Source organism: Streptomyces sp. NPDC001816, assembly GCF_042892235.1.
Lineage (GTDB): Bacteria > Actinomycetota > Actinomycetes > Streptomycetales > Streptomycetaceae > Streptomyces.
The window spans coordinates 56,829-113,129 of record NZ_JBIATY010000017.1; the positions used below are offsets into that span (position 1 = coordinate 56,829).

Below are 56,301 nucleotides of genomic sequence, written 5' to 3' on the forward strand. Positions count from 1 at the left end.
GGTCGAGGAGCTGAAGGCGGAGGCGCGCAGGCAGGGCCTGTGGAACCTCTTCCTGCCGGACGCCGAGTACGGCGCCGGGCTGACGAACCTCCAGTACGCGCCGCTCGCCGAGATCACCGGCCGCTCCCCGCACCTCGCGCCCACGGCGACGAACTGCGCTGCGCCCGACACCGGGAACATGGAGGTGCTGGCGCAGTTCGGCAACGAGCAGCAGAAGAAGCAGTGGCTGGAGCCGCTGCTCGCCGGTGAGATCCGCTCGGCGTTCGCGATGACCGAGCCGGACGTGGCCTCCTCCGACGCCACGAACATCACCACGCTCATAGAGCGAGCCTCCGATGGCACAGACGAGTACGTCATCACCGGCCGCAAGTGGTACATCTCCGGGGCGATGAACCCCGACTGCAAGATCTTCATCGTCATGGGCAAGACGGACCCGGACGGGGCGGACATCCGGCACCAGCAGTCGATGGTCCTGGTCCCGCGCGACACCCCGGGCGTGACCGTCAAGCGCGCCATGCAGGTCTTCGGTTACGAGGACCACTCCCATGGCGGCCACGCCGAGGTGATCTTCGACCAGGCGCGCGTGCCGGTGTCGAACCTCATCGGCGAGGAGGGCGGCGGCTTCGCCATCGCCCAGGCCCGGCTCGGCCCCGGCCGGATCCACCACTGCATGCGGCTGATCGGCATGGCCGAGCGCGCGATCGAGCTGATGTGCAGGCGGGCCGTCTCGCGCACCGCCTTCGGCAAGACGCTGGCCCAGCAGGGTGTCGTCCAGAACTGGATCGCCGACGCCCGGGTCGCCGTCGAGCAGCTGCGGCTGCTGGTGCTGAAGACGGCCTGGCTGATGGACACCGTCGGCAACAAGGGCGCCCACACGGAGATCCAGGCCATCAAGATCGCCACCCCGCGCACGGTGGTCGGCATCCTGGACCGGGCGATCCAGCTGTACGGCGCGGGCGGTGTGAGCCAGGACTTCCCGCTGGCCGAGCTGTACGCGAGTGCCCGCACCCTGATGCTGGCCGACGGCCCGGACGAGGTGCACCAGCGGTCGCTGGCGCGACGGGAACTGAAGAAGTACCTCTAGGGAAGCGTGTGTAAGGGGCGGCCGCCATGGGCGACCGCCCCTTACAGGTACGTCTGCGCAGGTACGTCTGCGCAGGTACGTCTGTGCAGGTACGCCCACGAGGCTACGGACGCAGCGCCCGCAGCAGCAGGTCGGCCAGGTGGTCGGCGACCTCCTGGGGGGTGAGGGGGCCGTCGGGGCGGTACCAGGTCGACAGGTGGTGGACCGAGCCGAAGTGGTAGTCCACGACCAGGTCGGCGGGGGTCGCCGTGGAGAAGACGCCCTCGCGCTGGCCCTCCTCGATGAGCGCGCGGAACTGCTCGTGGTAGCGCCGGCGCTCGGCGCGCACCTGCTTGTTCTTCTCCGGGCTCAGATGGTGCATGGAGCGGAAGAAGATCGACGCGTCGTCGAGGTTCTCGATCGTCGTGACGACGACGTCCGCGGCCGCGCCCCTGAGCCGCTCCTCCACCGGCGCGTCCATGGTGGCGAAGTGGTCCAGCCGCTCCTGCTGGACGCGCAGCACCCGCGCGTACACCTCGTGCAGAAGGTCGTCCTTGGAGCCGAAGTAGTGGTACAGCGCCCCCTTGGTGACGCCGGCCGCCTCCACGATCTCCTGCACCGAGGTGCGGTCGTAGCCCTGCTCGGCGAAGAGGCGGGTGGCGGCGTTCAGCAGCCGCTGCGGAACGGGCGTCCCGTCTCCGTCCGTCGTCCTGGCCACTGCCGCCACCTGCCTTTTCCGTCGTTACTGCTGATTGTCGTGGGCCCGGGAACGCAGTTCCCGACGGAGGATCTTCCCACTCGTCGTCTTCGGCAAGTCGGGCAGGATCTCCACCTGGCGCGGGTACTTGTAGGCAGCCAGTCTCTCCTTGCAGTACACCGCAAGTTCATCCGGGTCCGCGTCGGCACCCGGCCGCAGGCTGATGTAGGCCTTCACGGTCTCGCCGCGGTAGCCGTCGGGGACGCCCACGACGGCGGCCTCGCGCACCGCCGGATGGGTGTAGAGGACGTCCTCGACCTCGCGCGGCCAGACCTTGAAGCCGGACGCGTTGATCATGTCCTTCTTGCGGTCGACGACGTAGAGCCAGCCCTGCGGGTCCATGAAGCCGATGTCGCCGGTGCGCAGCTCCCCGTCCGGGAAGGTCTCGGCGGTGGCCTCGGCGCGCCGCCAGTAGCCGGGGACCACCTGGGGCCCGCGGACGACGATCTCGCCCTGCTCGCCGAAGGGGACCTCCTCGCCCCGCTCGTCCAGGATGCGCACGAAGGTGTCGCCGCCGGGCACGCCCACGGCGAGCGTCCCGGAGGCCGGGTCGACGGGCGACTCCAGGCCGGGCGGGACGGCCGCGGCGGCCCCGCTGCACTCGGTCAGCCCGTAGCCGGTGCGGATGTACTTGCCGCACTGGGCGCGGAACTTCTCCACCAGGGCGGGCGGCACGGGGGCACCGCCCGAGGCGATGCCCACGAAGGAGGTGAAGTGCTCCGCGGTGACGTCCGGGTGGGCGGCCAGCGCCATGTAGGCGGTGGACGGGCCGACGGTGTAGTGCGGACGGTGCTCGGCGAACGCGTCCAGGACGACGCCCGGCTCGAAGCGGTAGGCGAGCACCAGCGTGCCCGCGCTGGTGAGGCAGGACGCGAGTTCGCTGACCATCCCGGTGATGTGGAACAGCGGCGCGAGCGCGAAGTAGACGGGTGCCTCCGGCAGGGCGAGCCCGGTCCGCTGCCGCTCGGCGTTGTGCATGATGTTGCCGTGCGTGTTGGTGGCGCCCTTCGGGGTGCCGCTGGTGCCCGAGGTGTAGCTGATCAGCGCGATGTCGCCGGGGCCCGGGTCGCGGCCCTCGGGCGCCGTGCCACCCTGCCGGGCGACGGCCACGAGGTCGTCGGCGTCCGGGGCCTGGGGCAGCCGCTCGAAGGTGAGTACGCGCGCGTCGTGGCGCGTCTGGAAGTCCAGCTCGCACCCGGTGAGCACGATCCGCACCGGCGAGTCGGCGGCCGTGTCCCGCAGGTACGACTCCCAGGCCCGGTCGGAGCAGATCAGCGCGGCGACCTCGCCGTCCCGCAGCACATGGGCGACCTCGGCCGTCTTGTACATGGGGTTGACGGGCACCACGGTCGCGCCCGCCTTCCAGGCGCCGAGGACGGCCAGGACGAAGTGCGGGGAGTTCTGCAGCAGGACGGCGACCCGGTCGCCGCGCTCCAGACCGCGCCCGGCGAGGTGGGCGGCCACGGAGTCGCTCAGCTCGTCGACCTCGCGGTAGCTCAGCCGGGCGTCGAAGTAGGCGAGGAAGGTCCGGTCGGGGGCGTCGGCCACGGCCGCGCGCAGGGCGTGCACGAGCGAGTCGGCGGGGTCGACCGGCCCGCGCTGGACCTCGTTGAGCAGGGCCAGCCAGGGGCGTGCCGCGTACGGCGAGGCGCTCACCGGGTGGCCTCCCACTTCTGCTGGATGTGGTTCATGCCGGCGAGCCAGCGGTCGGGGGTGGCGGCCCGCGCCCGGTAGTACTCGGCGACCTCGGGGTGCGGCAGGATCAGGAAGCGGTCCTCCGCGATGCCCTGGAACAGCGCCTCGGCGACCGCCTCCGGTTCGATCGCGGTCGGCTGCAGCACCAGGTCGCCCGCGCTGCCGGTGGCGGCCAGCATGTCGGTGCGGACGCCCTGCGGGCAGATGGCGTGGACCTTGACGCCCCGGTGACCGTAGGTGAGCGACAGCCACTCGGCGAAGGCCAGCGCGCCGTGCTTGGTGACGGCGTAGGAGGGGGCGCCGATCATGGTGAGGAGTCCGGCGGCCGACACGGTGGAGACGAACCGTCCGCGCCCGCGCTCCAGCCAGTCCGGCAGCAGCGCGTGGGCCGCCCGGACGTGGGCCATCACGTTGACGTCCCAGGACAGCGCCCAAGCCTTCTCGTCGAAAGATTCACCAGCACCCGCGTCCTCGAAGGCGACGCCGGCGTTGGCGCAGAAGACGTCCACGGCACCGCCGAGCGCGTCACGGGCGTCGCCGACGATCGCGGAGGCGTCGCCCGGCACGGCGATCCCCCCGATCTCCTCAGCCACCGCCTCGGCCTTCCCGGCGTCCAGATCATTGACGACGACCCGGGCACCTTCGGCCGCGAACCTGCGGGCCAACGCGGCCCCGATCCCCCCGCCGGCCCCGGTGACGACCACTCCGGCATCCTGCACGGCTTCCACCATCGGTCTCCTTCGGCACGGTGAGATTCGGCTCGGCGATCGCCAGACTAACCAGTCGGTATGTGTAAAGGAAAGGGTGACTGCAACAACCTAAGGGGCGCGGGGCTGTATCGATTTGCGGCTCCGCCGCGCGGGCGCGAGCAACCACATACGGCCCGCACCTTCCACACATCGGAGGTCACCCTATGCGCCTGTCCAGACGAAGCCTTCTCGCATCGGCCACGATGGCAGCCGTTCCTGTCACACCCCAACAGCGCGAACAACTGCACACCGGCTTCGAAAGACTCGCAGCCGACGGATACGCCCTCCTGGCCGGCCAGAAAGTCGGCGTCGTCACCAACCCCACGGGCATCACGAGAGACGCCAGCCACATCGTCGACGTCATGCACGCCGACCCCCGCTGCGAACTCACCGCGGTCTTCGGCCCCGAGCACGGCTTCCGCGGCACCGCGCAGGCCGGCGGCTCCGAGGGCCGCTACGACGACCCGGCGACCGGCCTGCCGGTCTACGACACGTACCTGAAGAGCGGCCGCCCGCTGGCGGACATCTTCACCGCCTCCGGCGTCGGCACGATCGTCTTCGACATCCAGGACGTGGGCGCCCGCTTCTACACGTACATCTGGACCCTGTACGACTGCATGGAGGCGGCCCAGCTCGCGGGCAAGAGGTTCGTCGTGCTCGACCGCCCGAACCCGGTCACCGGCCGCTCGGCCCAGGGCCCCGTCCTGCACAAGGAGTTCGCCAGCTTCGTCGGCCGCGGGCCCATCGCGCAGGCGCACGGCATGACGGTCGCCGAGCTGGCCCGGCTGTTCAACGGGGAGTTCCTGAGCACGCCGGTCCCGCTGGAGACCGTCCTGATGACGGGGTGGAAGCGCACGCGGTTCTACGACGCCTCCGGCCTGCCCTGGGTGCCGCCGAGCCCGAACATGCCGACCCCGGACACCGCGCTGGTGTACTCGGGCACCTGCATGTTCGAGGGCACCAACCTCTCCGAGGGGCGCGGCACGACCCGGCCCTTCGAACTCCTCGGTGCCGAGGACGTCGACGGGCGCTGGGCCGCCGCGGTCAACGAACTGGGGCTGCCGGGTGTGCGGTTCCGGGAGGCGTACTTCGCGCCCACGTTCTCCAAGTTCCAGGGCAGGACCGTCGGGGGCGTGCAGATCCATGTACAGGACCGGGCCGCCTACGACCCCGTACGCACCGGGATCGCCCTGCTGGTGACCGCGCGGAAGGTCTGGGACGGCTTCGCCTGGCGGTCGGACAACTGGATCGACAAGCTCACCGGCTCCACCCTGGTGCGGACGATGATCGACGCGGGGGCCCGCACGGACGACGTGGTCGCCGCCTGGCAGGACGAGCTGGCGGCTTTCCGCAGTATTCGAAAGGAATATCTGCTCTACAAGTGACCCGCGTTGTATGGCCAACTCTGCCCCGGCGCAGGACGATACGTCCACATCGCATCGTTCGGGGGACGAGGGAGCCCGGCATGGCGGATCCTGGGATGAGCGTGACTCCCTACTGGGAGCTGACCTTCGATGCGGACGGGGACGTGGACGGCCCCGAACGCGACCGGCTGCTGGCGCAGGTCACGGACCGGAGCGTCCGTGACCTGATCGTCTTCGCGCACGGCTGGAACAACGACCGTTCGGGCGCCACCGCGCTGTACCGGCATTTCTTCGCCCCGATCCCGAAGCTCGCGCCGAAGGCGCGGATCGGGTACGTGGGGGTGATCTGGCCGTCGATGCGGTTCTGCGACGAGCCGATCCCGGACTTCCCGAGCGCCGCGCCCGCTCTCGCGGCGGGCCCGGCGCTGGACCCGGACACCCGGCGCGCACTGCTGACGACCTTCCCGGACCGCGCCGAGCAGCTCGACCGGCTGGCCCGGATGCTGGACGAACAGCCGGACGGGGAACAGGGGTTGGCGGAGTTCGGGCAGCTGGTGCGGCAACTGGTCGGGACGGCCCGGCCGCTCGCCGCGGCGGACACCTCGCAGCAGGGCGAGCCCCTCATGTTCAGCGCGGACACGACGACCGCCTGCGAGGAGTTCGCCGCGGCGCTCACCGGGCCGCACGCCGAGTTCAGCCTGCCGAACCCCTGGGAGGGCGCCAAGGAGCTGCTGCGGCAGGCGACGTACTACACGATGAAACGGCGGGCCGGGACGGTCGGCGAGCACGGACTCGGGCCCTTCGTCGGGCAGTTGGCCCAGGCGGCCCCCGGTGTGCGGGTGCATCTGGTCGGACACAGCTTCGGCGGGCGGCTGGTGGCGTTCGCGCTGCGCGGGCTGCCCGAGGGAGTGCGCGCGGTGAAGTCCGTGACGCTGCTGCAGGGCGCCTTCTCGCACTACGCCTTCGCGGCCCGGCTGCCCCAGGACTCGGGCACCGCGGGCGCGCTCAAGGACCGGCACAAGCGGATCGACGGCCCGCTGGTGTGCTGCTACTCGCACTTCGACGACGCGCTCGGCACCTTCTATCCGCTCGCCTCGCGTCTCGCGGGGGACGACCGCTCGGTCCTGGGCGTCGACGTCGCGGGCGTGCTGGGCCCCGAGTGGGGGGCCATGGGGCACGACGGGGTGCAGGCGGTACCGGGCACCGCGAAGCTGGACCTCGCCGCGGCCCTGAACGGGGCGCTGCCCGGCTCGGGCTGTGTGAACGTCGACGCGGCCGCGGTCGTCCACCGCGGGGGCCCGCCGTCCGGGGCGCACAGCGACATCGTGCACCCGGAGCTGGCGCGGGTGGTGCTGGCGGCGGGCCGTATCCACTGACCCGCCGCCGTTCGGACGTCACCGGTGTGACGTGTACTCCACGACCTGCTGGAAGGTCGGCCGGTTCTGCCAGCTGATCCTGCCGTGCTTGATGCCGCCCAGGGTGCGCTGGACGATCGAGTCGGCGCACCACTGGTCGCCGTCCGAGCACTGGTCGTCGCCCGGGTAGACCTGGGCGGCGGTCAGCCCTGCCGCCTGCTTCAGAGTGCTGATCAGGCTGTCCCGGCAGGCGCTGAGGCTGCCGCCGCCGCAGTACTGCTGGGCGAGCGGGCCCTGCACGGACTCACCGAGGACCGACCGGATGTCCTTGTCGACATAGCTCCACCAGCCGTACTGGAAGGAGCTTCCGGCGTGCGAGCCGGTCGGGCCATGCCCGGCGGACGGGGCCTCGTCCACGGGCAGGTTGTCGGTGAACGCGGTGTACAGGTCGCTGCCCAGGCCGGGCTGGAACTCCGCCTTCACCAGCAGCGGCCACCAGGCGTCCAGGATGCGGATCGCGTCCGCGTTGGCGTACGCCTTCGAACCCGCCGACGTCTCCGTGCGCCTGGCACCCGCGGTCACCCACGCCTGGAGCTTGTTCACCGCGGCGGCGGCCGTGGAGTCGGTCACCGGGGAGGAGTTGATCACCTTGAGCAGCTTGGGCAGCACGTCCTCGGCGCGCAGGTCGGCGAGGGCCGGGTCCGCCATGGCCTGCACCAGCTTCGTACGGGTCACCCCGCCGGCCGCGACCAGCTTCTTCACCCGGTCCTCCAGCAGGTTGCCGCGGTGCACCGACCCGTCGCCCCAGGGCGCGGTCGTGTAGTCCTTGGCCTGCTTGTTGTTCCAGGAGACGTAGTAGTCCTGGTCGACCGAGTTGGGGTGCGCGGAGGCCGGGGTGTAGTCGGCCGTGTTGGTGGCCGGGTCCCAGTTCCGCCACTCGTACGCCGGCTGCGCCCGCACCGGGAACTCGGCGTCGACACCGCTCGCCCGGACCGGGTTGTCACCGCTGTTGTAGTACGCGGTGTGCTGGGAGTCGGCGTAGAACCAGTTGAAGGTGTAGTTGATGTGCTGGGCCGCGCTCTGGAAGTCCTTCGGGCCCTTGACGTAGTCGGGGTCGTTCAGCATCTGGAAGCCGATGATCGAGTCGGCCTCGTGCAGATAGGAGGAGCGCAGGGTGGTGTAGGCGACCTTCTTGCCGCCGACGGTGGCGCGGTACTCGACCGGGCCGTACTTCGTCCGCCACACCCGCATGGTGTACGACCCCGCGGCCGTGCCGTCGGCCACGGTCGGCTTCCAGGCGTTCTTCTGCTCGACCTTGTCCATCGCGGTGCAGGTGCCGTGGTACAGGTAGTGGGAGTCGTCCTGGCACAGCTCGACGGCGTAGGTGTCGATGATGTCCTGGCCCGAGGTGGTCGCGCTCCACGAGTAGTCCTGGCCGCGGCCCAGCTCGACGTACATGCTCAGGCCCGCGAAGGAGGCGCCGCGGGCGCTGATGCCCGGGCCCTGGATCTCCTGGAGCATGAGCAGCTGCGGGGCGAAGTAGCCGGTCTGCGGCCCGAAGACGGCGATGGGGTGGCCGCTCGCGGTGTACTTGCCGCTGACCACGAGGGCGTTGGACATGCCGCGCCTGGCGGAGCCGAGGGTGGTCCTGGCCGCCGTGGTGGAGGCGCCGGTGGCGCTCGCGGTGGCGGCGCTGCCCGTGCGGTCGTAGACGAGCGGCTCCTGGGTGACCGAGCCGGGGTCGGGCAAGGCCTCGCCCTGGGGGTCGTCGGGCTTGGACGCGTAGGGGAAGCTCTCGCCGTCGTGGACGGTCAGGACGGCCTCGGCGTCGTTGCGCTCGCGGAAGGACTCCCAGACCTTGGTGCCCTCCGCCACGCCGTACTTGGACTGGGCGGCGATCAGGGAGAGCGCGTTGTTGACCTCGCCGCCCCCGCCGGAGCCGAACAGCGAGCCGACGACGGAGCCGAGCGCCACCAGGTCGGTGATCTTGAAGTGGTCTATGGTGCCGGCGTTGGTGATGGAGTCCTTGTGGCCGGTCAGGACGTACTCGCCGGGGAAGTAACGGCCGCTGTCGGAGGCGTCGATGTAGGAGTTGATGCCGGCGAGGTAGGCGTTGGCGTCGGCCAGGGCCTGCTGCCCGCGGGCGCCGTTGTTCGCCACGGCGTTGTCGATCTGCGCCTGCAGGTCGGCCTCGGTGTACGGCGCGTTGCGGTAGAACTGCTGCTCAAGGCCCTGGTTGGCGGCCGCGCCGCCGGCGAAGGTGGTCAGCCGGCCGCGGCCCACGTGCCGGAAGACGTCCATCAGCCACAGCCGGTCCTCGGCGGCCGCGTACCCGGCGCCGAACTCGGTGCCGTACCGGGTGGTGCCTGTGATGTGCGGCACACCGGTCTTCTTGTCGCGGACGATCGTCACGTCGCTGCGCCCGGCCGGCTTCTCGGTGGAGGCGACCTGGTCGGAAGGGACGCCGAAGGAGGCGTCGTTGAAGAAGGTGTTGATCTTCGCGTCGGTGAGCGCCGAGTAGCCGGTCGCCAGGTTGGCGTACGGGCCGAGCTGGTCCTCGGCGTGGGAGGGCTGGGTGCCGAAGGCCTGGTTGAGCAGAATCTGGGCGAGGGTGGCGTTGCCGTTCTCGCCCGGCGGCAGGATGTCCGAACACTGGCCGCCGCAGTAGTCGTTCGAGGTCGTGGCGCTCTCCGCCGCCGCTGCCTGGGTGAGCGGGGAGAGGACTCCCGCGACGAGAACGCATACGGATGCCGTCTTCAGGAACCCGGTGAGCCTGCGGGGAGTTCTCAGTTTGTCGAACAACACGTTGCGTGGGGTGCGCCGTGGCATGGCAGCTCCTCCCGACGGGGGTGGGCCGGACGTTACCGCCGGTATCCCCGGGATTGAAGATGAACATGCGTCAACTTTTGGAGTCACGAAGACCGGTGCGCCCGGCGGTCAACCCGGGGCGCCTTATGGGAGGGCATCGGAAATCGGATGGAGCCGGATCGCGTGTCGATACGTCTACTCGGCGACGTCGCGCGAAAGCCGTACGGCGACGCCGAAGTGACCGAAGTGCGGACGCAGGTGTGACGGAGGTGCAGGGCGATGGCCGGATTCCGAAGTCTGGCGAGACAGGTGCGCGATCCGCGGTGTGATCTGGCACTGCGGCGCTACTCACTGCGTAAGTGCCTGGAGCGGTTCGCTCCTTACGGGCACCGGGCGACCTGGGACCACTTGTGCTCCCGGGCCGGTTTCGGTCCGGAGGACCGCTCCCCCGACCCGGCGCGGCTCGTGGCCGCACTGGAGGAGTTGGAGGAGGCGCGCGAGGTCTGGCTCACCTATGAGGGCGAGTTCGCCGAGCGCCGCAAGAAGGAGAAGCACGATGGGCTCCGGCGGCCGGGCACCGTGGACGACTGGCACCGGCTGACCTGGGGCGGGTTCGGGGTCGCCTGGTGCGACGACCCACGGGTCCACCCCGACGAGCCCTTGGCCGAGGTGCTGCGCCGGCTGATCGCCGCGCTGGAGCGGGAACCGGGCTCGGCCTGCCCGGTGTGTTCCGGTGAGCGCCTCGTGTGGAAGTACGACCTGGACCACGAGCCCTCGTCCGGTCCGGTCTGCACGGACTGCGGGATCCTCGTGCCCCGGCCCGTGCTCACGCCCCAGGCGTCGGCGTGCGCCGGGCGGGGACAGCTGCTGATCTCGGCCTGATCGGCAGGGGGGTGGAACCGGGGGGTGCGCAGGGGGATGCCGCACCCCTTGCCGAGACGCGCCGCCCGGCACTGTCAGTGGCGTCCGGCACCATCGACTCATGATGCAGGTGTGTCTCAACGGCCGCCGCTCGGCCATGGACGGCGCGTGCGTGCCGTTGTCCCCCGAGGACTTGGCACGGTCCGCCGCCGAAGCGGTCGCGGCCGGCGCCACGGAGATCCACGTCCACCCCAAGACACCGTGCGGGCACGACAGCCTGTCCCCAAGGGTCCTCGCCCCGACCCTGGACGCGATACGGGCGCGGGTGCGGGTGCCGGTCGGGGTGACCACCGGCGCCTGGACCGACCCCGACCCGGCCGCCCGCCTCGACCGAGTGCGCAGCTGGTCGGTACTGCCCGACTTCGCCTCGGTCAACTGGCACGAGCCGGGCGCCGAGGAACTCGCCGCGCAACTGCTCTCCCTCGGCGTCGACGTGGAGGCGGGCATCCGGTCCGGCACCGACGCGGCGTCCCGCTTCGCGACCTCACCGCTCGGACCGAGGGCCCTGCGGGTGCTCGCGGAGGTGACCGACCCGGATCCGGCGACGGCTCAGGCGTCGGCGCGCACCCTGCTGGCCGAGCTGGGCGAAGCCCACGGCCGCCCGGTACTGCTGCACGGCGAGGAGGGCGGCACCTGGCCGGTGCTGCGCCTGGCCGGACGGCTGGGCCTGGCCACCCGCATCGGCCTGGAGGACACCCTGGTCCTGCCGGACGGTGAACGGGCCCGGTCCAACGCTCAGTTGGTGGTGGCGGCGCTCTCCCAGTAGGCGTGCGCCCAGCGCTCGTCGTGGGGCAGGGCCAGGAGTTCGCTGCGCACGGCGAGGTCGTACTCGCCCAGGGCGTGCAGGCGGGCGGCACCGGAGCCGGCCAGCCAGGTACGCAGCTCGGCGACGCCCGTCTCCTCGCTGTCGTCGTACCACCAGGAGAAGGGGGAATTGTCGTTGAGCAGGTCGTAGAGCCACTCGTCGGCACAGTCGATGAGGTGTCTGTCGGCGACCGGTCCTCGGGGCCAGCCGTCGAGGAACGGAGTCACGCTCCCCGCGATCGTGGCACAGACGCCGAAGATCTCGTCGATGGGGTAGGGCGGTTCGGCGGTCGCCAGGGCGTCCTGCCACCAGGCGCGCAGGAAGGCATCGATCGCCGCGGCCTGCTCGGCCGGCCAGGAGCGCCAGTCCACCCGGCTCAACCCGTGGCAGCCCATGTCGATATAGCCGAGGGTGCCGTCGGCCATCGCCCGTGCGCCCTGCGGGAGCAGGCGGCGCATCGCGGCCGCGTGGTCGTCGAAGTGGTCGGACACCTCGAAGAGGTACATCTGCACCACGTCGACGGGCATGCGGACGTTCGGCGTGCGCAGATACGCGGTCTCCTCGGGCAGATGACACCGGCCGCAGCCGGTCTCGTCCGGGCTCGTGAAGCCGTTGAAGACCGTGTCGATGTCCGCGAGGGCGGCGTCAAGTGCGGGTGAGGTCATGGGAGTCGGTCCCGTCGTGACTCCGTGCGCGGCGTCGCCGCCGGCCGAAGATCGCGACGTTACCAGCCTCTAATCCGCTCGCTCCACCCCTTTCCCGTGCGGAGAGTGGGTGCCGATGAAACCGAACTGAGGAACCGAGGAGTCCCCAGATGTCGACGCTGCGCGTCACCGCCGAAGTGCTGACCGTCCACGAGCATCCGAACGCCGATGCGCTCGAGTTGGCCCAGGTGGGCCTGTACCGGGCCGTCGTCGCCAAGGGTGCGTACCGCACCGGTGAGGCCGCCGTGTACATCCCCGAGCAGTCCGTGCTCCCGCCGGGCCTGATCGAGGAGCTGGGGCTGACCGGGCGGCTGGCGGGCGGCGACGCCAACCGGGTCAAGGCGGTACGGCTGCGGGGTGAGCTGTCGCAGGGCATCGTGTGCCGGCCGAAGGCGCTGGCGGACGTGGACCTGGCGCGGGCCGCGGCCGAGGGGACCGACTTCGCCGAGCGGCTGGGCATCACCAAGTGGGTGCCGCCGGTCCCGCCCACGATGGACGGGGACGTGGAGTCCGCGCCCGATCTGCTGCCCTGGGTGGACATCGAGAACATCCAGCGGTTTCCGGACATCTTTACAGCGGGCGAGGATGTGGTCCTGACCGAGAAGCTGCACGGCTCGGCCTGCCTGCTGACGTATCTCGCCGACGAGGACCGGGTGCACGTCTCCTCCAAGGGCTTCGGCGCCAAGTCCCTCGCCCTGAAAGAGGATCCGCGCAATCTGTACTGGCGGGCGGTGCGCGGACACGGCGTCGCCGAGGCCGCGGCCCGGCTCGCCGAGCGGCTGGGGGCGCGCCGGATCGGCATCTTCGGCGAGGTGTACGGGGCGGGGGTGCAGGACCTGACGTACGGGGCCGACGGCCGGCGGGAGACGCTGGGGTACGCGGCGTTCGACGTGTCCGCCGAGATCGACGGCACGGTGCGCTGGCTGGACGCGGCCGAACTCCTCGACGGTGAGCTGCCGTTGGTGCCTCGGCTGTTCTCGGGGCCGTACGACATCGAGCGGGTGCTGGAGTTCGCGAGCGGGCGGGAGACGGTGTCCGGGCGGGGGCTGCATCTGCGGGAGGGCGTGGTGATACGGCCCCTCGCGGAGCGCTACAGCGGGGTGACCGGAGGTCGGGCGATCGCGAAGGCGGTCAGCCCGGCGTACCTGACGCGCAAGGGCGGGACCGAGTACGAGTAGGTCTCTGGTTGCCCGGCGCTGGGGCTTCGCTCGAGCAGGGGGACCCCCATCGCCCCAGCGGCACGACTGCCCGCAGCTACGCAGGCATCTCCAGCGGCCGTGCAGCCGACGGGGCTGCAACCCCTAGGGGCGCGGGGCTGTATCGATATGCGGCTCCGCCGCGTGGGCGCGACCAGCCCCCACGCACCCGCACCCGCACCCGCACCCGCACCCGCACCCGGCGACGCTCCGCATCCGCTACGGCGGAGGCCCGCGCTCAGCGGCCCTCCGCCATCAGCCGCGACCCCACCCTCCGCTCGCCGAACACATCGTCCGGGTTGGACAGGACGCACGTGTCCAAGGACAGGCAGCCGCAGCCGATGCAGTCGGTGAGGTGGTCGCGGAGGCGGTTGAGCTGGTTGATGCGTTCGTCCAGCTCGGAGCGCCACGCCTCGGACAGGCGGGTCCAGTCCTCGCGGGTCGGGGTGCGCTCCTCGGGGAGTTGCGCGAGGGCCTCGCGGATCGTGGCCAGCGGGATGCCGACCCGTTGGGCCGCGCGGACGAAGGCGACGCGGCGCAGCGTGTCGCGGGCGTAGCGGCGCTGGTTTCCGGAGGTGCGGCGGCTGGTGATGAGCCCCTTGGACTCGTAGAAGTGCAGGGCGGAGACGGCGGCGCCGCTGCGCGCGGACAGCTGGCCGACGGTCAGCTCGTGGATCTTCTCGGGAATCTGGGGCACTCCTCAGAGACTACCGACAGACACCATCCGACCGGTCGGGCCGGTATCCGTTGACATCACCTCCTCACCCGACCATGCTAAGCAGTTGCTTAGACATGCGAGCGAGAGGCCGGGAACATGGCAGAACCGAGGACCTTCACCTCCCCCGACGAGCTGAAGGGCGCGGTGGGCGAGCAGCTGGGCTACACGGACTGGCTGGAGATCGACCAGAAGCGGATCGACCTGTTCGCGGAGGCGACCGGGGATCACCAGTGGATCCACGTGGACCCGGAGAAGGCCGCGGCGGGACCGTTCAAGACCACCATCGCCCACGGCTACCTGACCCTGTCGCTGCTCCCGCTCTTCGGGCCGCAGCTCATCAAGGTCGAGGGCGTGCGGATGGGCGTCAACTACGGGACGAACAAGGTCCGCTTCCCCTCCCCCGTCCCCGTCGGCTCCCGGCTGCGCGCCACCGGGACGATCACCGGCGTCGAGGACGTCCCGGGCGGCGTCCAGGTGGCCATCGCCTTCACCGTCGAGCGCGAGGGCGGCGACAAGCCGGTCTGCGTCGCGGAGTCGGTGTCCCGGTACTACCTCTGAGTTCCCCCGGGGGGCGCCTTACTTGGCGCCCACCATCCTCAGCACGAGGTCGGCGTACAGCGCGCCGACCTCCTCGGGGGTGCGCGGGCCGTCCAGGGTGAACCAGCGGGCCACGTCGATGCACAGCGACAGCACGGCGAGGGTGGTGCCCTTCACGTCGAGCACATCGAACTCGCCGGAGGCCACACCGTCCTCGATGATCCCCTGCACCTCGGCGTCCACCTGGCGGCGCAGCGCGACGATCTCGGCGCGGGCCTCGGGGCCGAGCGCTTCGAGTTCGTACTGCACGACCCGCGCGGTGGTGCGCCGCCCGGCGTGCCAGCGGACGAAGGAGCCGACGGCGTCGGCGAGCCGCTCCGCGGCCGTGCCCTCGCGCCGGGCCGCCGTCCGCAGGATGTCCAGGGCCTTGTCGTGGCCGATCCGGCTGATCCGGTGGAGCAGCTCTTCCTTGGTCTTGTAGTGGATGTAGAGCGCGGCCGGGCTCATGCCGGCCCGGCCCGCGATGTCGCGGGTCGTCGTCGCGTGGTAGCCGCGCTCGGCGAAGGCCTCCACGGCGGCGACCAGCAGTCGCCGGGCCGCCTCAGGGGTGACCTCTTCCCACGGCTCGACCTCGCCGCCGGCCGTCTCCTGCGCCGTACTCATCGCTCGCTCGCCCCTCTCGGTGACAGGAGCACCACCATACCGCCGAAGGTGAGCGCTCGCTTAGAGTGCCCGCTCAGAGCCTGCCGTTGGTTTTCACAGCTTTTCGAAGGGGTCGTGCTCGGCGAGCAGCTTCTCCAGTCGGGCCTGGTCGACTCGGCTGACGATCTGCCCCGCCTCCTGACGGTCCCGGATCACCTTGGCGAGCGTGAAGGCGGACGTGACGAGGTAGAGAACGGCGATGGCCAGGAAGCCCCGCACCCAGGCGCTGGCGTCCAGACGGGCGATGCCGATGGCGGTGGCCGCCATGGCGACCGCGAAGGAGGCGACGGCCTGGCCGTAGAAGGCAGCCGTGCTCTGCTGTTTGACGGGTGTGTCACTCATAGGAGAAAGGATCGGCGGACGTGGCCTGCGCCACATCCGCCGAAGTACTCAGGAACGTACTCAGAAGGCGGAGACCCCGGTGAGGGCCCGGCCGATGAGCAGCTTCTGGATCTGGGTGGTGCCCTCGTAGAGGGTCATCACGCGGGCGTCGCGCAGGAGTTTGCCGGCCGGGTACTCGTCGATGTAGCCGTAGCCGCCGAAGACCTGAAGGGCGTTGTTGGCGGCACGGACGGCCGCCTCGGAGGCGAACAGCTTGGCCTTGGAGGACTCGACGGCGAACGGCTGCCCGCGGTCGACGAGGTCGGCGACCCGCCAGGTGAGCAGCCGGGCCGCGTCCACGTCGACGGCGATGTCGCTGATCAGCTCCTGCACCAGCTGGTGATGGGCGATGGACCTGCCGAACTGCTCGCGCTCACCGGCGTACCGCACGGCCGCGTCCAGCGCGGCCTGGGCTATGCCGACACAGCCCGCCGCCACCGACATCCGCCCCTTGGCCAGCGCGGACATGGCGACGGAGAAGCCCTTGCCCTCCTCGCCGAGCAGCGCGGAGGCGGGCACCCGGACGTCCTGAAGGACCAGTTCGGCGGTGGCCTGGCCGCGCAGGCCGAGCTTGCCGTGGATGGCACGGCGGGTCAGTCCGGGGGTGTCGGTGGGGACCAGGAAGGCGGAGACGCCCTTGTGTCCGGGGGCGTCGGTGGAGCGGGCGAAGAGCAGGACGACGTCGGCCCAGGTGCCGTTCGTGATGAACATCTTGGTGCCGTTCAGGACGTAGTCGTCGCCGTCGCGCACTGCACGGGTGGTCAGGTTGCCCGCGTCGGAGCCGGTGCCGGGCTCGGTGAGGCCGAAGCAGCCGACGTACTCCCCTGCGGTCAGGCCCGGCAGCCAGTGCCGCTTCTGCTCCTCGCTCCCCCAGGCCGCGATCGACTTGGCGACCAGCCCCAGGGACACCGATACGATCCCGCGGACCGAGGAGTCGCCGCGGCCCAGCTCCTCGGTGACCAGGCAGTACGCGAGGTGGTCGCCGCCCGAACCGCCGTGCTCCTCGCCGATGGTCAGGCCCAGGAAGCCGACCTCGCCGAGCTTCTTCACGATGCCCCGGTCGACCTCCTCGGCGCGGTCCCAGGCGACCACGTGCGGGGCGACCTCGCGCTCCACGAAGTCCCGGGCGAGCTGCCGTACCGCGGTCTGCTCGGCGCTGAGCCCCAGGTTCACCACGAGATCGCCCCACACCAGATGGATCTTGAAAGCCGGACCTTTAAATTAGCACTGCTAGTTTCCTGTCGCAGCCCTACTATGTGCGCCATGGCCCGACCGCGCAAGCCCCTCCTCAGCACCGACCGGATCGTCGAGACGGCACGGGAACTCGTGGACGCGGAGGGCCTGGCGGCCGTCTCCACCCGACGGCTCGCCGCCGAGCTGGGGGTGAGCGGGCCCTCGCTCTACAACCACTTCCGCACCAAGGACGAGATCCTGGAGGCGGTCGCCGACTCGGTGAGCGGTCTGGTGGACCTGTCGATGTTCGAGGACGTCCGGGACTGGCGGACCGCGCTGCACGACTGGGCGGTCTCCTACCGCGCCGCCCTGCGCGACCACCCGAACATCGTCCCGGTCCTCGCCCGCGGGCCCGGCCGCCGCCCCGCCGCGCTGCGACTCGCCGACGCCGTGTACGGCGCGATGGTCGCGGCGGGCTGGCCGCCGGCGCAGGCCACGTCCATCGGCGCGCTGATGCGGTACTTCATCATGGGCTCCGCGCTCGGCTCCTTCGCCGGGGGCTTCGTGGACGACGCGAGCGCGTACGACCCGGCCGACTATCCCCACCTCGGGCAGGCGCACCTCCTCGCCGAACAGCAGGAGAAGATCGACGAGCGGGCCTTCGAGACGGGACTGAGCGCGCTGCTGGACGGCCTGGCGCAGCAGTACGAGCAGGTACGGCAGAGCGTGTGAGCACACTTCGGCCGGCGCCGAAATGTCGGTGCCGCATGCTGAAGCCATGACCACCAAGGACTCCCGGGCCGCCGGCCTCGCCGCACTCGCCTCGCTGGTCGCCGACGAGACCCGGGCCGCATGCCTGCTCGCGCTCCTCGACGGGCGGGCCTGGACCGCCGGGGAACTGGCCCGGCATGCCGGGGTCGCCGCGTCCACACTGAGCGAGCACCTGGGCAAGCTGGTCGGGGGCGGACTGCTGACCGAGGAACGACAGGGCCGCCACCGATACGTCCGGCTGGCCGACGCCCGCGTGGCACAGCTCGTCGAGGACCTCGCGGCGCACGTGCCTGCGGCGGCTCTACGGCACCCTGGCCGCACCCTGCGGGAATCGAGCGCCCGCTCCGCGATGGCTCGCGGCCGTACCTGTTACGACCATCTCGCCGGACGGCTCGGGATCGCGGTCACGGATGCGCTGACTTCGCGCGGGCTGCTTCGGCAGGACAACGGGTTCGCGCTGACGGACGCGGGCGTGGAGTGGTTCGGTACGGCGGGAATCTCCCTCGACCGGTCGACCCGGCGTCCGCTGGCCCGGGCGTGCCTCGACTGGACCGAGCGGCGACCTCATCTCGCGGGGGTGGCGGGGGCGGCACTGTGGCGACACGCGATGGATGCGTGCTGGTGCGTGCGTATCGGCTCCGAGCGGGCCGTGAAGGTGACTCCGTCGGGGGAGCGGGCGCTATTTGAGTTGCTCGGTATCGAGGTGGCGGGGTTGGGTTGAGTTCGGGTACGGGGGTGGGGGGTTGTGTGGTGTGCCGGGTGCGGGTGCGATGTGGCTGGTCGCGCCCACGCGGCGGAGCCGCATATCGATACAGTCCCGCGCCCCTGGGGAGTTGCGGTGCCGTCGGCTCCATAAGCGCTGTAGCCGCGCGCCCGCCATTCCCGCGCAGCTGCGGGCAGTCGTGCCGCTGGGGCGGCACGGGTGGGCGCAGCGGCACCCCGCCCGCGCCGGTGAGCGGACCCACCCCCGCCCGGCCAGCGCACCGGGCAACCGGAAACGCCGTCCGATTCCCGCCAGTTCGCAATCCCTTCGCTGCCTAGCCTCAGGAGCATGATGAACAGCGCCCCACGCCAACAGCTGCTCGCCACCGCCGCAGCCGTAGTCTCTGTCGTGCTCTGGGCCTCCGCCTTCGTGGCGATCCGGACCGCGGGGGACGCCTACTCGCCGGGGGCGCTCGCGCTCGGGCGGCTGGTCGCGGGGGTCGTGGCGCTGGGCGTCATCTGTGTCGTACGGCGGGAGGGGCCGCCGCCCAGGAGTGCGTGGCGGGGTATCGGACTGTCCGGGGTGCTGTGGTTCGGGTTCTACATGGTGGTCCTGAACTGGGGTGAGCAGCAGGTGGACGCGGGCACCGCCGCTCTCGTCGTGAACGTGGGCCCGCTGCTGATAGCCCTGCTCGGTGCCAGGCTGCTCGGCGATCCGATGCCGCCCCGGCTGCTGGCGGGGATGGCCGTGTCGTTCGCCGGTGCCGTGACCGTGGGGCTGTCGATGTCGGCCGGGGGCGGATCCTCGGTGTTCGGGGTGGTGCTGTGTCTGCTCGCGGCGGCGGCCTACGCCGCCGGGGTCGTTGCGCAGAAGCCGGCCCTCGGGCACGCAAGTGCCCTGCAGGTGACGACCTACGGGTGCCTCGTCGGGGCCGTGGTCTGCCTGCCGTTCGCCGGACAGCTGGTGCGGGAGGCGGCCCGTGCGCCGGTCTCGGCCACCCTCGACATGGTGTATCTCGGCGTCTTTCCCACCGCGCTCGCCTTCACCACCTGGGCCTACGCCCTCGCCCGCACCACCGCCAGCCGGATGGGCGCGACGACGTACGCCGTTCCGGCCCTGGTCGTGCTGATGTCGTGGCTGGCGCTCGGCGAGGTGCCGGGGCTGCTCACGCTGGTGGGCGGGGTGCTGTGCCTCGCGGGCGTGGCGGTGTCCCGGTCCCGGGTGCGCGGGCGGACCCGGCGGGTCGCGGCCGGGGAGCCGCGACCCGAGAAGGTCGGCTGAGCGTCAGAACACCACCAGGGACCGGCCGCCCTTGCCCGCCAGCATGTTCTCGAAGGCCGCCGGGATGCCCTCCAGGGCGATCCGTTCGGTGACCAGGGCCGAGAGGTCGAGCCGGCCCTCCCGTACGTGTTCGGCGAGCACCGGCAGGTCGCGGGCCGGGTCGGTGTTGCCGTAGACGCAACCGGACAGGGTGCGGCCCCACTGGAAGATCTCCAGGGCGTTGAAGGTGACCTCCTGGTCCTTGCCGCCGATGCCGACGACCGTCGTACGGCCGCCCCGGCGGGTGGACTCCCAGGCGGCGCGGATGGTGACCGCGCGGCCCACGCACTCCACGGAGACGTCGACGCCCTGCTTGTCGGTGAGGGCGCGGATCTCGCGGGGGGTGGTGTCGGAGGCGAGGACGAAGTCCGTGGCGCCGGCGGCGCGGGCGAGTTCCTCCTTCTCCGGGGAGACGTCGACGGCGATGATGCGGGACGCGCCCGCGATGCGCGCGGACTGGAGGGTGGCCAGGCCCACTCCCCCGACACCGAACACGGCGACCTTCTCGTCCGGCCGGACCTTGGCCGAGTGGTGGACGGCGCCGTAGCCGGTGAGGACGGCGCAGCCGAGGAGGGCCGCGTCGGTGAGCGGGACGCCCTCCGGGAGGGGCAGCACGCAGGAGGAGGCGACGACGGTCTCCTCGGCGAACGCGGCGACGTTCAGGCCGGGGTGGAGGTCGGTGCCGTCCGCAGTGCGGGCGTAGACGTCCGCGGTGCCGTTCAGCGCGTTGGCGCACAGCCAGACCTCGCCGAGCGTGCAGGCGTGGCAGGTGCCGCAGGACGGCGCCCAGTTGAGGACCACGGGGCTGCCGGGCGACACGTGGGTGACGCCCTCGCCCACGGCCACGACCGTTCCGGCGCCCTCGTGGCCGAGGACCACCGGGACCGGTACCCGCAGGGTGCCGTTGGACAGGGACAGGTCGGAGTGGCAGACACCGGCGGCGGCGAGGCGGACGCGGACCTGTCCGGGGCCCGGCTCGGGCAGCTCGATGTCGGTGATCTTCAGCGGGGCGCCGATGGCGGGCAGGACGGCGGCTCGTACGGCCATGGGTCGTGGACTTCCTTAGAACTGGAGGGACTTGGTCTGGAGGTACTCGGCGAGCCCGTGGCTGCCCAGTTCCCGGCCGACGCCGGACTGCTTGTAGCCGCCGAAGGGGGCGAGGGGGTTGAACCGGCCGCCGTTGATGTCGACCTGGCCGGTGTCCATGCGGCGGGCGAAGGCGACGGCCTCGGCCTCGTCTGCGGCCCAGACGGCGCCGGCGAGACCGTAGACGGTGCCGTTGGCGATGCGCAGGGCGTCCTCCTCGTCCTCGTAGCGGAGGATCGTGAGGACCGGGCCGAAGATCTCCTCCTGCGCGATCGTCATCTCCGGTGTGACGTCCGCGAAGACCGTCGGGCTGACGAAGCAGCCCTTCTCGCGCGGGGATTCGGGGCCGCCGGCGACCAGACGGGCGCCCTCGGCAACGCCCTTCTCGATGTAACCGCGCACACGTGCCTGCTGCTTGGCGCTGACGACCGGGCCGATGCGCTCGCCGTACTTGGCGGCGGCCGCGGCGGCCAGTTCGACGGCCTCGTCGTACCGGTCGCGGTGGACCAGCATCCGGGTCCAGGCACTGCACGTCTGGCCGGAGTTGGACATGACGTTGGCGACGCCGACGTTGACGGCCTTGGCGAGGTCGGCGCTCGGCAGGATGACGTTGGCGGACTTGCCGCCCAGCTCCAGCGCCACCTTCTTGACGGCCGCGCCGGCCACCGCGCCGATCTGCCGGCCGACGGCCGTGGAGCCGGTGAAGGAGACCAGGTCGACGCCCGGGTGCTCGGCGAGCGCCTGTCCGGCGACCGGGCCGAGGCCGGTGACGAGGTTGAACACACCGGCCGGGACGCCCGCCTCGTGGACCGCCTCGGCGAAGAGCTGGGCGGTGAGCGGCGTGTACTCGGCGGGCTTGAGGACGAGCGTGCAGCCCGCGGCGAGCGCCGGGGCGACCTTGGCGACGATCTGGTGGAGCGGGTAGTTCCAGGGGGTGATCGCGCCGACGACGCCGATCGGCTCGTGCAGGACGGTGGAGTTGCCGACCTTCTCCTCGAAGGAGTGGGTGGCGGCCAGGTCGGCGTAGGAGCCCGCGACGGCGATCGGCACGCCGGCGTGGACCGCCTGCGCGAACTGCGGCGGGGCGCCCAGTTCGGCGGTGACCGTCTCGGCGATCTCGTCCTTGCGGGCCGCGAGCGCGTCCCGCAGCGCGGCCAGGCGCGCGGCCCGCTCGGCCGGGGGTGTGGCGGCCCAGGCCGGGAGGGCGGCGCGTGCGGCGCGTACGGCGGTGTCCACGTCCAGGGCGCTCCCGGCCGGGACCCGGCCGATGACCTGCTCGTCGGCCGGGTTCACGACCTCGATCACGTCCCGGCCCTCGGCGGGGCGCCAGGCGCCGTCGATGTACAGGCCGTCGTGTGCCTTCATGCTGCTTCCTCCCGGCAGGGCTATGTCGTCCGGCAACAAACTAGCGGCGTTAGTTTTCAGGCGCCATACAGGACCGGACGTCCCCGGGATATCAGAAGTCGACCTGCGCCCGTTCGTCCACCCTGCCCACGGACTCCTGGCCGAAAGCCTTCTCGTAGGCGCGCCGGATGTCCTCGATGCTGCGGTCGCTCGCGTCCGCCCGCCCCTGCGGGTACAGCAGGATCAGCTCGTACGACCGCTCCTTCTCGATGGTGCCGTGCGCGTCGCGCCACTGCCCGCGCCCGCTCTGCACGGTGAGCCCGGCCGGGAAGCCGGGTGTGACCTCCTTGTCGACGAAGGTCATGAACTGCCGGTCGGTGACGGCCGGACCGCCGTCCGGGCGCGCCGTGCCGAAGAAGAGCCGGGTCTCGACGTACGGCTCTGCGCGGGTGTGCGCGGCCGAGTCCGGGGTGGCGAGCGTGGCGTACGCGGTCGGCGCGGCGGCCAGCAGCAGACCGGCCGCGGTGAGGGCGGCACGGGTGGAGGTGAGGTGATTGCGCATGCCCCCACGCCTAACGGGCTCACTCCTCCAGGTCCGGCAGCCGCGCCGGGGACGGGCTGATGCGTTCGCCGTGCTGGTCGAAGACGAACAGGTGGGCGATGTCGACGAGAAGAGGGACCTGCATGCCGTGCCGGAGCCGGATGTCCGGGGTGGTGCGCACGACCAGGTCGCCGGGCAGCCGGCCCTCCACAGGCACGGGTGCGGGGCCGTCGTCCGGCGGGTCCTCCAGGACCACGACCGGCCCGGCGCGCAGGGCACCGGCCCGCTCCCTGAGCCGGTCCAGGACCGTGGAGCCGTCCCGGCGGCGGCGCCGCGCGGGTCGGCCGGACGGGCGCGGGGCCTCCAGCTCCGGTACGACGGCCGGGCTCGAACCGGTGTTGAAGTGGACGAGGACCTCGTGCCCCTGGAACTCCACGTGCTCCACCAGGCCGCTGATCGGCACCTCCCCGGGCCGGGCGGCGGCGGGCTTGGCGATCCGGATCGCCTCCGAGCGCAGTCCGACGATCACCTCACGGCCCTGCTGGACGCGCAGCAACCGGTGGTCGAGGGAGAGGGGTTCGGGCAGGCGCAGCGCCTGTCTGCCGAGGCTGATGGTCATGGCGCCGTCCAGCGGGGCGCGGACCAGGCCGCGCAGCAGATTGATGCGCGGGGTGCCGATGAAGGCGGCGACGAAGACGTTGCGGGGCAGTGCGTAGACCTCGCGCGGGCTGCCGACCTGCTGGAGCACCCCGCCGCGCAGGACGGCGACCCGGTCGCCGAGCGACATGGCCTCGGCCTGGTCGTGGGTGACGTACACCGTGGTCACGCCCAGCTCCCGGGTGAGCTGGGATATTTCTGCCCTTAAGTGGTTGCGGAGCTTGGCGTCGAGGTTGGACAGCGGCTCGTCCATGAGGAACGCGGAGGGGTGGCGGGCGATGGCCCGGCCCATGGCGACGCGCTGGCGTTCGCCGCCGGAGAGCTGGCTGGGGAAGCGGTCGAGCAGGTCCTCGATGCCGAGCATGCGGGCGGTCGCCTCCACGCGCGGGCGGGGGTCGGCGCCCGGGGCCTCGATGCGCAGCGGGAAGCCGATGTTGTCGCGGCTGGTCATGCTCGGGTAGAGGGCGAAGTTCTGGAAGACCATCGCGATGTGCCGGTCGGAGGGCTGCCATTCGTTGGCGTACTCGCCGTCGAGGAGCAGTTCGCCCTCGTCGATCTCCTCCAGGCCGGCGATCATGCGCAGCACGGTGGACTTGCCGCAGCCGGAGGGGCCCAGCAGGACCAGGAACTCGCCGGGTGCGATGTCCAGCGAGAGCCGGTCCACCACGCGGGTGCCCCGCGTGTAGGACTTGCTCACGTCGTGCAGAGAGATGGCGCGTGTCATGGCTGGTGCCCCCGGGGGCTGTCCGGAGCGCCGCTGCTCCGTGGGTCAGAAGGCCGCGTGCGGGTCGTACGAGGCCTGTGGGTCACGGAAGTTAACGGAATGTGCTCGGCCGGGGAAGACGGGGCGCGACATCGGACGCCGCGCCCCTGGCAGGGGCGGAAACGGACGGCGGGATTCGGGTCGCCGGGTGCGGTCACCGCCGTGCGCGCCGTGCGGTCACTTGGTCGCGGTCAGGTGGGCGAAGACCACCACGTTGCTCGAGTAGCCCGTGCGCCGGCTGAACAGGCCGCCGCAGGTGAGCACGCGCAGCTCCGGGCGGCGGACCGGGCCGTACACCTCTTTGTCGGGGAAGTCGGCCTTGTCGAAGACCTTCACCCGGTCCACGGTGTAGACGGCGGTACGGCCGTCCGCCCGCTTGGCCTCGATCGGCTTCCCGGGCTTCACCTGGGCGAGTGCGGCGAAGACGGCGGGGCCGGTCCTGGTGTCGCGGTGGCCGACGGCGATCGCGATGCCGGACTCGCCCGGCGTGGCACCGCCCTGGTACCAGCCGACCTCCTTCGGCCGGCCGAGCGGTGGTGTCTCCAGCTGCCGGTTCCGGTCGAGCCGTAGCCCGATGACCGGCGCGTCGATCCCGAGGGACGGGATACGGAGGGATGTCGGGCGGGACCGGGGCAGCGGGCGGGGCGGGGGCGTCGGGCGGGCCGGGGCGGGATCCTCCCGGCCGGCGCCCCGCCCGTCGGTGCGGGCGGAGCCCGGGTCGGCGGCCGGGCCGCCCGCCTGGAGGGAGGCGGCCGGTCCGCCGGCTCCGCCGCACCGGACCCCCACCGTCACCAGGACGGTGGCGAGCAGGGCCGTCCTGACGAGACGGTAGGCGCGGGTCCTGTGCCACGGCCTGCGTCTGCGCCTACGCGGCGCCATGCGGCCGTCGGCGGATCAGCCGGAGGTACGCCACTCCACTGACCGCAACCAGTCCGACAGCCGCGGCCGCGGCCACGGGCGAGAACGCACCCGAGGTGTCGACGAGGCCGCCGGCGCCCGCGTGCACACCGCCCTTCGGGGGGTCGTTGTGGTCGCCGCCCTGGCCCCAGGGGTCGCCCTGTTGGTTGTTCTGCTGGTTGTTCTGCTGGTGGTCCTCGATCTGGCCCGGACCGTGCGCCGCGTCGTCCTTGCTCAGCTCGCGGCAGTTGACGCGGAAGACCTTTTCCTTGGTGGCACCCGAGACGATCCAGGTGACCTTGTACTGACCGTCCGCCAGCCCCAGCGGGTCGGTGTGTCCGGCGCCGCCGGCGAGCGGGATGGCGCCGGTGACGGTGGCGGCCGTGGGCAGCGGGGGCTGCGGGGTGATGGTGTAGGCGATGCTGGAGAGGGTGTCGAAGTTGACGGCGTCGAGATAGAACCGGCAGACCTGCGACTCCTCCTTCCCCGTGCCGGGAAGCGCGTAGACCCGGTGGACCCTGATGTCGCCGTTTTCCCCTTGGGCCACCGCGGTCGGCGCCGCCACCCAGGATGCTCCACTCGCGGCGAGGGCTGTGAGGACGACAGTGGCGCTCGCGCGGGAGCCGACGGCACGTGGGAGTGTCAGGGTGGGCATGCGCATTCCTCCGAGTTCAGAAGATTTTCATACAAATCGCTCGTTCGCCTGGACTCTGCTTCACGAGCACCGCGCCCCGCGGCATCGACGCCCGGCGCGTCGTCAGATATCGCTCGTGCGGCGCAATGCCGAGCGCCCGGGCCGCTCCCGCTCCGCACGTCCCGGCCCTTCGGGCCGCCCCGGCGACCGCAGCGCCACCCCCGACGACAGCAGCAGCAACGCCCCGAGCATCACGAACGGCGCGGCCACCCCCGCCACGCCCGCGACCAGGCCCGCGGTGGCCGGTGCGGCGACCTGACCGAGCCGGTTGCCGGTCAGCCGCAGCGCGAGCGCGGTGGAGCGGGCGCCCTCGGGGGCGGCCTGGACGACCGTCGTCATGGACAGCGGCTGCCCGACACCGAGGCAGAAACCGAGGACGGTGAGCATGAGGCCGAGCACCCACACCGGCACGGGCAGGGCCACCCCGGCGCACAGGACGGCCGCGAGGAGGCAGGTCACGGTGAGCAGCGCGGGCCGGCCGAGCAGCCGGAGCAGCGGGGTCAGGACCAGACGGCAGGCGATGGTGGCCCCGGCGCGCAGACTGAGCAGGACGCCGATCACCGAGGGGGCGATGCCCCGGTGCTCGCCGACCACCGGGAGGTAGGCGGTGAGGATGTCGGTGGCGGAGAGCACGGAGAGACTGATGAGCATGCCCGCAGGCACGCCCCGGGCGCGCAGGATCCCGCCGACGGGCACCCGGCCGCCTTGCGGGGAACGGGAGTTGACCGCCGTACGGTCCTCGATGCGCCACATCGAGGTGAGCGCGACCGCACCCCCGCGCCCGCCACCACGAGCGCCAGCGCGCTGCTGCCCGCCATGTCGGGGCCGCTGATCAGGGCGCCCGCGGCGACCGGGCCGATGAGCCGGCCGAGGGAGGCGCCGATGGTGAAGTGCCCGAAGTTGCGGTCCTGTTCGTGCGGCGCGGACTGGCGGGCCACCAGGGACTGGGCGCCGATCACGAAGCACAGGTGGCCGAGCCCCATCACTCCGCTCCACAGGGCCATCACCCACAGGGAGTTGACGACTCCGCTCAGGACGCAGCCGCCGGAGACGAGGACCACGCCCACCGGGAGCAGGGGTGCACAGCGGCCGTGGTCGGTGCGCCGGCCGAGCGGTACGGCGGCGAAGAGCGGGAGCAGGGCGTACACACCGGCGATGACGCCGACCGCGCGCTCGTCGGCGCCCAGGGCGAGGGCCTGCCGTCAAAGCTGCCGTCGTCCGCCCGCAGGGCGGGCCGCGCGGTGTCTGGTGCGTGCGAGCGTGCGTGCCAGACGCCGCGCGGCAGGCGGCAGCTTTGACGGCAGGCCCTGGGCCCGGTAGGAGACGGCGGGGCGGGCCATCGACACCGCCGCCTGCGCGAGGCCGAATGCGATGACGAGACGGAGCAGCCAGCCGCGGTTCTTACCGGGCCTCATGAGTACATCCTCCCTCTGCTGGTCAGATGATGCCGAAGAGGATCCCTGACCCGAGCACCACCAGGGAGGTCAGGGCGGCCCACTTCACGACGAACCTGGTGTGGTCGCCGAACTCGACCTTGGCCATGCCGACGAGAACGTACACGGCCGGGACGAGCGGGCTGGACATGTGCAGCGGCTGGCCGACGAGCGAGGCGCGGGCGATCTCGACGGAGGAGACGCCGTGCGCCTGACCGGCCTCGGCGAGCACCGGCAGGATGCCGAAGTAGAAGCCGTCGTTGGACATGAAGTACGTGAGCGGGATGCTCAGCACGCCGGTGACGAAGGCCATGTGCGGGCCCATGCCGGCGGGGATGTTGTCCACCAGCCACTTGGCCATGTGGTCGACCATGCCGGTGCCCTGGAGGACGCCGGTGAAGACGGCGGCGGCGAAGACCATGCCGGAGACGTTGAGCACGTTCTCGGCGTGGGCGGCGATGCGGGCCTTCTGGTCCGGCATGTGCGGGAAGTTGACGGTCAGCGCGAGCGCGGCGCCGAGCAGGAACAGCACCGGGATCGGCAGCCACTCCATGATCATGGCGGTGAGCAGGGCGACCGTGAGCAGCGCGTTGAACCAGTAGAGCCTGGGGCGCAGGGTGGCGCGGTTCGGGTCGAGACCCTGGAAGCGCTCGCCCTCGTGCTCCTCGGGCAGGTCCGCTCCGGTGCCGGAACCACCGCTGCTCCGGGGGCCCTTGCCGGTGCCGGCACCGACCAGGACGGTCTCCGTGCGGGTCTCCTCCACCAGTACCTCGTCCAGCGTCAGCACGCCGAGCCGCTTCCGCTCGCGGCGGCCGAGGACGTAGGCGAGGGCGAAGACGAACAGCAGGCCCACGGCGAGCGCCGGGATCATCGGCACGAAGATGTCGCCGGCATCCAGCTTCAGTGCGGTCGCGGCCCGGGCGGTCGGACCGCCCCAGGGCAGCGTGTTCATCACGCCGTTGGCCATGGCGGCCACACCGGTCATCACGACCAGGCTCATCCTCAGGCGCTTGTACAGCGGGTACATCGCCGAGACCGTGATCATGAAGGTGGTCGAGCCGTCGCCGTCGAGCGACACGATCGCGGCGAGGACGGCCGTTCCGACGACGATCCGCAGCGGATCGGCCTTGCAGAACCTCAGGATCGCCCGGACGATCGGGTCGAAGAGGCCGACGTCGATCATCACACCGAAGTAGACGATCGCGAACATGAGCATCGCCGCGGTGGGGGCGAGGCCGGTGACGCCGTCGATGACGTAGTCGCCGAGCCCCGCCCCCTTACCGACGAAGACGCAGAACAGTGCCGGGATCAGCACGAGCGCCGCGATCGGCGACATCTTCTTCAGCATGATCAGGACCAGGAAGGTCGCGATCATGGCGAAGCCGAGGATGGTCAACATGAGTGGATACCTAACGTTCGCCCTTGAACATCCCACCTGGGGCTGGCGGTGCGACGACGTTAGGTCGCGTCAAACGGCGTTAACAAGACGTTGACGCGCGAGCAATAAGCGCAAAACTCCAGGTCACAGCTGTGCGGCGAGCGCGGCGATCTCGACGGGCACGCCGTTGAGGACCGCGTTGCCCGACAGCGGGTCGAGCAGGCTGCCGTCGAGGAGCTGGTTGACGTTGACACCGGGCTCCCGGACCGCATGGCTCATCCGGGTCCCGGGGCGGTCGTGACCCCAGCCGTGCGGCAGGCTCACCACGCCCGGCCGGACGCCGTCGGTGACCTCGGCGGGGGCGACCACCTCTCCCCCGGCCCCCTTCACGCGTACGTCCGCCCCGTCCCGCACGCCGAGGCGCTCCGCGTCCTCGGGGTGGATGTGCAGGGTGCAGCGGTTGCTGCCGCCGGTGAGGGCGGGCACGTTGTGCATCCAGCTGTTGTTGGAGCGCAGATGGCGGCGGCCGACGAGGACAAGCCCCGCGGGGCGCTCGCGCAGGGCCGCCCGGAGCCGGGGCAGGTCGCCGGCGATCGGCTCGGGCAGCAGCTCGACCTTGCCGCTCACGGTCTTCAGCGGCTGCGGCAGCCGGGGCCGCAGCGGGCCGAGGTCGATGCCGTGCGGGTGGGCGAGCAGCCGGTCCAGGTTCAGTCCGTCGGGCCGTACGCCGAAGCCGTCGCCGTAGGGGCCGAGGCGCAGCATCAGGTCGAGCCGGCGCTCGGGGCCGGTGTCCCCGGTGAGCAGGTCGGCGAGTTCCTTCGGGTCGCGGCCGTGCACCGGGGAGTGGGGCTCCTGGACGGCCTTGCCGAGGGTCTGCTCGATCACCATCGCGTCGACCGCGCCCGGGTCGGCGCCGTGCATGCCGATCGCGGCCAGGGTCAGCCGGGCGAGGATCTCGGTCTCGGCCATGCGGCCGGGTTCGAGGGGGACGGCGGGGCGGCTGTAGCGGACCTGGTTGCGGACGGCGAGGGTGTTGAAGGCGAAGTCGTGGTGCGGGCTCTGCGCGGGCGGCGGCGGGGGCAGTACGACGTCGGCGTGGCGGGAGGTCTCGTTGAGGTAGGGGTCGACGCTGACCATGAAGTCCAGCGAGTCCAGGGCCTTGTCGAGGCGCCGGCCGTCGGGGGCGGACAGCACCGGGTTGGCCGCGACCACGACGAGCGCCCGGACGGGCTCGCCCGCCTCGGTGGCGGTGTCGATCTCCTCGGCGAGCGCGGAGAGCGGCAACTCGCCCTTGGCCTCCGGCAGTTGCCGTACGCGAGAGTGCCAGCGGCCGAGCGTGAAGCCGTGTCCGGGGCCCGCCGGGCGGGGCGTCCTGTCGGTGGCGGCCTGCGGGAACAGGGCGCCGCCCGGCCGGTCCAGGTTGCCGGTGAGGATGTTGAGGACGTCGACCAGCCAGCTCGCCAGGGTGCCGTGCGGGACGGTGCAGCTGCCGATGCGGGCGTAGACGGCGGCGGTGGGGGCGGCGGCGAGTTCGCGGGCGAGGGTGCGGATGAGGCCGGGCTCGACGTCGCACGCCTCGGCGACGGCCTCGGGAGTGAACTCGCGCAGGGCGTCGCGGAGTTCGGGCAGTCCTTGGACGTGCGGGCCGAGGTCCCCGAGGTCGGTCAGGTCCTCCTCGAACAGCACGGTGGCCAGCGCTGCGAGCAGCAGGGCGTCGGCGCCGGGCCGGACGGCGATGTGCCGGTCGGCGAGCTTCGCGGTGCGGGTGCGGCGCGGGTCCACGACGGTGAGCCGGCCGCCGCGGGCGCGGAGGGCCTTGAGCTTGCCGGGGAAGTCGGGTGCGGTGCACAGACTGCCGTTGGATTCCAGGGGGTTGGCGCCGATGAGGAGCAGGTGGTCGGTGTGGTCGAGGTCCGGCACCGGGATGGCGTTGGCATCGCCGAAGAGCAGCCCGCTGGAGACGTGCTTGGGCATCTGGTCGACCGTGGAGGCGGTGAACAGGCTGCGGGTGCGCAGCGCGCCGAGCAGGACCGGCGGGTAGAGGGCGCCGGCCATGGTGTGCACGTTGGGGTTGCCGAGGACGATGCCGAGGGCGTCGGCGCCGTACCGCTCCACGACCGGGCGCAGGCCCGCGGCGACCGCGTCGAAGGCCTCCTCCCAGGTGGCCTCGCGCAGGGCGCCGTCCTCGCGGACGAGCGGGGTGCGCAGCCGGTCGGGGTCGCCGTCGACGGCGCCGAAGGAGGCGCCCTTGGGGCAGATGAACCCCTTGCTGAAGACGTCCTCGCGGTCGCCGCGGGCGCCGGTGACACGGGTGCCCTCGATGGTGAGGGTCAGCCCGCAGGTCGCCTCGCAGAGGGGGCAGATTCGCAGGGCGGTGCGGGACACGGGTCCTCCCGGAGGGTCGGCGGCGGCCGTACCGCTGGGGCACAGGCGGGCTCGGGCGAGCATACCGACCGGTAGGCATGGAGGGGAGCCCTTTGTCGTCACCGGGATCCTTACGAAGGCTCAGTCGAGCACACGTCCCAGGTACGCCCGCAGCAGTTCCCGTGTCTCGTGGATGATCGCCTCGTCGCCCTGAGGGTCGATCCGGAAGGCCAGCTGCACCAGGGTGTCCGCGCTCTCCACGGCGACCAGGAAGACGCGTCGCAGCTCGTCGTCCGGGGTGCGGCCGAGGTAGCCGGAGAGCAGGTCGGTGAGGCGGTCGGCGACCCGGGTGTTGGGTTCGGCCTGGCGGGCGCCGACCGGGATCTGGTTGCCGAAGTCGACGAGGGAGAAGCCGGGCGCGGTGCGCTTCATGCTCAGGTACTCGTCCAGTACGGCGTCCATGGCACCCCGCCAGTCGCCCCGCTGCGCCTGTCCGAGGCGCTGGGTGACGCGGTCGGTGTACCGCTCCAGATTGCGCTGGGCGAGGGCGTCGGCCATCTGCCGCTTGTTGCCGAAGAAGCGGTAGACCGAGCCGATGGGCACTCCGGCGCGCAGGGCCACCGCGCGGGTGCTCAGCTCGTCGTAGCCGACCTCGTCGAGGAGGTCGGCGCAGGCATCCAGGATCCTGGTCAGCCGTTCGGCGCTGCGCCGCTGGACAGGCGCGCGACGAAGCGATGTCGCGTGGGGCACGGGCTTCATGATGCCTTTCCGCCGGAGTCCGGTGAACCTCGCCCCCCAGTACGGAAAAGGGTGCCCTTTGCACTCATCAGGGGTCACCTGCACTCGTCAGAGGTCGCCCGCACTCGCCAGGGGCCGCCCGCACGCATCAGGGGCCGCCCGCACTCGCCAGAGGCCGCCCGCACGCATCATCGGCCGCCCGCACTCGTCAGGGGGTCGCCGCCGACCCCGTCTCCGCGCCGGACGCCGTGATGTCGGCGGTGCTCTGGACCGGCTTGCCGTGCACGGCCCACACCGTGCCGTCGTCGGCGTACAGGCGGGCGGTGACGTGGTGGGTGCCGTGCGGGAACAGGCGGGGGGCCAGGTGGTACTCGGGTGCGTCCAGCCGGGCCACCCGGCGGCCGTCGACGAAGAGGGACGCAAGGCCGCGCCCGTGGACCGCCTTCGACCGCGCGCCGGCCGGGGAGAAACGGAAGTGGCGCAGCCTCAGCCTGACGTCCCAGCCGCCGGCCGCGTCCGGGGTCACCTCGACGCCGACCTCGGGCGCGTCCTCCTTGCCGACCTCGCGCAGATGCCGGCCGGCCTCGTCCGTGTCATCCAGGACCTTGCCCACCGGCGAGGGTGAGATGGCACCGGCATCCCCGTGCGCCTCACTGGTCCCGCAGCCCTGCGCCCCGAGCGGCAGCAGGACGCAGACCGAGAGCAGGGTCAGGGCTCTGCGCCTCCACGACGTCCACGACATGCCGGGGAGATTAGAACAACGTTCCGCCAACCGAATCCCCCTGAAGTCTGGTTCCGGCCCCTCCCCCGGAGGGAGGACGACCCGGCGCCCTCTTGCGCCCGCCCGCGCTCATTCCTACGGTGATGCATAGGAATGAGAAGCGCAAGGGAGCGATCATGAGCGGGGACGCACGGAAGACCGCCGAGGGCCTGTCGTATCTGTCCGGGTTCGGCAATGAACACGCCTCGGAGGCAGTGCCGGGCGCCCTGCCCGAGGGCCGCAACTCGCCGCAGCGCGCGCCGCTCGGCCTGTACGCAGAGCAGCTGAGCGGTTCGGCCTTCACCGAGCCGCGGGCGCACAACCGCCGCTCCTGGCTGTACCGCATCCGCCCGTCGGCCGCGCACCCGGCGTTCACCCGGACCGACAACGGCGCGATCCGCACCGCTCCCTTCACCGAGACCGTGCCCGACCCCAACCGGCTGCGCTGGAACCCGCTCCCCGAGCCGCCGGCCGGCACGGACTTCCTGGCGGGCCTGTGGACCCTCGGCGGCAACGGCGACGCGAGCCAGCGCACCGGCATGGCCGTGCACCTGTACCATGCCAACTCCTCGATGGAGCGGGTCTTCTCCGACGCCGACGGAGAGCTGCTGATTGTGCCGGAGCGCGGCGGGCTGCTGCTGCACACCGAGTTCGGCAGGCTCCATGTGGAACCGGCCCATGTGGCGCTGATTCCGCGTGGGGTGCGCTTCCGTGTGGAGCTGTTGGACGCTGCATCTGACGGCGGGCAGAGCCCGACGGCGCGCGGCTATGTGTGCGAGAACTACGGGGCGCCCTTCCAGCTCCCCGACCTGGGGCCCATCGGCGCCAACGGGCTCGCCAACGCCCGGGACTTCCGGGCGCCGGTCGCCGCGTACGAGGACGTGGAGGGCCCGGTGGAGGTCGTGAACAAGTTCTGCGGCAACCTCTGGACGGCGACGTACGAGCACTCGCCCCTCGACGTGGTCGCCTGGCACGGCAACCATGTGCCGTACGTCTACGACCTGCGCCGTTTCAATGTGATCGGCACCATCTCGTACGACCACCCGGACCCGTCGATCTTCACGGTGCTGACCTCCCCGTCGGACACCCCGGGCCTGGCCGGCGTCGACTTCGTGGTCTTCGCGCCCCGCTGGCTGGTGGGCGAGGACACGTTCCGGCCGCCGTACTTCCACCGGAACGTGATGAGCGAGTACATGGGCCTCGTCGAGGGCGCCTACGACGCCAAGGCGGAGGGCTTCGTGCCGGGCGGCGGCTCGCTGCACAACATGATGTCCGCGCACGGCCCGGACCGGGAGACCTTCGACAAGGCGAGCGCCGCCGAACTGAAGCCGCAGAAGGTCGACGACGGGCTGGCGTTCATGTTCGAGACGCGCTGGCCGGTGACGCTCACCCCGCACGCGGCCGGGGCGGACCACCTCCAGCAGCGCTACGACGACGTGTGGCAGGGACTCGAGCGTCACTTCCGCGCGCTGTGACACCCGCGTTGCACCGGACGTTCCTCAACAGGTACGGATAGCCATGTGACCTCCTTCGCTCCGGATTCGATCGTCCTGAACCGCAAGCTGCCGCTGTGGTACCAGGTGTCGCAGTCGCTGCGCGCCTCGATACTCGGCCGCTCGCCGCGGGATCCGCTGCGCCTGCCCACCGAGGAGCAGCTGGCCGAGCACTACGGGGTCAGCGTGCTGACCATGCGGCAGGCGCTGAAGGAGCTGGAGGACGAGGGGCTGATCAGCAGGCACCGGCGGCGCGGCACGTTCATCGAGCCGGATGTGCGGCGCGGTGCTCCGGTGCGGCTTCTCGGCTCGGTGGACGCGATCGTGGCCCAGCAGTCCGGCATGACGACCGAGCTGCTGGACCACGGCAGCACCCCCGTGCCGGCCGATCTCGCCGAGCACTTCCCGGACCTCACGGAGGTGGCGACGTACCACCGTCTGCGCAGCGACGAGACGACCGGCGAGCCGACCAACCACGCCCTCAACCACGTGCGCCCCGAACTGGCCGCGCGCATCGACCTGGACGACCTGGTCCGCTGGCCGATGACGAAGGTGCTGCGGGATGTCGTCGGGGCGGACATCAGCCGCATCACGGACACCGTGGAGGCACGGCTCGCCGACCCGGAGACCGCCCGCCTGCTGGAGGTGCCGCTGCTCAGCCCGATCCTGCACTACACGGGCGTGACGTACGACGCCGAGGGCCGGGTCCTGGACGTGGCGGTCATCCACTACCGGGGGGACCGCTTCTCCTTCACGGTGACCTTGGACGCCACCTGACCCGGCGACCGGAGGCAGGCCGTACCATGCCCAGCGTGACGCGCGACGACGCTCCGCTGCTCGCGGACCTCATGCCGTGGTCCGTCGCACCGCTGCGGCCGGGCCGCGCCTGGCCGACGGCACCCGACGCGGCTTCCCTGAAGGCCCGCTGGGACGCCCTGCTCAAGGCCGAGGGGCCGGACCGGGAGGCCCTGTTCGAGCCGACCCGCTCCCGCACACCGCAGTCCGCGGTGGGGCAGCTGCCCGGCCAGTCCACCGGCACGGAGCGGCTGGCGCGCGCCGATGGCCCCTGCGCCGAGCCGGTACGGGTCCTGGCGGCGCCCTTCGACGAGCAGTGGCTGATCCCCGACCACCGGCTGATCGACACGGCCCGCCCGGAGTTGTGGCGGGTGGCGGACGAACACCAGGTGTTCGTGGTGGAGACAGGCGCGGAGACACCCGAGCACACCCCTCTCCTGGCAACCTCCCTCCTCCCCACCCTCCGCACAGGCCGTATCCGCCCGCTCTACCGCCGCCCGAACGGCACGGAACCCAACCTGGCACCGGGCCTGCTGGACCACCTCTCCACCCGCCTCGGCACTCGCCCCACCCCGCCGGACGTACTGGCCTGGATCCTGGCGACGATCCGCCCCGACCTCACCGTGCCGCTCACCGAGGACACGGAACTCTGGTCCGGGGGCGTCGAGCTGGGCCACCGCATGCTGTGGCTGATGCGCCGCGACGGCGACCGCCCCAAACTCCCCGGCGGCCGCCGCCCGTACGTCCGCGCCCCCCTCCCCACCCGCCCTCTCACCCTCGACTACGACCGCGACGCGGAGACCCTCCACCTCGACGAGGGCCGCATCTCCCCCGTCCCACCGGAGGCCTGGGACTACGAGGTGTCGGGAGCCCGCGTCCTGGAGACCTGGTTCGCCGCCCGCACGACCCCGCCCGAGCCGGGCACGCTGGCCGCCATCCGCCCGACCGCCTGGCCCCAGCCCTGGACCTCCGAACTCCTCGAACTGATCACGGTCCTGGCCCTGCTGTCGGAACTCCGCCCACAGCGGGCCGACTTGAAGCCGACCTCGACGATCACCGCGACCGACCTCCGCAAGGCGGACATCCTCCCGGCCCCGGACTCCTCCCACCGCCCCGCCTCGGTCCTGGACCACCACGAGGAGGGCCCGGAGGGCCAGTTCGCGCTGCTCTAGCGCGGCTTGTCCAGGGCGGCCCGCAGCCGTGCGATGTCCTCGACATCCTTGGCACGGCGAGGCCGGGACGGATCCCAGACGGGCATCATCCGCTCGATCTCGATCTGGGCGCGCGGGCTGACGATCGATTAGTTGGCGCTCAGCGCGCTCCTTGTCCAGCATCGAGCCACCGATCCGATCAAGGCAGCCTCACGGCAACTCCCAAGGGCGCGCGGGGCCGTATCGACATGCGGCTCCGCCGCATGGGCGCGACCAGCCCCCACACAGCCGCACCCGCCAAACCACGCAAGCTAGCGCCGCGCAAACGCATCCAACACCCGCTCCAACGCCCTCTGAAAAACCGCCTCCAGATCAACCGGCCCCGGATCCTCCGTGAACGCCGCCGCCATCCTCGGATAGGCGCCGGAGGCGAGCCGGCCGGTCAGGTACGCCGCGCGGGCCGTGTTCTCCTCGTCCTCCGACCAGGGCAGGGCACGTACCCGCTCAGCGGTGTCGAACTCGTTGCGGACGTACGTGGTCACCACGCCGTTCAGCATCGCGATCAGTTCCAATTTGGTGCCGTTGGACACCTCCAGCGGGTCCAGGCACGCCAGGCAGTGCTCCAGATAGCGCAGGGCGTGCGGGCTGAAGCCGTAGACCGGGGACATCAGGCGCGGCACCCACGGGTGGCGGTGCATCAGCGCGCGCGTCTCGTGGGCCACCCGGAGCAGATCCGCCCGCCAGTCCCCGCTGGGCTCCCACGGGACGTGCTCCGCGCTCACGGCGTCCATCATCAGCTCGTACAGGTCCTCCTTGCGGGGGACGTAGTTGTACAGCGACATGGTGCCGCAGCCCAGCTCGGCCGCGACGTGCCGCATCGAGACCCCGTCGAGTCCCTGCGCGTCGGCGATCCGGACGGCCGCCGCCGCGACGTCGTCGCGCGTGTACGCCGGCTTCGGGCCCCGGCCCGTGCGCTCGGGGCGCGCCCAGATCACTTCGGGGACGACCCCTCGGACTGCCATCGATCATCACCTCGGCCACCATCGTAGTTACGTACGGCGTACGTAGTGCGGTATGGCCGCGACATGACTACTACGTACGCTGTACTCAGTGAGGGGCTGGAGAAGCGCTTCGGCGCTGTACACGCCCTGCGGGGGCTCGACCTTGCCGTGGGGCAGGGCACGGTGTGCGGGCTGTTGGGTCCGAACGGCGCGGGGAAGACGACGGCAGTACGGCTGCTGACCACGCTGCTGCGGCCCGACGCGGGTTCGGCGCGGGTCGCCGGGCACGACCTGGTGCGGAACCCGGCCGCGGTACGGAGCCGGATCGGGGTCACCGGGCAGTACGCCTCGGTCGACGGGGACCTCACCGGCCGGCAGAACCTGCGGCTGTTCGCGCGGCTGCACCGGGTGCGGGGCCCGGCCGGCCGCGCCGACGAGCTGCTGGAGCGGTTCGGGCTGGCCGAGGCCGCGGACCGCAGGGCGTCCACCTACTCGGGCGGCATGCGGCGCCGGCTGGACCTCGCGGCGAGCCTGATCCGCCGGCCCGACGTGCTCTTCCTCGACGAGCCGACCACCGGACTGGACCCGGCCAGCCGCACCCGCATCTGGGAGGCGGTGCGCGACCTGAAGGCGGACGGCACGACGGTGCTGCTCACCACGCAGTACCTGGAGGAGGCCGACCAACTCGCCGACGACATCGCCCTGGTGGACCGGGGCAGCGTCGCGCACACCGGCTCGCCCGCCGAACTCAAGGCGCTCATCGGGTCGTACGCCGAGGCCGTCGTCGCACACGCCGACGGGCTGCCGGACGCGGCCGCCGTGCTCGACCAACTCACCGGCTCCGCACCCGTGTTCGACCGTGAGCGCAACGCGGTCGGCGCGGTCACCACCGATCCGACCCTCACCCTGCCCCGCCTGGTGCGCGAACTCGACGCGGCCGGGGTGCCGTTGCTCGACGCGAGTCTGCGGCCGCCGACCCTCGACGACGTCTTCCTGCGGCTCACCGGGGAGTCCGCCGACGACAGGGAGCTGGTGGCATGAGCGCGTTGACCCACGACGGACTGGCGATGACGGGCCGGCAGCTGCGCCGGGTCCGCAACAACCCCGGCCTCGCCGTGCTGACCCAGCTGATGCCGGTCAACATGCTGCTGTTCTTCGGCTACGTCTTCGGCAGCGCCCTGGCGATGCCCGGCCGCGAGTACCGCTCCTTCCTCGTGCCGGGCCTGCTGGTCGCGACCGCCGCCGGTGGCCTCATGACGGGCATGTTCCAGGCCGCCCAGGACACGCACCGGGGCGTGATGGACCGCTTCCGCACGATGCCGGTGAGCCGGGCCGCGGTACCGCTCGGGCAGGCGGTGGCGGACCTCGTCGTCACCACCCTCGGCACCGTGCCCCTGCTGCTGGTGGGGCTCGCGGTGGGCTGGCGGATCGAGGGCTCCGCGCCCGCGGCCGCCGGAGCCGTGGGTCTGCTGCTGCTCTTCCGGTTCGCCTGCACCTGCGCCGGGATCTTCCTCGGGCTGCTCACCCGCAGCGAGGACGCCGCCGGGCAGCTCGGCGCCTCCTCCTTCGTGCTGCCGCTGCTGTCGAACGCCTACATTCCCACCGGCAACCTGCCCGGCTGGCTGCGCACGCTCGCCGAGTGGAACCCGATCAGCGCGGTGACCACCGCCCTGCGGAAGCTGTTCGGCAACGCGCGGGTCCCGGCGGACTCCGCCTGGCCCGTGGCTCACCCCGTCGCCGGGGCGCTGCTGTGGAGCCTCGTCCTGATCGCCGTGTTCCTGCCGCTCGCCGTACACCGGTACGCGCACGGCGAGCGATGACCCACTGCTGACAAAGTCGCCGGTCAGGGGAGATCATCCACCCCATGGATCTTCTCCCGCTGCCCCTGGAGGGCATCACCGTCGTCGCCGTCGAACAAGCCGTGTCCGCGCCCTTCGCGACCCGGCAGCTCGCCGACCTGGGGGCCAGGGTCATCAAGGTGGAGCGGATCGACGGCGGCGACTTCGCACGCGGGTACGACACCGCGGCCGGAGGTCTCGCCTCGCACTTCGTGTGGTGCAACCGGGGCAAGGAGTCCATCGCCCTCGACCTCAAGGACCCGCGCGGCCTGGACGTCGTACGGCGGCTGATCGCGGACGCGGACGTGTTCGTGCAGAACCTCGCCCAGGGAGCCGCGGCCCGGCTGGGGCTCGACGCGGCCACGCTGTGCGCGGCGGATCCGCGGCTGATCGCCGTGGACATCTCGGGGTACGGCCGCTCGGGGCCGTACGCGGACAAGCGGGCGTACGACATGCTCGTGCAGTGCGAGGCGGGGCTGGTGTCGGTGACCGGTACGCCCGGGCAGCCCGTCAAGGCGGGGATCCCTGCGGCGGACATCGCGGCGGCCATGTACGCCTTCTCGGGGGTGCTGGCCGCGCTGGTGCGGCGCGGCACGACCGGCCGGGGCGGGCCGGTGGAGGTGTCCATGCTGGAGGCGCTCGCCGAGTGGATGGGACATCCGCTGCACCACGCGATGCACGGGGGTGAGCCCCCGGCCCGTACCGGGCTCGCACACGCCGTCATCGCGCCCTACGACGCCTATGCGACGGCCGACGGCGGGCGGGTGCTGTTGTCGGTGCAGAACGACCGTGAGTGGCGACGGCTCGCCGAGCAGGTCATAGGACGGCCGGAACTGGGGGCGGATCCGGCCTGTGCGACGAATGCGGCGCGGGTGGCCAACCGGGAACGGACCGATGAGCTGGTCGCCGGGGCGCTCGGCGCGCTGAGCGCGGACGAGGCGCTGGCCCGGCTGGAGCAGGCGGGCATCGCCTGCGCACGGCTCAGGGACCTGCACGAGCTGGCAGAACATCCGCAGCTGACGGCCAGGGAGCGGTGGCGTCAGGTGGGTTCGCCGGTCGGGCCACTGAAGGCGTTGCTGCCTCCCATCACACTGCCGGGCGGGGACGACGCGCGGATGGGTGATGTGCCCGCGCTCGGACAGCACACCGGGGCGCTGCTGCATGCCGTGGGGATGACGGACGACGAGATCGCAGCGTTGCGCCGGGACGGTGTGGCGGCCTGAGCGCGGGCCTCCTGGATCGGACTCCAGGGACTGCCGGTGCGCTCAGTGACCGCTCACTGTCCGCCGACCGCCGAACAGCGAGCGGCGCAGCCGACGCAGCGGCGCGAAGAGGGAGACGCGGCTGACCCGCCTGCCTCGGTCGCTGCGCTCGTGCGGAGTGTCACGTGCCGTCAGCTCGCGCATCAGTGAAGTCGCCTCGGCCGCCTTCTGGTGCGGTACGGCGGGACCCGCCAGCACCGAGAGATGGCGGTCGAGGCGCGAACTGGTCGCGCTGCTCCCGCAGGTGATAGCAGGGACCCTGGCCCTGCTCCGTGTTATCTGCTCCATGTCACTCCCCACCCGTACGAGTCCACCCGGCCCGGGCAGAGTAACCCTATCTCCCCAGTGGGGCACGCGTGTATCGCGCCCACAGGATTCACCTTCCCCGCAAGGCGGTTGACCATCCCTCGACGACTACTCTCCGAATCCGACCGATTTCAGGGTGAGTTGGACAAGCGGCTGGCCGGTGGGCTGCGCTGACCCTCCGTCAGGCTCGACGGTTACAGCGAGTGACGTCGAGGACTTCCCGAGACCCTTGGCGACCAAGGGCGTGTCGCCCGCGAAGAGCCCGAGGGAGCGCGGTTGCACATGGGGGCGCATGAGCCAGAGCTGGTGCACGCGGCCGCCGGACGGGGTGCCGTATCCGCTGAGGGTGACGACGGCCCGCCCCTGCGATGCGGAGGCGATTACTCCGATACTGCGGCCCCGCGCATCCTCGCTGTTCGCGGCGCGGGCGTCGGGAGCGGCCAGAACGTGTGCGATCTCACGCGCCTGGGCCCGTTCGGCGTCGAGCTGGTCCCGGGTGCGGTTCGCCTGGACCGCGAAGAGGGAGGCGACGACGAGGGCCGCGGCGGCGGTCGCCGTGGCGAACGGGACGAAGAGGGGGCGCCCACGGGGCGTACGGGTGCGCGACGGCGGAGGCTGGGTGCCCCAGACGTGCGGCGGCAGTTGGGGTGAGCGCTCCCGCGCGGGCGCGGGCGCCTGCTCCTGCGGGATGGTGCGGACGGCGGCCAGGACCCGGTCGCGCAGGGCGGCCGGCGCAGGGGCCGCCGTGGACCAGGCGAGGCGCACCGCGTCCTCGGACAGGGCCCGCACCTCGGCGGCGCAGCGGTCACAGCCCTTGAGGTGCTTCTCGAAGCGGCGCCGCTCGGCGGGGTCGAGGGCGTCGAGCGCGTAGGGAGCGGCGAGGGAGTGCAGATCCTCGCGGCCCAGCATGCGGCCGAGGACGCTCATGCGGCACCTCCCAGACACTCGCGCAGCCGGGTGAGTCCGTCGCGCATCCGCGTCTTGACCGTGCCCAGCGGCAGCTTCAGCCGCTCGGCCACCTCACGGTACGTGTAGCCGTCGTAGTAGGCGAGCGTCACGGACTGCCGCTGCAGTGCGGTGAGCCGGTCCAGGCAGCGGCGCACCCACTCGCGCTCCAGACCGGCTTCGACCTCCTCGGCCACCTGGTCGAAGGCGGGCTCCCCGGCTCGCTGGGCCTCGCGCTGTTCGCGTTCGCCGGCCGCGCGGGCGCTGCGCACCCGGTCGACGGCGCGGCGGTGGGCGAGGGTGAGGATCCAGGAGAGGGCGCTGCCCCGGGCGGGGTCGAACCGGGCGGCGGAGCGCCACAGTTCGAGCAGCACCTCCTGGGCGACCTCCTCGGACTGGGCGGGGTCGCGCACCACCCGTCGTACGAGCCCGAACACCGGTCCGGACACCACTGCATACAGATCCTCGAACGCCCGCTGGTCACCGCCCGCCACGAGCACGAGCAGTTCGTCAGCCTCCACCCCGTTCCCCCTTCTGTGGCCGCAGCCGACCGCCCTGCCTCTGACTCCACGCATCCGCACGAGCGCACACCTCCGGCGGGTGATACGGATCAGCATGCCGAAAACGCGGGTCTGAAAAGGGGAAAAGATTTTTTCCGTCAGACCAATCCGATCGGCATCCCGGCTCCGTATACCCGTCCGTCAAGGCAAGTTGGCACTGAGGACGGACGGCATGACACCTCTCATCTCCAGGAGCGGCACGGGACGCAAGGGCCTGGTCACGCTCATCTGTGGTGCGCTGGCCGCCGGAGGGCTCGCAGCCGCCGGCGTCGCCACGCTGGAACCCGGGGCGGCATCCGCCTCCTCCCACCGGGAGGCCCCGCTGATCTCGGGGACCCCGCAGTACGACAACACGGACCTGTACGCGTTCGTGAGCCCGGACAAGCCGGACACGACGACGATCGTGGCCAACTGGATCCCCTTCGAGGAGCCGGCCGGCGGACCGAACTTCTACACGTTCGCGGACGACGCGCAGTACGACATCCACGTCGACAACAACGGTGACGCGCAGGGCGAGCTGCTGTTCCGCTACATGTTCAAGACGCACGTCAAGAACAAGAACACCTTCCTCTACAACACGGGGGCGGTGAAGAGCCTCGACGACCCGAACCTGAACATCACGCAGACGTACGACATCGACCTGGTCAAGCTGCACAACCAGAAGGTGGTCTCCAAGACACGGCTCGCGGACAACGTGCCGGTCGCGCCGTCGAACGTGGGCAAGGCGTCGATGCCGGACTACGGCAAGCTGCGGTCCCAGGCCATCTACAAGACGGCGGGCGGCGGCGCGACCTTCGCCGGCCAGGCCGACGACCCGTTCTTCGCCGACCTGCGGGTCTTCGACCTGCTCTACGGCGGGAACCTCTCCGAGGTCGGACGGGACACGCTCAAGGGCTACAACGTCAACACGATCGCGCTGCAGGTGCCCAACGACCTGATCCGCGAGTCGTCCAAGCAGCCGGTCGTCGGCATCTGGTCGACGACCCAGCGAAAGAACGCGCAGGGCTACTACGAGCAGGTCTCGCGCCTGGGCAACCCGCTGGTGAACGAGGTCGTCAACCCGCAGAAGGACAAGGACAAGTTCAACGCGTCCCAGCCCTGGTACGACGCGCAGTTCCTGAAGAACGTGACCAACCCCGAACTGCCGAAGCTCATCGAGTCGATCTACAAGATCAAGGCACCCGCCGAGCCGCGCAACGACCTCGTCGACGTGTTCCTCAAGGGGGTCAAGGGCCTCAACCAGCCGCCGTACGTGAAGCCCGCGGAGGAGCTGCGCCTCAACACCTCGATCAAGCCGAGCATGCACCCCAAGCGGCTGGGCGTCCTCGACGGTGACAACGCGGGCTTCCCGAACGGCCGTCGCCTCACGGACGACGTGATCGACGCCTCCCTCCAGGTGGTCGAGGGCGAACTGGTCGGTTCCAAGAACGACTTGGGCGACGCCGTCGACAAGAACGACAAGGGCTTCGAGAAGTACTTCCCGTACGTGGCCCAGCCGACGGCCGGTTCCCGCGGCGCCCTGGCCAAGGGCACGTCCGGCAACGCCGACGTCCGCAGCCAGCTCGGCGACGCCCTGCAGCCGGCCGGGTCCTCCTCCGACGGCTCCGGCAACACGATGCTGATCGCCGCCTCGGCGGCCTCGGGTGCGGCCGGGATCCTGCTGATCGGCACCGCCTTCGCCTGGTGGCGCCGCCGGATGCAGCGCCCGTACTAAACCCCACACCCCCTGACCGGCGCGGCCCGTATCCCCCTCCCCCACGGCGGGCCGCGCCCTTTTTCTTCCGAGCACGACCAGGCGACCGAGGAGAGGGCATGTCCCCGCGTACGAACGACGACGAGGCCGGCGAGCGGCCGGTGAGCACGGGCGGGGACGGCGCTTCGGCACTTTCCGCTCCCGAAGCCGATCCGACCAGGTCCGAGGCGGGGCCTGCCGGATCCGAGGCGGGGCCGGCCGGATCCGAGGCGGGGGCGGCCGAGTCCGAAACAGGTCAGGCCCGGTCCGAAACCGAGCCGGCCGCATCCCAGGCGGAGCCGGTCGCGGGCGGGGCAGACCCCGCCGTGGCGGAAACCGCGGCCGTCGTCTCCGAGTCGTGTTCCTTCGCGTCCGGCACCGATCAGCGCGTCGCCGCTGTCCGCCGGGTCGCCGCCACCGGGCGGCGCTGGCGAGCGGTTCAACTGGGCAGCTGTGCAGCGCTGTTGGCCGTGGCGCTGACGGGTGGAGCGATCGCCGTCGGGGCGGCGCGGGACGGCGGACCCGCGGTGGCGGCCGCCTCCACTGCCGTCGATCCCGGGGTGCTGGGCAGCGGGAACCTGGACGCGAGCATCACCGCACTTCAGGTGCATCTGCGGTCCCAGCCGAGGGACTTCGGCAGCTGGGCCACCCTCGGCCTGGCCTACGTCGAGCAGGCGCGGACCAAGGGCGACCCGGCCCGGTACCCACAGGCCGAGAAGGCCCTGAAGCGGGCCCTGGACCTGTCCCCCGGCAATGACCAGGCCCTGGCCGGCCGGGCCGCCCTCGCCGCCGCGCGGCACGACTTCAAGGACGCCCTGACCTACGCGGACCAGGCCCTGAAGCAGAACCCGTACAGCGAGCGCGCCCTGTCCTCGCGCATCGACGCCCTGGTCGAACTGGGCCGGTACGCCGAAGCGGACAAGGCCGCCAGGACCGCCGACACGCGCAAGCCGGGTGTGCCGGTCTTCACGCGGTACGCGTACGTGCACGAGCTGCGCGGCGACGTGACGACCGCCCGGCGCGTGCTCAAGCAGGCCCTCGACGCGGCCACTTCACCGGGCGACGTCGCCTACGTGGCCGCCCAGCTCGGCCAACTCGCCTGGAACCAGGGCGACTACGACTCCGCACTCACCTACTACGCCCGGGCCCTGGCCGCCGACGAGAACTACCTCCCCGCGCTGGAGGGCCGGGCCCGCGCCCAGGCGGCGAGCGGCGACCGGGACGAGGCGATCAAGGGCCTGGAGACCGTGGTCTCCCGCTATCCGCTGCCCGGACCCCTCGTCGAACTCGGCGAGCTGTACGAGGCCCGAGGCGCAGCCGGCGACAGGGCCAGGGCGCACGACCAGTACGCGCTCGTGGACGCCTGGATCGCCCTGGCCCGCGCCAACGGCGTCAACGCCGACCTCGACACCGCGCTGGCCGCCGCCGACCACGGCGACAAGGCGTCCGCCCTGCGCGCGGCCCGCGCCGAGTGGGCGCGCCGGCACACCGTGCACACCGCGGACGCCCTCGCCTGGGCACTGCACGTCAACGGCCGGGACAAGGAAGCACTTCCCTACGCCCGCCGGGCCACGGCCACCGGCTACCGCAGCGCCGCCTTCCGCTACCACCGCGGCATGATCGAGCTGGCCACGGGCCACACCAAGGACGGCCGCACCTCGCTGAAGGCAGCCCTGAAACTGAACCCCGGCTTCTCCCCCCTGGGCGCGGCCCAGGCCCGCAAGGCGCTGGAGGCCGCCCAGTGAACCTCCGTCGCCCGCTCGCCTGTGCCGCGGCGGTCCTCACCGCCGCCTGCGCCCTCGTGCTCACCCCGGCCGCGGCCGCGAGCGCGCACCCCCTCGGCAACTTCACCGTCAACCGCTACGACGGTCTCGTCGCCGCCCCCGGACAGCTCCGCGTCGACCATGTGGAGGACCTCGCCGAGATCCCGGCCACCCAGGCCAAGCCGGACATCAAGCGCCTGGGCCTGTCCACCTGGGCCGAGCAGCGCTGTGCCGCGGCCGCGAAGGGCAGCAGGCTCACCGTCGGCGGACACTCCGCCCCGCTCACCCCCGGCTCCGCCCGTGCGAGCCTGCGGCCCGGGCAGGCCGGGCTCAACACGCTGCGCGTGGAGTGCCGGTTCACCGCACCGCTCCCCCACGGGAAGTCCGTCGCCCTCGGCTTTCACAGCGCGGGTGCCACCACCGGGCCCGGCTGGCGGGAGATCACCGCGCGCGGCGACCGCATGACGCTCACCGCGACGGACGTACCGAAGAAGTCGGTCTCGCACGAACTCACCAGCTACCCCAAGGACTTGCTGTCCTCCCCCGCCGACACCGCCGCCGCCTCGCTGCGGGTGCGCCCCGGCGGCCCGGCCCTGGCGCAGGAGCGGCAGGACGCCCCGGGCGCCTCCGTACTGCCGCGGGGCGCCGACCGCTGGACCCGCGCCCTGGACGACCTCGTCGCCCGCCACGACCTCACCCTCGGCTTCGCCGCGCTGGCCCTGCTCATCGCCGTCGTCCTCGGCGCGATGCACGCCCTGGCTCCGGGCCACGGCAAAACCCTCATGGCCGCGACGGCGGCCGCGCGCGGCGGCCGGGCCCGGATGCGGGACGTGCTGCCCCTGGCCGCCTCGGTCACGGTGACGCACACCCTCGGCGTGGTCGCCCTGGGCCTGCTCGTCACGGCCGGTTCCGCCGCCACGCCCTCGGTCATCGCCTGGCTGGGCATCGCCAGCGGCGCCCTGGTGCTCGTGGCGGGCGCGAACCTCGTACGCCGCGCCTGGCGCAACCGCACTCACGAACATCCGCATCCCCACCCCCATCCCCACCCGCATACGCACGAGGAAGCCGAAGAACGCCCGCTGGCCCTGGTGGGCGCACACCAGGACGAGGAAGCAGCCCGCTCTCACCATCACCACCACCACGACGGCCACCACCATCACCACCATGAGCACGAACACGAACACGAACACGAACACGGGCACGACCACGGCGTGGTGCACACCCACGGCGGCCACACCCACAGCCACCCCACCGCCCCCACCCTCCGCGGCACGATCCTGCTCGGGTTCGCCGGCGGTCTGGTCCCCAGCCCCTCCGCGGTCGTCGTGCTGGTCGGTGCCGCGGCGCTCGGGAAGGCCTGGTTCGGGCTGCTGCTCGTCGTGGCGTACGGCGCCGGGCTGGCGCTGACGCTCACGGCGGCTGGGTTCGCCGTCGTCCGGCTGGGCGCGGGCGTCACCCGGGTGCTGGACCGGCGCCCGCGCTGGACCGCCCACCCGGTTGCCACCCTCGTGCGCCGGACCCTGCCGCTCGCGTCCGCGCTGGTCGTCGTCGCCCTGGGTGCCGGATTGGTGCTCAAGGGGGCCGCATCCGCGCTCGGCTGAGCTACGTTTGTGGAGAATTCACGTGAGATGCCGTGGGGGTCGCCCGTGTCCGAAGAGCCGGGCCGTGAACGTGTGATCGCGGGCCGCTACCGCCTGCTGTCCCCGCTGGGCGAGGGCGGCATGGGCACCGTGTGGCGCGCCCGTGACGAGGTGCTGCACCGTGAGGTGGCGGTCAAGGAGGTGCGGGCCCCGGCCGGGCTGCCCGCTTCGGACGTCGAGCGGATGTACGCCCGCCTGGAGCGCGAGGCGTGGGCGGCGGCGCGGGTCACCAACCGCAACGTGGTCACGGTGTACGACGTGGCGATGGAGGGCGGCCGCCCCTGGATCGTGATGGAGCTGGTGCGCGGGCTGTCCCTCGCCGACCAGTTGGAGGCCGAGGGTCCGCTGCCGCCGCAGCGGGCCGCGCACATCGGTGCCGAGGTGCTGGCCGCGCTGCGTGCCGCGCATGCCGCCGGGGTGCTGCACCGGGACGTGAAGCCGGCCAACGTGCTGCTGGCGGGCGACGGCCGGGTCGTCCTCACCGACTTCGGCATCGCGACGGTCGAGGGCAGTTCGGCGCTGACCATGACGGGTGAGGTGATCGGCTCGCCCGAGTTCCTGGCTCCGGAGCGGGCCTTGGGCCGTACACCGGGCCCGGAGTCGGACCTGTGGTCGCTGGGCGTCCTGTTGTACGCGGCCGTCGAGGGCAACACCCCGTTCCGGCAGGACACTCCGCTGAGCACCCTGCGTGCCGTGGTGGACGAGGAGTTGCCGCCGCCGCTCCGGGCCGGACCTCTCGCCCCGGTCATCGACGGCCTGCTGCGCAAGGATCCCGCCGATCGGCTGTCCGGCGACCGGGCCGAGCACGATCTGCGGATCGTGGCGGCGGGCGAGACCCTCGGACCGGCGCGCCCGGATTCGGTGCAGGCCTCGCCGTACGCCCCGACGATCGCGGCCGAGTCCGGGCGGCCCTCTCCCACACCGCCGATGCCCCTGTCCACCGGGTACCCGCAGCCGCAGACCACCTCCGTCGAGCCGCGACGCAACCGGCGGGCCGGCGTGGTGCTGGTCGCCGGTCTCCTCGCGGTCGTCCTGGCGGTGGCGGGACTGACGTACGCGCTGCTCAACCGGAACAGCGGCAGCGGTGGCGGGAACACCGGCGCCAACACCAGCCGGGCGAGCGGCGCCACGCACTCCCCCAGCCCGAGCGCGAGCGCCCGCTCGGACACCGCGGCCCCGCCTCCCGCGCAGAGCAGCAGCGCCACGGCGAGCAGTCAGCCGGCCCAGTCCGTGCGGGTCACCCTGACGGGCGCGCACACGGAGTACGACGGAAACTGCCCACCGCCGACGGCGCAGGCGCCCACGTTCACGGCGACGTTCACGGTGGGGCGGGTGCCCGCGCAGGTGGAGTACCGGTGGGTGCTCGCGCACGGGTCGGTCTCCGACCCGGGGTGGAAGACGCTGTCGTTCCCCGCGGACGGCGGGAAGACCCAGCAGGTGCAGGTGGTCGTGACCGCCTACTCCGACAGCGGGACGATCGAGAACGAGATCAGCGTGGAGGTGCGCAGTCCGGTGCGGACCACGTCGAACTCGGTGCCTTTCACGGTGACCTGTGCAACGACGGAGACCCCGACGGGCGGGGCCTCCGCTTCACCTTCGGCCTCGTGAGGGTCAGGCCGCGTTCGTGAGCACCGGCAGGTAGCCGCCGGACTGGCCGGCCGCGGTGGGGTGGTACGACTCGCCGATGGAGAGCCAGTTGACGCTGTGCAGCCAGGAGTCGCCGGAGCAGATCTCGTGGCCGGTGAACGTGGTGCGGACGTCGCCGAAGACGAAGTTGTGGTCCAGGGCGCGCTTCTGGATGGCTGCGTCGATGTAGTCGGCCGCGCTGTTGATCGCGGACCGCTTGGTCTCGGAGAGGCCGAGGCAGGTCTGGCCGAGCTTGTAGAAGCGGGGGTAGCCGATGACGACCACCCGGGCGGACGGGGATTTGGCGCTGATCGCGTTGTACACGGCGTCGAGCTTGCCGGGGAGCGTGGAGTCGACGTACGCCTTCGCCGTGTTGATCCGGGACACGCACGAGCTGTCGGACTGGAGCACACAGGTCGTCATGACGTCGGCGAAGCCGGCGTCGTTGCCGCCGATGGTGATCGAGACCAGGGCGGTGGAGGAGTTGAGGGAGCCGAGCTGATTGGCGAGCACGTCGTCCGTCTTGGCGCCCGAGCAGGCGTTGAAGGCGAACGAGGACGGGCTGTGAGCGGCGTTCCACAGGTACGGGTACGCCTTGGTGCTGCGGTCGCAGCTGCCGCTCGAACTGATGTAGCTGCCCGCTCCGACTCCGGAGGAGTAGGAGTCGCCGAGCGCCACATAACCGCCGTTCGCGGCAACTGTGGAGGCCTGCGCCGTGGCGGCCCCGGTGAGGGCGAGGCCGGTGGCGAGGAGGAGTGAGGTCACGTATGCCGCAAATCGGGAACGTCTCATGGAACCTCCCTTTAGCAGGATCTCTGCCACAACTGTCGTAGCAACTACGCGTGTTGACTGGAAGTGTTCATGCCAAGACTTTTTAGCCCTCAACGACGTCTCGACGGGATCGGCCCAGAACATTCACGCTGCTGGCGTGTGCATGCCAGACCGAGGCTCCAAAAGGCCGCCGGGGAACACACGTTCACGAAGGGACGTCGTCTTGACGGTCCACAGAGGCCTGCGCCACATTGAAGCCCGACATCCGGCGCGTCGGGGGGCAAAGTCGCCAATGCAGACCTTACGCATCAAGACACCTTCGGCAGACGGTGCCGGGGACGACGCCGAGCGGGCGCGGCAAGGTCCGGGGAGGGACCTGTCTCCGCTGCTCGCGGGGGCAGCCACGGCTGTGGGCGCGATCGGCGCACTGCTCGCGCTCACTGACGCCGACTCACCGCTGCGCGGTCCGTGCACGCTGTTCTTCCTGCTCGCGGCGCCGGCCGTGGCGATCGGGGCGGCGCTGCGCGGGCTGGATCCCTTCGGCCGGGCGCTCACCGCGCTTGCGGGCTCGGTCGCACTGGACATGCTGGTTGCTCAGGGCATGCTCGCCGTGCACCGCTGGTCGGTCCGCGGCGGTGTGGTCGCGGTGACCGCGCTCAGCGTGCTGTTGCTCCTGCTCGTCCTCGGCCGGGAGAAATTCCGTACGAGGAAACCGGCACAAGAGTGATGAAGCCGGGCCTAAGTTACGCAATGGCTAAACCAACAAAAACGTGAGATGCCGTTCCAGGTCTTGCCATTCTGCTTCAATCGTCAATATCGTCGTACATCTCACCCGCATCGGTCCGTCAGCACACGGTTCAGGGGAGGGCTCAGGGCCGTGACGTTCCGGCGCGGGGCGCGGTAGGGGGGTGCCGTGCTCGGTGACCGCACTGGTGACCGGGCCGTGCCGCGCGACCGGCTGTCGTCTTTGTCCGGCAGCCCGGCCAGCTTTGCCAGCTCGTCCGCGTGCACGGAGACCGTTTCGCCGTGCCGCGGGTGAGAACCCCCCTTTCGAACCGGAGCAAAGAGCCGGGCCGCCCAGGGGCGGGCGGTCCACCGGACGAGAGGGACCACACTCATGAGTTCCGTTCTGCATCCGCCGAGTTCGGGCCAGGATCCTTTAATGGCCGCCCACTACCGGCCCATCTCCTCTCACCTGGCGATCACTCCGCCGGTGAGCGTGGTGATCCCCGCCATGAATGAGGCGGAGAATCTGCCCTACGTCTTCAAGACCCTTCCGGACTGGATACACGAAGTGGTTCTTGTGGACGGCAATTCCACCGACGACACCGTGTCAGTGGCCCGCTCGCTGTGGCCCGGGGTGCGCGTCGTCGCGCAGCAGGGGAAGGGCAAGGGGGATGCCCTGATCACCGGGTTCGAGGCGTGCACCGGCGACATCATCGTGATGGTCGACGCGGACGGCTCGGCCGACGGCAACGAGATCGTGTCGTACGTCTCCGCCCTCGTCTCGGGCGCCGACTTCGCCAAGGGCTCGCGCTTCGCCAACGGTGGCGGCACGGACGACATGACCTTCATCCGCAAGCTCGGCAACTGGGCGCTGTGCACCGTCGTCAACCGCAAGTTCGGCGCCCGCTACACCGATCTCTGCTACGGGTACAACGCGTTCTGGCGACACTGCCTCAACAAGATCGAACTCGACTGCACCGGCTTCGAGGTCGAGACGCTGATGAACATCAGAGTGGTCAAGGCGGGACTGAAGGTGCAGGAGATCCCCAGCCACGAGTACCTCCGCATCCACGGCACGAGCAATCTGCGGGCCGTACGGGACGGGATCCGGGTGCTGAAGGTCATCCTCGCCGAGCGCTCCAACCGGCGCGCCCTGCGCCGCGAGGCCCACCAGGAACGACTGCTGAACATCGGGCGGGGAGAGGTGTCTTGAGAGATCCCGGCATCTCCGTCGTGATCTGCGTGTACACCGAGGACCGCTGGGAGGACATCCTCGCGGCGGTCTCCTCGGTGCGCGGGCAGTCGTATCCGGCGCTGGAGACGCTCCTGGTCGTCGACCACAACCGGGCCCTGCTGGAGAGGCTGGACCGCGAGTACAAGGAGGCCGGCGACGTGCGCGTGCTCGCCAACGCCGGCCCGCGCGGTCTGTCGGCCGGCCGCAACACCGGAGTGGCCGCCTCGCACGGCGAGGTGATCGCCTTCCTGGACGACGACGCCGTGGCCGAGCGGGACTGGCTGCGCCGCTTCGCCGAGGGATACGCCGACCCGCGGGTGCTGGCGGTCGGCGGCCGTACGCTGCCCGTCTGGGCCTCGGGCCGCCGTCCCGCCTGGTTCCCGGAGGAGTTCGACTGGGTGGTGGGCTGCACCTACCGGGGGCTGCCGCCGGGCCGGGTCCGGGTGCGCAACGTGCTGGGCGGGAACGCTTCGTTCCGGCGTACCGCGTTCGACGCGGCGGGCGGCTTCGCGACCGGCATCGGCCGCGACGGCGACCGCCGACCGCTGGGCTGCGAGGAGACGGAACTGTGCATCCGTCTCACCCGGGCCCGCCCCGACGCGCTCTTGCTCATCGACGACCGCGCGGTGATCCACCATCGGGTGCCCGCCGCCCGCGAGCACTTCGCGTACTTCCGCACCCGCGCCTACGCCGAGGGCCTGTCCAAGGCGCTGGTGGCCCGCAGCGTCGGCGCCGGCAAGGGGCTCGAGTCCGAACGCCGGTACACCACCCGGGTCCTGCCCGCCGGGATCGCCCGCGGCCTGCGGGACGCCCTGCTGGCCCGCCCGGGGGGCGCCGGACGCGCGGGCGCGATCGTCGCGGGGGTGCTCGCCGCGGCGGGCGGCTATGTGGTGGGCAGCGTGCGGGCGCGGCGAGGCGGGCCGGCGTTCTCCGTCGTGCCGGTCGCGTCGGCGAGCACACCGGGGAGCGACACGGGCGCGGGGACGGAGGAGGGGGAACGCCCATGAGCCGCACGGGCGTACGGACCGAGAGGGAACGCCCATGAGCGACACCGCCGTACCCATCCTCATGTACCACGCGGTGGCGAGCGCACCGAACGACGCCACCCGGGCCCTCTCGGTCGCGCCGGAGGCCTTCGCCGAGCAGATGGCACTCATCGGGGACCTGGGCCTGACCCCCGTCACCACCGCCGACCTCGCGACCCGCTGGCGCTCCGGCCGCCCGCTGCCCGAGCGGCCGGTGCTGATCACCTTCGACGACGGCTACGAGGGGGTTCACCGGCACGCTCTGCCCGTGCTCGCCAAGCACGGCTTCCCGGCCACGCTGTTCGTCTCCACCGGCTGGATCAGGGGCGCGTACGACACCGGAGGCGGCCTGGACGCCATGCTCGACTGGCAGCAGGTGCGTGACCTCGCCGGCACCGGCATCGAGATCGGCGGGCACAGCCACTCCCACCCTCAGCTCGACCAGCTCGACGACGCCGCCCTGCGCGCCGAACTGGTCCGCAGCACGGAGATCGTCACCGGCGAACTGGGCGCACGGCCGGTGTCGTTCGCCTACCCGTACGGCTACTCCAGCCGCCGGGTCCGCGTCGCGGTGCGGGAGGCCGGGTACGGCCAGGCGCTCGCCGTCGGCAACGGGCTCGCCCGCCGCCGCCAGGGGCCGTACGCCCTGCAACGCGTCACCGTCCGTCGCGGCACGGACGTCGAGGAGTTCGAGCGGCTGCTCCAGGGCCGTGCCATCGCCCGCAACTTCGCCAAGGACCGCGCTCTGACCAAGGGGTACGCCCTCGTCCGCAGAGCCCGGCAGGTCCGCCGGAAGGCCATCCGTTCCCGTGTCTGACACGACCACCACAACCGAGGCCGCAACGCCCGAGGACCGGGCGCCCGAGCAGTCGGGGCGCCGCCTCCGCCTGCCCGGGGCGGGCCGGGGGTCCGGCGGCAACCAGCTGTTCCGCAACGCCTACGCGCTGATGCTCAATACCGGCATCTCCGCCGTCCTCGGGCTGGGCTACTGGCTGGCCGCGGCACGCTACTACTCCGAGTCGGCGGTCGGGCAGGGCTCCGCCGCCATCGCCGCGATGAAGCTGCTCGCGGGGCTGACCGCGGTGACCCTGACCGGCGCCCTGGCCCGCTTCATACCGGTGTCCGGGCAGCGCACCGGACGGCTCATCTTCCGTACCTACGCCGGAAGTTCGCTGGTCGTGGCGGTGGCTGCGGGGATCTTCCTGCTGACGCTGGACGCGTGGGGGCCGTCGTACCGCTTCCTGCACGGTCCGCTCAACGGGCTCGGCTTCATCCTGGCCGTCGTCGCCTGGAACCTGCTCACCCTCCAGGACGGCGTGCTGACCGGGCTGCGCAGCGCGCCCTGGGTGCCGGTGGGCAACACCGTGTTCTCGGCGGTGAAGCTGGGGCTGCTCGTCGCGTTCGCCGTGGCGATCCCGACCACCGGCGTCTTCGTGTCCTGGGTCGCCGCGATCGCCACCTCGGTGGTGCCGCTGGGCTGGCTGGTGTTCCGGCGCCTGGTGCCCCGGCACGTCAGGGCGACCGAGAACCACGCCAGGCCGCCGACGGTGAGGGAGATCGGGCGGTTCCTCGCCGGCGACTACACCGGCTCGCTTTTCTCGCTCGCCGTGGTCTACCTCGTCCCGGTGATCATCGCCTCGCAGGTCAGCTCCGAGGACAACGCGTACTTCTACATCACCACCACCATCGGCGGCACGATCAACCTGCTCGCCATCAACATGGGCGCGTCCCTGACGGTCGAGGGCTCGCACGCCCCGGGGCGGCTCGCCGCCGACACCCGTGCCGCGCTCAAGCGGATGGCCCGGATCATGCTGCCGATCGCGAGCGTGCTGTTCGTCGGCGCCCCGTGGATCCTGGGCGTCTTCGGCGCCGGCTACGCGGACGCGGCGACCCCGCTGCTGCGCTGGTTCGCGGTGGGCGCGGTGCTGCGGGTCGTCATGGAGACGTACTTCGCGGTGCTGCGCGCGCAGAGCCGTACCGCCGGACTCGCCTGGCTGCAGGGCCTGTTGTGCGTGCTCGTGCTCGGCCTGACGCTGCTGCTCCTGCCCCGGATGGGCCTGACCGGAGCGGGCGTCGCCGAGATCTCCAGCCTCGCGGTGATCGTCGCGATCGCGGCGCCGAAGCTGTGGCGGACCATCCGGTCCGCACCTCCCGCCCTGCCGGAGACGGCGGCACCGGACGGGGACCTCGCCGACCTGGGAGTGCGCGAAGTCCCGGCCGTCGCCTCGGCCCACCGGCACAGCCCGGCCTGGGCGCTGGACAACGACACCCTCGCGCTCGGCATCCACGTCGACTTCGACCACGTCGAACGCCGGCCGGACGTCCGCCCGGGCCCCGGCACCCCGCCCGCGGGCACGCCCGTGCCGCGACCGGTCGAGGAGCCGGAACCGGGCGCGGAGGCGTCACTGGGTCCGGCCGAGGCGGCGCTGCTGAGGGAGGCGGAGGTAGACGCGCCGTTCGAGGTGGCGCTGTTGAAGGAGGCGGAGGTCGACGCGCCGTTCGAGGCCGGGGCGCCCGATAATGCCGCGGTGGACGAAGTCGTGGACGAATCCCCGGACGTGGCAGTGGATGAGGCCGTGGACGAGGAGTCGTCCGCACCACCGACCCGTCCACGGCTCACCCGCTCCGGTGTCGTCCTCGGCTGTCTGCTGATCGCGGCGCTCCTGCTGTACTGGGTGCCCGCGCTGCGGCTCGGCGAGGCCGACCTCGACAAGATGGGCGGGCTCGGCCTGGTCTCCGTGCTGCCGATGCCGACGCTGGTGGGCGCCGCCCTGCTGATCACGGTGTTCGCCTCGCTGCTCTGGCTGCGCCGCGAGCACCGGGCCCTGCTGCTGGTCACACTGCTGGCGACCGTGGTGTCCCTGCACGCGCTGCCCGCGGTGCTGGAGACCGAGCCACGGTTCGCGACGGCCTGGCAGCACCTCGGCTTCATCGACTACATCGACCGCACCGGGTCCGCCGTACCGGACCTGGACGCCCGCTGGAGCTGGCCGGGATTCTTCGCGGTGGCCGCGTTCGTCGCCCGGGCGTGCGGGGTCGACGACTTCACGGAGATCATCCGCTGGTGGCCGACGGCCATCCAACTGGCCTATCTGGCCCCGATGTTCCTGCTCACCCGGTCGCTGCGGGCGAGCTGGCGGGCCAAGTGGACCGGCGTGTGGCTCTTCGTGCTCAGCGGCTGGGTCGGCCAGGACTACTTCTCCCCGCAGGGCTTCACGTTCCTCCTGTACCTCGTCTTCGTGGCGATCCTGCTGGTGTGGTTCCGCGCCCCCCACGTGATCTGGACGAAGTTCCGCCCCGGCGAGGCCGAGGTAGAACCCGCCGACCGGCGCCAACGGGCCGTGCTGCTCCTGGTGCTGATCGGCCTGTACGCGGCGAGCGTCCCGGCGCACCAGCTCACCCCGTTCGTGATGCTCGGCGTGCTCGCCGCGCTGGTGCTGCTCGGCCGGTCCGAACTGCGCGGGCTGCCCATCCTGTTCGCGGTGCTGGTCGCGGCCTGGGTCGGCTTCATGGCCGAGCCGTACTGGTCCGGGCACTTCGACGACCTCTTCGGCGGGGTCGGCGGAGTCGGCAGCAATGTCTCGACCTCGGTCTCCGGCCGTATCCAGGGCGGGAACTCGACGCACAAGCTGGTCCTGTACACCCGGGTCCTGCTGGCCGGCTCGGTGCTGGCCCTCGCCTGCTGGGGCTGGTGGCGGCGGCGCTTTCACCGGTACCGCGAACGGTCGCTGCTGGTGCTCACCTTCGTCCCGTTCCTGGGCTTCGGCATGCAGTCGTACGGCGGCGAGATGGCGCTGCGTGTCTTCATGTTCGCGGTACCGGGGGCGGCCCTGCTCGGCGCGCTCGCCCTGTTCCCGCGCACCGGCGTCACCGCGCAGGAACGCGAGAAGGAGCGGGTCAGCCTCGCCCCGCTGGCCGCGCTGCTGGCCGGGCTGCTGCTGATGGGCGGCTTCCTGGTGGCCCGGTGGGGCAACGAGTCGTTCGAGCGGACCCGGCCTGGCGAGGTCGCGGCCATGGACTGGGTGTACGCCCACGACCGGCCGACGGTACGGCTGC

Annotated in this window: 49 protein-coding genes and 1 pseudogene (2 of these 50 running past the window's edge); 25 read left to right on the forward strand and 25 right to left on the reverse strand. The window is 71.8% G+C overall.

Annotated features, from left to right (window positions below; translation table 11 throughout):
- Window positions 1-1,084 carry the 3' portion of an acyl-CoA dehydrogenase family protein gene (locus ACFYZZ_RS40930; protein WP_389187760.1) on the forward strand. It extends 140 nt beyond the left edge of the window, so the window shows 1,084 of its 1,224 coding nt (coding positions 141-1,224); its start codon lies off the left edge, out of view; the stop codon is at window positions 1,082-1,084.
- Window positions 1,085-1,187: 103 nt separating this feature from the next.
- On the opposite strand, the gene ACFYZZ_RS40935 is transcribed toward ACFYZZ_RS40930, so the two are convergent.
- Genes ACFYZZ_RS40935 through ACFYZZ_RS40945 form a run of 3 tightly spaced genes read right to left on the reverse strand, consistent with a single transcriptional unit; the run spans window position 1,188 to window position 4,246 of the window.
- Window positions 1,188-1,781: a TetR/AcrR family transcriptional regulator gene (locus tag ACFYZZ_RS40935; protein WP_389187763.1), complete on the reverse strand. Its 594-nt coding sequence runs from the start codon at window positions 1,779-1,781 to the stop codon at window positions 1,188-1,190.
- Window positions 1,782-1,805: 24 nt separating this feature from the next.
- Entirely contained in the window at window positions 1,806-3,476 is a 1,671-nt protein-coding gene (locus ACFYZZ_RS40940; protein WP_389187766.1) for a class I adenylate-forming enzyme family protein, read from the reverse strand.
- Window positions 3,473-4,246 carry an SDR family oxidoreductase gene (locus tag ACFYZZ_RS40945; RefSeq protein WP_389187769.1) on the reverse strand — a complete coding sequence of 258 codons (774 nt, stop codon included), beginning with the start codon at window positions 4,244-4,246 and terminating at the stop codon, window positions 3,473-3,475. Before ACFYZZ_RS40945 ends, ACFYZZ_RS40940 begins: the two co-directional genes overlap by 4 nt.
- A 182-nt stretch (window positions 4,247-4,428) precedes the next feature.
- On the opposite strand from ACFYZZ_RS40945, the gene ACFYZZ_RS40950 reads away from it, so the two are divergent.
- A complete protein-coding gene (locus ACFYZZ_RS40950; protein WP_389187772.1) occupies window positions 4,429-5,649 on the forward strand; it encodes an exo-beta-N-acetylmuramidase NamZ domain-containing protein in 1,221 nt (406 codons plus the stop codon).
- An 80-nt stretch (window positions 5,650-5,729) separates the two neighbouring features.
- Complete coding sequence (locus ACFYZZ_RS40955) at window positions 5,730-7,004, forward strand: serine-threonine protein kinase (RefSeq protein ID WP_389187775.1); 1,275 nt, start codon at window positions 5,730-5,732, stop codon at window positions 7,002-7,004.
- Window positions 7,005-7,022: 18 nt separating this feature from the next.
- On the opposite strand, the gene ACFYZZ_RS40960 is transcribed toward ACFYZZ_RS40955, so the two are convergent.
- Window positions 7,023-9,812: a penicillin acylase family protein gene (locus ACFYZZ_RS40960; protein ID WP_389187778.1), complete on the reverse strand. Its 2,790-nt coding sequence runs from the start codon at window positions 9,810-9,812 to the stop codon at window positions 7,023-7,025.
- A gap of 258 nt (window positions 9,813-10,070) precedes the next feature.
- Between ACFYZZ_RS40960 and ACFYZZ_RS40965 the strand changes: the two genes are divergently transcribed.
- The gene (locus ACFYZZ_RS40965) at window positions 10,071-10,673 is read left to right on the forward strand and encodes a hypothetical protein (RefSeq protein WP_389187781.1); all 603 of its coding nucleotides are present in this window, start codon (window positions 10,071-10,073) and stop codon (window positions 10,671-10,673) included.
- A 100-nt stretch (window positions 10,674-10,773) separates the two neighbouring features.
- Window positions 10,774-11,478, forward strand: coding sequence for a 3-keto-5-aminohexanoate cleavage protein (locus ACFYZZ_RS40970; protein ID WP_389187784.1), 705 nt, complete (start codon window positions 10,774-10,776; stop codon window positions 11,476-11,478).
- On the opposite strand, the gene ACFYZZ_RS40975 is transcribed toward ACFYZZ_RS40970, so the two are convergent.
- Window positions 11,448-12,182 (reverse strand): hypothetical protein, encoded by a 735-nt coding sequence (locus ACFYZZ_RS40975; protein WP_389187788.1) that lies wholly within the window; start codon window positions 12,180-12,182, stop codon window positions 11,448-11,450. The two genes, ACFYZZ_RS40970 and ACFYZZ_RS40975, sit on opposite strands and share 31 nt — an antisense overlap.
- Window positions 12,183-12,331: 149 nt before the next feature.
- Between ACFYZZ_RS40975 and ACFYZZ_RS40980 the strand changes: the two genes are divergently transcribed.
- A complete protein-coding gene (locus ACFYZZ_RS40980) occupies window positions 12,332-13,399 on the forward strand; it encodes an RNA ligase (ATP) (RefSeq protein WP_389187791.1) in 1,068 nt (355 codons plus the stop codon).
- A gap of 256 nt (window positions 13,400-13,655) precedes the next feature.
- Here the strand turns inward: ACFYZZ_RS40980 and soxR are convergent, their stop codons facing one another.
- Entirely contained in the window at window positions 13,656-14,114 is a 459-nt protein-coding gene (gene soxR, locus ACFYZZ_RS40985; protein ID WP_389187794.1) for a redox-sensitive transcriptional activator SoxR, read from the reverse strand.
- Window positions 14,115-14,231: 117 nt separating this feature from the next.
- Here soxR and ACFYZZ_RS40990 point away from each other — a divergent pair, with 117 nt between their 5' ends.
- Entirely contained in the window at window positions 14,232-14,693 is a 462-nt protein-coding gene (locus ACFYZZ_RS40990; RefSeq protein WP_389187797.1) for a MaoC family dehydratase, read from the forward strand.
- A gap of 18 nt (window positions 14,694-14,711) precedes the next feature.
- Here the strand turns inward: ACFYZZ_RS40990 and ACFYZZ_RS40995 are convergent, their stop codons facing one another.
- The 3 genes from ACFYZZ_RS40995 to ACFYZZ_RS41005 all read right to left on the reverse strand — a co-directional run bounded on the left by ACFYZZ_RS40995 (window position 14,712) and on the right by ACFYZZ_RS41005 (window position 16,928).
- Window positions 14,712-15,335, reverse strand: a complete 624-nt coding sequence (locus ACFYZZ_RS40995) for a TetR/AcrR family transcriptional regulator (RefSeq protein ID WP_389187800.1) — start codon at window positions 15,333-15,335, stop codon at window positions 14,712-14,714.
- A gap of 93 nt (window positions 15,336-15,428) precedes the next feature.
- A complete protein-coding gene (locus ACFYZZ_RS41000) occupies window positions 15,429-15,716 on the reverse strand; it encodes a YiaA/YiaB family inner membrane protein (protein WP_041665905.1) in 288 nt (95 codons plus the stop codon).
- Between the two features lie 60 nt (window positions 15,717-15,776).
- Window positions 15,777-16,928, reverse strand: a complete 1,152-nt coding sequence (locus ACFYZZ_RS41005) for an acyl-CoA dehydrogenase family protein (RefSeq protein ID WP_389188050.1) — start codon at window positions 16,926-16,928, stop codon at window positions 15,777-15,779.
- 90 nt (window positions 16,929-17,018) lie between these two features.
- Here ACFYZZ_RS41005 and ACFYZZ_RS41010 point away from each other — a divergent pair, with 90 nt between their 5' ends.
- From ACFYZZ_RS41010 to ACFYZZ_RS41020, 3 genes are all read left to right on the forward strand, one after another.
- Window positions 17,019-17,660 (forward strand): TetR/AcrR family transcriptional regulator, encoded by a 642-nt coding sequence (locus ACFYZZ_RS41010; RefSeq protein WP_389187805.1) that lies wholly within the window; start codon window positions 17,019-17,021, stop codon window positions 17,658-17,660.
- Window positions 17,661-17,706: 46 nt separating this feature from the next.
- Window positions 17,707-18,420 (forward strand): ArsR/SmtB family transcription factor, encoded by a 714-nt coding sequence (locus tag ACFYZZ_RS41015; protein WP_389187808.1) that lies wholly within the window; start codon window positions 17,707-17,709, stop codon window positions 18,418-18,420.
- Window positions 18,421-18,750: 330 nt separating this feature from the next.
- A complete protein-coding gene (locus ACFYZZ_RS41020) occupies window positions 18,751-19,683 on the forward strand; it encodes a DMT family transporter (RefSeq protein WP_389187811.1) in 933 nt (310 codons plus the stop codon).
- Window positions 19,684-19,686: 3 nt separating this feature from the next.
- On the opposite strand, the gene ACFYZZ_RS41025 is transcribed toward ACFYZZ_RS41020, so the two are convergent.
- The 11 genes and pseudogenes from ACFYZZ_RS41025 to ACFYZZ_RS41075 form a co-directional block, all read right to left on the reverse strand.
- The gene (locus ACFYZZ_RS41025) at window positions 19,687-20,769 is read right to left on the reverse strand and encodes a Zn-dependent alcohol dehydrogenase (RefSeq protein ID WP_389187814.1); all 1,083 of its coding nucleotides are present in this window, start codon (window positions 20,767-20,769) and stop codon (window positions 19,687-19,689) included.
- A 15-nt stretch (window positions 20,770-20,784) separates the two neighbouring features.
- A complete protein-coding gene (locus tag ACFYZZ_RS41030; protein ID WP_389187817.1) occupies window positions 20,785-22,173 on the reverse strand; it encodes an aldehyde dehydrogenase family protein in 1,389 nt (462 codons plus the stop codon).
- Window positions 22,174-22,264: 91 nt separating this feature from the next.
- Window positions 22,265-22,714 (reverse strand): DUF3574 domain-containing protein, encoded by a 450-nt coding sequence (locus ACFYZZ_RS41035; protein WP_389187820.1) that lies wholly within the window; start codon window positions 22,712-22,714, stop codon window positions 22,265-22,267.
- Window positions 22,715-22,733: 19 nt separating this feature from the next.
- Window positions 22,734-24,074 (reverse strand): ABC transporter ATP-binding protein, encoded by a 1,341-nt coding sequence (locus ACFYZZ_RS41040; protein ID WP_389187823.1) that lies wholly within the window; start codon window positions 24,072-24,074, stop codon window positions 22,734-22,736.
- A 216-nt stretch (window positions 24,075-24,290) separates the two neighbouring features.
- Window positions 24,291-24,992, reverse strand: a complete 702-nt coding sequence (locus tag ACFYZZ_RS41045) for a class F sortase (RefSeq protein WP_389187826.1) — start codon at window positions 24,990-24,992, stop codon at window positions 24,291-24,293.
- The gene (locus tag ACFYZZ_RS41050) at window positions 24,979-25,665 is read right to left on the reverse strand and encodes a hypothetical protein (protein WP_389187829.1); all 687 of its coding nucleotides are present in this window, start codon (window positions 25,663-25,665) and stop codon (window positions 24,979-24,981) included. The genes ACFYZZ_RS41045 and ACFYZZ_RS41050 overlap by 14 nt, the downstream gene beginning before the upstream one ends.
- A gap of 102 nt (window positions 25,666-25,767) precedes the next feature.
- Window positions 25,768-26,900 (reverse strand): annotated as a pseudogene (locus tag ACFYZZ_RS41055) (MFS transporter); the annotation flags it as partial.
- A 241-nt stretch (window positions 26,901-27,141) separates the two neighbouring features.
- On the reverse strand, window positions 27,142-28,536 hold the full coding sequence (locus ACFYZZ_RS41060; protein ID WP_389187832.1) for a CitMHS family transporter: 1,395 nt from the start codon (window positions 28,534-28,536) through the stop codon (window positions 27,142-27,144).
- Between the two features lie 123 nt (window positions 28,537-28,659).
- A complete protein-coding gene (locus ACFYZZ_RS41065; RefSeq protein WP_389187835.1) occupies window positions 28,660-30,900 on the reverse strand; it encodes a molybdopterin oxidoreductase family protein in 2,241 nt (746 codons plus the stop codon).
- A 120-nt stretch (window positions 30,901-31,020) separates the two neighbouring features.
- Window positions 31,021-31,638: a TetR family transcriptional regulator gene (locus ACFYZZ_RS41070; protein WP_386574610.1), complete on the reverse strand. Its 618-nt coding sequence runs from the start codon at window positions 31,636-31,638 to the stop codon at window positions 31,021-31,023.
- 187 nt (window positions 31,639-31,825) lie between these two features.
- Window positions 31,826-32,359 carry a hypothetical protein gene (locus tag ACFYZZ_RS41075; protein ID WP_389187838.1) on the reverse strand — a complete coding sequence of 178 codons (534 nt, stop codon included), beginning with the start codon at window positions 32,357-32,359 and terminating at the stop codon, window positions 31,826-31,828.
- 155 nt (window positions 32,360-32,514) lie between these two features.
- Between ACFYZZ_RS41075 and hmgA the strand changes: the two genes are divergently transcribed.
- From hmgA to ACFYZZ_RS41090, 3 genes are read left to right on the forward strand one after another with little or no spacing between them, the layout of a single operon-like run.
- A complete protein-coding gene (hmgA, locus tag ACFYZZ_RS41080) occupies window positions 32,515-33,852 on the forward strand; it encodes a homogentisate 1,2-dioxygenase (RefSeq protein ID WP_389187841.1) in 1,338 nt (445 codons plus the stop codon).
- A 45-nt stretch (window positions 33,853-33,897) separates the two neighbouring features.
- Entirely contained in the window at window positions 33,898-34,647 is a 750-nt protein-coding gene (locus tag ACFYZZ_RS41085; RefSeq protein WP_389187844.1) for a GntR family transcriptional regulator, read from the forward strand.
- 26 nt (window positions 34,648-34,673) lie between these two features.
- Window positions 34,674-35,837, forward strand: a complete 1,164-nt coding sequence (locus ACFYZZ_RS41090; protein WP_389187848.1) for a type ISP restriction/modification enzyme — start codon at window positions 34,674-34,676, stop codon at window positions 35,835-35,837.
- Window positions 35,838-36,127: 290 nt separating this feature from the next.
- Here ACFYZZ_RS41090 and ACFYZZ_RS41095 read toward each other — a convergent pair whose 3' ends face one another.
- On the reverse strand, window positions 36,128-36,838 hold the full coding sequence (locus ACFYZZ_RS41095) for a TetR/AcrR family transcriptional regulator (RefSeq protein ID WP_389187851.1): 711 nt from the start codon (window positions 36,836-36,838) through the stop codon (window positions 36,128-36,130).
- Between the two features lie 63 nt (window positions 36,839-36,901).
- On the opposite strand from ACFYZZ_RS41095, the gene ACFYZZ_RS41100 reads away from it, so the two are divergent.
- From ACFYZZ_RS41100 to ACFYZZ_RS41110, 3 genes are read left to right on the forward strand one after another with little or no spacing between them, the layout of a single operon-like run.
- On the forward strand, window positions 36,902-37,858 hold the full coding sequence (locus ACFYZZ_RS41100; protein ID WP_389187854.1) for an ATP-binding cassette domain-containing protein: 957 nt from the start codon (window positions 36,902-36,904) through the stop codon (window positions 37,856-37,858).
- Window positions 37,855-38,637, forward strand: a complete 783-nt coding sequence (locus tag ACFYZZ_RS41105; protein ID WP_389187857.1) for an ABC transporter permease — start codon at window positions 37,855-37,857, stop codon at window positions 38,635-38,637. The genes ACFYZZ_RS41100 and ACFYZZ_RS41105 overlap by 4 nt, the downstream gene beginning before the upstream one ends.
- 44 nt (window positions 38,638-38,681) lie before the next feature.
- On the forward strand, window positions 38,682-39,878 hold the full coding sequence (locus ACFYZZ_RS41110) for a CaiB/BaiF CoA transferase family protein (protein WP_389187860.1): 1,197 nt from the start codon (window positions 38,682-38,684) through the stop codon (window positions 39,876-39,878).
- A gap of 42 nt (window positions 39,879-39,920) precedes the next feature.
- On the opposite strand, the gene ACFYZZ_RS41115 is transcribed toward ACFYZZ_RS41110, so the two are convergent.
- The 3 genes from ACFYZZ_RS41115 to ACFYZZ_RS41125 form a co-directional block, all read right to left on the reverse strand.
- Window positions 39,921-40,205, reverse strand: a complete 285-nt coding sequence (locus ACFYZZ_RS41115) for a hypothetical protein (protein WP_386574599.1) — start codon at window positions 40,203-40,205, stop codon at window positions 39,921-39,923.
- A gap of 126 nt (window positions 40,206-40,331) precedes the next feature.
- Entirely contained in the window at window positions 40,332-41,150 is an 819-nt protein-coding gene (locus ACFYZZ_RS41120; protein ID WP_389187864.1) for an anti-sigma factor domain-containing protein, read from the reverse strand.
- Window positions 41,147-41,689 carry a sigma-70 family RNA polymerase sigma factor gene (locus ACFYZZ_RS41125; RefSeq protein WP_389187867.1) on the reverse strand — a complete coding sequence of 181 codons (543 nt, stop codon included), beginning with the start codon at window positions 41,687-41,689 and terminating at the stop codon, window positions 41,147-41,149. Before ACFYZZ_RS41125 ends, ACFYZZ_RS41120 begins: the two co-directional genes overlap by 4 nt.
- Before the next feature lie 211 nt (window positions 41,690-41,900).
- Here ACFYZZ_RS41125 and ACFYZZ_RS41130 point away from each other — a divergent pair, with 211 nt between their 5' ends.
- The 4 genes from ACFYZZ_RS41130 (at window position 41,901) to ACFYZZ_RS41145 (ending at window position 48,471) form a co-directional block, all read left to right on the forward strand.
- Window positions 41,901-43,442 (forward strand): DUF4331 domain-containing protein, encoded by a 1,542-nt coding sequence (locus ACFYZZ_RS41130; RefSeq protein WP_389187869.1) that lies wholly within the window; start codon window positions 41,901-41,903, stop codon window positions 43,440-43,442.
- Between the two features lie 98 nt (window positions 43,443-43,540).
- Window positions 43,541-45,205 (forward strand): tetratricopeptide repeat protein, encoded by a 1,665-nt coding sequence (locus ACFYZZ_RS41135; protein WP_389187872.1) that lies wholly within the window; start codon window positions 43,541-43,543, stop codon window positions 45,203-45,205.
- Entirely contained in the window at window positions 45,202-46,824 is a 1,623-nt protein-coding gene (locus ACFYZZ_RS41140) for a nickel transporter (RefSeq protein WP_389187875.1), read from the forward strand. Before ACFYZZ_RS41135 ends, ACFYZZ_RS41140 begins: the two co-directional genes overlap by 4 nt.
- 27 nt (window positions 46,825-46,851) lie before the next feature.
- The gene (locus tag ACFYZZ_RS41145) at window positions 46,852-48,471 is read left to right on the forward strand and encodes a protein kinase (protein WP_389188053.1); all 1,620 of its coding nucleotides are present in this window, start codon (window positions 46,852-46,854) and stop codon (window positions 48,469-48,471) included.
- A gap of 3 nt (window positions 48,472-48,474) precedes the next feature.
- On the opposite strand, the gene ACFYZZ_RS41150 is transcribed toward ACFYZZ_RS41145, so the two are convergent.
- The gene (locus tag ACFYZZ_RS41150) at window positions 48,475-49,281 is read right to left on the reverse strand and encodes an SGNH/GDSL hydrolase family protein (RefSeq protein WP_389187878.1); all 807 of its coding nucleotides are present in this window, start codon (window positions 49,279-49,281) and stop codon (window positions 48,475-48,477) included.
- A 271-nt stretch (window positions 49,282-49,552) separates the two neighbouring features.
- Between ACFYZZ_RS41150 and ACFYZZ_RS41155 the strand changes: the two genes are divergently transcribed.
- The 5 genes from ACFYZZ_RS41155 to ACFYZZ_RS41175 all read left to right on the forward strand — a co-directional run.
- The gene (locus ACFYZZ_RS41155) at window positions 49,553-49,987 is read left to right on the forward strand and encodes a hypothetical protein (RefSeq protein WP_389187881.1); all 435 of its coding nucleotides are present in this window, start codon (window positions 49,553-49,555) and stop codon (window positions 49,985-49,987) included.
- A gap of 390 nt (window positions 49,988-50,377) precedes the next feature.
- A complete protein-coding gene (locus ACFYZZ_RS41160; RefSeq protein WP_389187884.1) occupies window positions 50,378-51,199 on the forward strand; it encodes a glycosyltransferase family 2 protein in 822 nt (273 codons plus the stop codon).
- On the forward strand, window positions 51,196-52,227 hold the full coding sequence (locus ACFYZZ_RS41165) for a glycosyltransferase (protein ID WP_389187887.1): 1,032 nt from the start codon (window positions 51,196-51,198) through the stop codon (window positions 52,225-52,227). Before ACFYZZ_RS41160 ends, ACFYZZ_RS41165 begins: the two co-directional genes overlap by 4 nt.
- A gap of 34 nt (window positions 52,228-52,261) precedes the next feature.
- A complete protein-coding gene (locus ACFYZZ_RS41170) occupies window positions 52,262-53,062 on the forward strand; it encodes a polysaccharide deacetylase family protein (RefSeq protein ID WP_389187890.1) in 801 nt (266 codons plus the stop codon).
- Window positions 53,055-56,301, forward strand: partial view of a lipopolysaccharide biosynthesis protein gene (locus ACFYZZ_RS41175; RefSeq protein WP_389187893.1) — the 5' portion only. The gene runs 569 nt beyond the window's last position; the window shows 3,247 of its 3,816 coding nt (coding positions 1-3,247); the start codon lies at window positions 53,055-53,057; its stop codon lies beyond the right edge, outside the window. The genes ACFYZZ_RS41170 and ACFYZZ_RS41175 overlap by 8 nt, the downstream gene beginning before the upstream one ends.

Bases quoted from the DNA above. Each gene is read 5' to 3' on its own strand.
- ACFYZZ_RS40960 (WP_389187778.1), bottom strand. From the start codon at position 9,812: ATGCCACGGCGCACCCCACGCAACGTGTTGTTCGACAAACTGAGAACT.
- ACFYZZ_RS41000 (WP_041665905.1), bottom strand. From the start codon at position 15,716: ATGAGTGACACACCCGTCAAACAGCAGAGCACGGCTGCCTTCTACGGC.
- ACFYZZ_RS41100 (WP_389187854.1), top strand. From the start codon at position 36,902: ATGACTACTACGTACGCTGTACTCAGTGAGGGGCTGGAGAAGCGCTTC.
- ACFYZZ_RS41070 (WP_386574610.1), bottom strand. From the start codon at position 31,638: ATGAAGCCCGTGCCCCACGCGACATCGCTTCGTCGCGCGCCTGTCCAG.
- ACFYZZ_RS41015 (WP_389187808.1), top strand. From the start codon at position 17,707: ATGACCACCAAGGACTCCCGGGCCGCCGGCCTCGCCGCACTCGCCTCG.
- hmgA (WP_389187841.1), top strand. From the start codon at position 32,515: ATGAGCGGGGACGCACGGAAGACCGCCGAGGGCCTGTCGTATCTGTCC.
- ACFYZZ_RS40965 (WP_389187781.1), top strand. From the start codon at position 10,071: ATGGCCGGATTCCGAAGTCTGGCGAGACAGGTGCGCGATCCGCGGTGT.
- ACFYZZ_RS41045 (WP_389187826.1), bottom strand. From the start codon at position 24,992: ATGGCGCCGCGTAGGCGCAGACGCAGGCCGTGGCACAGGACCCGCGCC.
- ACFYZZ_RS41105 (WP_389187857.1), top strand. From the start codon at position 37,855: ATGAGCGCGTTGACCCACGACGGACTGGCGATGACGGGCCGGCAGCTG.
- ACFYZZ_RS41025 (WP_389187814.1), bottom strand. From the start codon at position 20,769: ATGGCCGTACGAGCCGCCGTCCTGCCCGCCATCGGCGCCCCGCTGAAG.
- ACFYZZ_RS40950 (WP_389187772.1), top strand. From the start codon at position 4,429: ATGCGCCTGTCCAGACGAAGCCTTCTCGCATCGGCCACGATGGCAGCC.
- ACFYZZ_RS40980 (WP_389187791.1), top strand. From the start codon at position 12,332: ATGTCGACGCTGCGCGTCACCGCCGAAGTGCTGACCGTCCACGAGCAT.
- ACFYZZ_RS40945 (WP_389187769.1), bottom strand. From the start codon at position 4,246: ATGGTGGAAGCCGTGCAGGATGCCGGAGTGGTCGTCACCGGGGCCGGC.
- ACFYZZ_RS41155 (WP_389187881.1), top strand. From the start codon at position 49,553: ATGCAGACCTTACGCATCAAGACACCTTCGGCAGACGGTGCCGGGGAC.
- ACFYZZ_RS41145 (WP_389188053.1), top strand. From the start codon at position 46,852: ATGCCGTGGGGGTCGCCCGTGTCCGAAGAGCCGGGCCGTGAACGTGTG.
- ACFYZZ_RS41130 (WP_389187869.1), top strand. From the start codon at position 41,901: ATGACACCTCTCATCTCCAGGAGCGGCACGGGACGCAAGGGCCTGGTC.
- ACFYZZ_RS41075 (WP_389187838.1), bottom strand. From the start codon at position 32,359: ATGTCGTGGACGTCGTGGAGGCGCAGAGCCCTGACCCTGCTCTCGGTC.
- ACFYZZ_RS40975 (WP_389187788.1), bottom strand. From the start codon at position 12,182: ATGACCTCACCCGCACTTGACGCCGCCCTCGCGGACATCGACACGGTC.
- ACFYZZ_RS41010 (WP_389187805.1), top strand. From the start codon at position 17,019: ATGGCCCGACCGCGCAAGCCCCTCCTCAGCACCGACCGGATCGTCGAG.
- ACFYZZ_RS41160 (WP_389187884.1), top strand. From the start codon at position 50,378: ATGAGTTCCGTTCTGCATCCGCCGAGTTCGGGCCAGGATCCTTTAATG.
- ACFYZZ_RS41030 (WP_389187817.1), bottom strand. From the start codon at position 22,173: ATGAAGGCACACGACGGCCTGTACATCGACGGCGCCTGGCGCCCCGCC.
- ACFYZZ_RS40970 (WP_389187784.1), top strand. From the start codon at position 10,774: ATGATGCAGGTGTGTCTCAACGGCCGCCGCTCGGCCATGGACGGCGCG.
- ACFYZZ_RS40995 (WP_389187800.1), bottom strand. From the start codon at position 15,335: ATGAGTACGGCGCAGGAGACGGCCGGCGGCGAGGTCGAGCCGTGGGAA.
- ACFYZZ_RS41135 (WP_389187872.1), top strand. From the start codon at position 43,541: ATGTCCCCGCGTACGAACGACGACGAGGCCGGCGAGCGGCCGGTGAGC.
- ACFYZZ_RS41035 (WP_389187820.1), bottom strand. From the start codon at position 22,714: ATGCGCAATCACCTCACCTCCACCCGTGCCGCCCTCACCGCGGCCGGT.
- ACFYZZ_RS41050 (WP_389187829.1), bottom strand. From the start codon at position 25,665: ATGCCCACCCTGACACTCCCACGTGCCGTCGGCTCCCGCGCGAGCGCC.
- ACFYZZ_RS41060 (WP_389187832.1), bottom strand. From the start codon at position 28,536: ATGTTGACCATCCTCGGCTTCGCCATGATCGCGACCTTCCTGGTCCTG.
- ACFYZZ_RS40955 (WP_389187775.1), top strand. From the start codon at position 5,730: ATGGCGGATCCTGGGATGAGCGTGACTCCCTACTGGGAGCTGACCTTC.
- ACFYZZ_RS41040 (WP_389187823.1), bottom strand. From the start codon at position 24,074: ATGACACGCGCCATCTCTCTGCACGACGTGAGCAAGTCCTACACGCGG.
- ACFYZZ_RS41095 (WP_389187851.1), bottom strand. From the start codon at position 36,838: ATGGCAGTCCGAGGGGTCGTCCCCGAAGTGATCTGGGCGCGCCCCGAG.
- ACFYZZ_RS41120 (WP_389187864.1), bottom strand. From the start codon at position 41,150: ATGAGCGTCCTCGGCCGCATGCTGGGCCGCGAGGATCTGCACTCCCTC.
- ACFYZZ_RS41020 (WP_389187811.1), top strand. From the start codon at position 18,751: ATGATGAACAGCGCCCCACGCCAACAGCTGCTCGCCACCGCCGCAGCC.
- ACFYZZ_RS41110 (WP_389187860.1), top strand. From the start codon at position 38,682: ATGGATCTTCTCCCGCTGCCCCTGGAGGGCATCACCGTCGTCGCCGTC.
- ACFYZZ_RS41150 (WP_389187878.1), bottom strand. From the start codon at position 49,281: ATGAGACGTTCCCGATTTGCGGCATACGTGACCTCACTCCTCCTCGCC.
- ACFYZZ_RS41115 (WP_386574599.1), bottom strand. From the start codon at position 40,205: ATGGAGCAGATAACACGGAGCAGGGCCAGGGTCCCTGCTATCACCTGC.
- ACFYZZ_RS41090 (WP_389187848.1), top strand. From the start codon at position 34,674: ATGCCCAGCGTGACGCGCGACGACGCTCCGCTGCTCGCGGACCTCATG.
- ACFYZZ_RS40990 (WP_389187797.1), top strand. From the start codon at position 14,232: ATGGCAGAACCGAGGACCTTCACCTCCCCCGACGAGCTGAAGGGCGCG.
- ACFYZZ_RS41170 (WP_389187890.1), top strand. From the start codon at position 52,262: ATGAGCGACACCGCCGTACCCATCCTCATGTACCACGCGGTGGCGAGC.